The organism is Hafnia psychrotolerans (assembly GCF_014639435.1).
GTDB classification, from domain to species: Bacteria; Pseudomonadota; Gammaproteobacteria; order Enterobacterales; family Enterobacteriaceae; genus Ewingella; species Ewingella psychrotolerans.
Genome location: NZ_BMFZ01000004.1, coordinates 115,344 through 173,014 on the forward strand (window position 1 = coordinate 115,344; position 57,671 = coordinate 173,014).

The following is a 57,671-nucleotide window of genomic DNA, read 5'->3' on the forward strand; positions in this document are numbered from 1 at the left end:
AACGGTTTTATCACCGCGCACCCAGAGTTCTTCATGGTACTGCCAGTGATCCATCGCCAGCGCCAGCGTGTCGGCCAGAGCTTGCTCAACGGTCGCCTTCGGTGCCGCCTTAAAGACCGGCAAAGGACGTGGCTCACGAGTCGGATTACCTTTCGCTAATTGGTAGCCTCGCGCCGCTTTACTCAAGCCCCCCTGGCGTAACCCGCCATTTTGGCCAATCAGTGCTGCCAGTGCCAGCATATCGGCGGTATTGCCTTTTTTCAGCTCAAGCTCAACTTCAGACAGCGCCTCTGAGAGTTCACCGGCAACCACTTCACCCAGATCAAGCCCTAGTTCAATCTCGCTTTGCTGGTAAGTGATCACCCACTTCTCACGTGTAAATGTGGTGCTGAACAGCGGCATTAACGCTTTTTGTAACGCGGCGACTTTACAGCCTTCAGGCCAGATATCTTTCGGGAAGGCACTGAGTTTCAAGGTCGGTTTTTTCAGTTCAACATTATATTCAGGACGCTGATGAAGCCCGCCCACCACACTTCCGGCGGTTTTGATGGTCATTTCATACTGGTCGTCGAAACCACGGATACGCAGTCCCATATCATGCTTGCGCATCCAGTTGTCAGCCGTTTCATAATAGATGTTAGTCAGTTTTTGCGGTGCGGCATGTTCGCTGTCAAACTGTGCCAATTGATCCGGCAATTCGGCGATAGCGGCAGCAGTGGCGATAAATTTTAATTCTATTTCTACAGTCATAGTGGTTTCACACCGGTTCTGGATGTCATAAGGCTGTTATATAGCCGACAAAAGGAGTTAATTCTACCACAGGGTCCGAGTGCAAGCCGCATGTCACGGGATAGTAAGATAGTTCTCATTCCTGTTTATACATTGCGTCGTCAAACTGTTGCCCTTAGTATCAACTGTTCATGACGTCGGTTCACACATCGCGTTCCATAAATCCACTCAGAAACGATGAAAAAATGCAGAAATTACGCCTAATTGGTCTCGCTTTGCTTACTTTAAGCATCACTTGGGGCGCTCACGCTGATGAAAAGCGCTACATTTCCGACGATCTGATCACCTATATCCACAGCGGTCCAGGTAATCAATACCGTATCGTAGGGACGTTGAACGCCGGTGAACAGGTCACCCTCCGCAGCGTCAATGACAGCACCAAATATGGTGAAATTGTTGATTCAAAAGGTAAAACCGCCTGGATCCCCCTTGATCAGTTGAGTAACGTTCCCAGCATACGTACCCGCGTTCCTGATTTGGAACAGCAGGTGAAAACGCTGACAGACAAATTAACCAATATCGATTCTAGCTGGAATCAGCGCACCGCAGAAATGCAGCAAAAAGTGGCGTCCAGCGACGGTATTATTAATGGTTTGAAAAAAGAAAATCAGGATCTGAAAAACCAACTGATTGTCGCACAGAAAAAAGTCAGTGCGGTGAACGTGCAGTTGGATGATAAGCAACGCACCATTATTTTACAGTGGTTTATGTACGGTGGCGGCGTTGCGGGTGTCGGTCTGATCCTTGGCCTTATCCTGCCGCACCTGGTGCCGCGTCGGAAGAAAAACGACCGCTGGATGAGTTGAGCCCTATCATGAAGATCTACTTGGTCGGCGGCGCAGTTCGAGACAGTTTATTAAATCTGCCCGTGACAGAACATGACTGGGTGGTTGTGGGTACAACCCCAGAATACATGCTCGCCCAAGGTTATCAGCAGGTCGGTAAAGATTTTCCGGTCTTCCTGCATCCCGTCAGCCGTGATGAATATGCACTTGCGCGAACCGAGCGCAAGTCCGGTGTCGGTTATAACGGTTTTACCTGTTACGCCGCGCCCGATGTCACCCTCGAGCAGGATCTGATGCGCCGTGATCTGACGATTAACGCCATCGCCAAAAGTGCTGAAGGTGAGCTGATTGACCCCTATCAAGGTCAGCAGGATATCGAACAGCGCGTTCTACGCCATGTTTCTGATGCATTTGGTGAAGATCCGCTGCGCGTACTGCGCGTGGCGCGTTTTGCTGCACGATTCGCACATTTGGGTTTTCACGTTGCACCGGAAACACAAAAATTAATGCAACAGATGGCTGACAGCGGTGAATTGTCAGCATTGACGCCAGAACGCGTCTGGAAAGAAACGGAGAAAGCGTTGCAAACGCAGGACCCGCAGGTGTTCTTCCAGGTATTGCGTGATTGCGGAACGCTCAAGGTGCTGTTTCCTGAGCTCGATGCGCTGTTTGGCGTGCCCGCGCCGGAAAAATGGCACCCGGAAATCGATACCGGCATTCATACATTAATGACGTTGAAAATCGCGGCTGAACTGACGCAGGATGTTGATATCCGGTTTTCTGCACTATGTCACGATCTCGGCAAAGGGCTGACCAAACCTGAATACTGGCCGCATCATCATGGACACGGCCCGGCAGGCGTGAAACTGGTGGAGAATATGTGCCAACGGCTAAAAGTGCCGACTCATATTCGCGACTTGGCCAAATTGGTTGCTGAATTCCATGATCTGATCCACACCGTCAATAAACTGCGTCCGGAAACGATTCTCAAGCTGTTTGACACCATTGATGTTTGGCGTAAACCACAGCGTCTCGAACAGATGATTTTAACCAGCGAAGCAGATGCACGTGGCCGCACCGGCTTTGAACAAAATCCCTATCCGCAAGGCGATTATCTGCGTGAAGCCTACGCCATCGCGCAAACTATTTCGATCAGAGAAGTGGTCGAGTCAGGCTTGCAGGGAACCGCTATTCGCGATGAACTGAAGAAACGACGGATACAGGCGATTAGCGACTGGAAGAAAACGCAGGACGTTGAGCTTTAATGTGACATTCACGCCAAAAAAGCGCCCATCTGCAAAGATGGGCGCTTTTTTATTGTTTCAATGCTGACAAGCGTTACGCGATAAACACCATATATACCGCAAACGCAACAATGAAACGGTAGATGGCGAATGGCACGAAAGAGATTCGTTTAATCACGCTCAAAAAGGCTTTTATAGCGAACAGTGCGACGACAAACGCGGTGACAAAACCAACGGCGAACATCGGTAAATCGGCCAGGGAGAGGAAACTGTAGCTTTGATAGAGATCCAGCACGGTAGCGCCTAACATCATCGGCACAGCCAGCAGGAAGGAGAATTCCGACGCAGCAAAACGGCTCACCCCCAGCAGCATACCGCCGCCGATGGTCGCACCCGAGCGGGAAAAACCCGGCCACAGCGCCAGACACTGGCATATGCCAATCATAAACGCCTGAAAATAAGTCATGTCATCCAGGCCCAGAGCACGTGGTTTTTTCGGTTTAAGCCATTCGGCAGCAATCAACCAAATACCACCAACGACCAACGCGTACATGACATTTTTCGGCTCAAACAACATCTTGATCTGCGAATGAAACAGCAACCCCAGCAGTACGGCAGGCAACATTCCTAGCAAAATATGGATAAGGTTAAGCCGGCCGGTTCCCATTCCTTCATGTTCCGGAGGCTTGCCAAAATGCAGTCCAATCATGCCGAACAGTCTGCGCCAGAACATCACCACTACGGCCATGATTGATCCGAGTTGAATAATCACTTCAAAAGATTTAGCCGTATCCCCGGTAAAACCCAGTAAATTTCCGACGATTATCATGTGCCCGGTAGATGATACCGGCAAAAACTCGGTTAGACCTTCGACCACGCCCAAAATGGCGGCAACCAGTAAAGAATGGCTTTCAACTACCATTTAAATACCTCACCCCGAAAGAAATGAAAACTGTCTGTTTTGTCATATCACAGGACGAAATTCAGACAATAAAAAAGCGACATACCCAGTTGCCGCTAATACAGCGTACTTCATTACGAACAACGTCGTTATAACGCATTTTTATGACAAAAATTCGCGCAATCGTTTTCTGAAACATACCGTTAAATTTGTTTTTTTCATAGACTGTATTTAGCCACGCACACCGCGTTCAATGACCACACCGACGTTAGACGCCTGGGCTACTGCACCCGGTTTACTCAATTTAATACGGACCCAGGGTGAGTTAAAGCGCGACAGTAAAAGGGCTGCGACCTCTTCAGCAACGCGTTCAACCAGCGCAAAATTCTGCGATGACACATGCTGGATCACCGCCTCACTGACGTCCGCGTAGCTTAGGCAATCCTTCACATTATCACTGGCAGCGGCCGTACGGTTATCCCAGGCCATTTCGATATCGAACACCAGTTTCTGCTGAATAGTCTGTTCCCATTCATAAGCGCCAATGACAGTGATTACATTCAGTTGCTCAATAAATACGATATCCATCACGCGTTTCTCTGTTTTTGGGTCAGCCGGATACCACTTCCGGCGGAAAATGCGTATTATCCATGGATGTTGCGATTAAAACGACCCTTATTAGACGGAACTGCGTTATGAGTGCTACCGCGCTTGGCATGATTATTTTCGCCTACCTTTGCGGCTCGATTTCCAGTGCAATTCTGGTCTGCCGGGTAGCAAGGTTACCCGATCCCCGAACGCAAGGCTCCGGCAACCCCGGTGCGACCAACGTTTTGCGTATTGGTGGCCGCACGGCGGCCGCAACGGTACTGATTTTCGACGTGCTCAAAGGTATGTTGCCGGTTTGGCTGGCGTATCGCCTGAATATTCCGCCGATGTATCTCGGTCTGACCGCCATCGCAGCCTGCGTGGGACATATCTATCCGGTCTTCTTCCGTTTCAAGGGAGGGAAAGGCGTTGCCACCGCGTTTGGCGCCATCGCGCCTATCGGATGGGACCTGACCGGCCTGATGGCCGGTACGTGGCTGCTGACGGTGCTATTGAGCGGGTATTCATCGCTCGGTGCCATTGTCAGTGCGCTGATAGCGCCCTTTTATGTCTGGTGGTTCAAACCTCAGTTCACGTTCCCGGTGGCGATGCTTTCATGTCTGATTCTGTTGCGTCATCACGACAACATTCAGCGCTTATGGCGGCGACAGGAAACCAAGATTTGGGACAAGTGGAAAGAGAAACGGGCCGCTAAAAAAGCAGCGAAAAAAGCGGTAAAGCGGGCTGAGAACGAAAAGTAACCCGAAGGAAAAACATAAAAAAACGACCTCACTGTGGGTCGTTTTTTTATGTTTCTTAACTCAGAAAAACTGGTCTGAATAAGAGCAACACAACCGCCATTTAGACTGGAGGGAGTTCTGCTAAAGGCCAGCGTGGTCGCACTGAAACGCTGAGATCTTGCGTGGTGCCCGTGTTCATCCGCACCATTCCCGCGTAGGCAATCATCGCGCCGTTATCGGTACAAAACTCAGGCCGGGCATAAAATACTGCGCCACCGCGTTTTTGCATCATCTCGGCGAGTTTAGCTCGCAGCGTGCGGTTAGCACTGACGCCACCGGCCATCACCAGACGTTTAAAGCCCGTATGGTCGAGAGCGCGCTTGCATTTAATCGCCAGCGTATCCACGACGGCCTCTTCGAAAGCGCGAGCAATATCAGCATGAGTTTGTGGATCATTTTCATTAGCACGCACGGTATTCGCCGCAAAGGTTTTCAGACCGGAAAAACTAAAATCCAGACCAGGTCGGTCAGTCATCGGGCGAGGGAATTTAAAGCGCCCTGCCGTACCCTGCTGCGCCATTTTCGACAACATCGGCCCACCGGGATAATCCAAACCCAACAGTTTTGCGGTCTTATCAAAGGCTTCACCTGCGGCGTCATCAACCGATTCGCCCAGCAGTTCATACTTGCCGATTCCGGTCACGCTAATCAATTGCGTATGACCGCCGGAGACCAGCAGCGCGACAAAAGGAAAATCAGGCGGATTATCTTCCAGCATGGGCGCAAGAAGATGACCTTCCATATGATGGACGGGAACGGCAGGAACGCCCCAGGCGAACGCCAGCGAACGCCCGATGGTTGCGCCAACAAGCAGCGCACCGACTAAACCGGGACCGGCGGTGTACGCCACACCATCAATATCTTGTGCCGTCAGCGCCGCTTCTTTCAGCGCCGCCTGAATCAAGGGAATTGTTTTGCGCACATGGTCGCGCGAGGCCAACTCAGGCACCACGCCGCCGTAATCGGCATGCAGTTTTACCTGACTATACAGTTGGTTGGCTAACAAACCGACTTCACTGTCATAGATTGCAATTCCGGTTTCATCGCAGGACGTTTCTATACCCAGTACTCGCATCACTTTTCCCATCTTATTTCCGCGCTAACTCGCGGCGCGTAGTCTAGCATATAACGCCCGTACAGCGCTGCTTCTGCGTAGGAAATCCGATGGCTGAACCAATTAATGTCGAGCAATTTAAGTTGATTGGTATATAATCGCCGGCCGACGCAAAAGCGAGCGCACTTTTGGAATAGATGGGTTGGAAAGCGCAGTTTCAATTTGCCGTTATGCTTTACAACGCAGAGCAAGTTGGAGTAAAATTCCGCACCATTTTGAAATGTGCTGGTACAAACCAGCAAACAAACCGATTTTATCGAGGTGAGAGGCACATGCCTGTAATTAAAGTACGTGAAAACGAGCCGTTCGACGTAGCTCTGCGTCGCTTCAAGCGTTCCTGCGAAAAAGCGGGTGTTCTGGCAGAAGTTCGTCGTCGTGAGTTCTATGAAAAACCGACTACCGAACGTAAACGCGCCAAAGCATCTGCAGTAAAACGCCACGCCAAGAAACTGGCTCGCGAAAACGCACGCCGTACTCGTCTGTATTAATCTCCGGGGGTAACCCCACCGTGTGTTTTTGCTTTCCAGGAAACACACAAATCGATGAGTAGCTGCATACGCATGCCGTGCTTTCCGAAAGGAATGCGCGGCTTGTTCTCATTTATAGGCTAGTGAGTAAGGGGCTTATGGCTGGGAGAATTCCGCGCGTATTTATCAATGACTTGCTGGCTCGTGTCGACATCGTGGATCTTATTGATGCTCGCGTAAAGCTGAAAAAGCAAGGCAAGAACTACCACGCGTGCTGCCCTTTCCACCATGAGAAAACACCCTCATTCACCGTAAACAGCGACAAGCAATTTTATCACTGTTTCGGCTGTGGAGCGCACGGCAATGCCGTCGACTTCCTGATGAACTACGACAGACTTGAGTTCGTTGAAAGTATCGAGGAGCTGGCGACAATGCAGGGTCTGGAAGTGCCTTATGAAGCGGGCACAGGTCCAACCCAAATGGAGCGCCATCAGCGTCAAAGCCTCTACCAGTTGATGGAACCGCTGGCCGCTTTCTATCAACAGTCACTTAAACAACCCGCGGGTGCGCTTGCCAGAGAATACCTTGCTCAACGCGGCTTAAGTGAAGATATTATTGCCCATTTTGCCATAGGTTTCGCGCCTCCAGGTTGGGACAACGCACTTAAGCGTTTTGGCAAAAATGCTGATGACAAAGCCTCATTAATTGACGCCGGGATGTTGGTCACTAATGACAATGGTCGCAGTTACGATCGTTTTCGCGAACGCGTCATGTTCCCGATTCGTGACAAACGCGGCCGTGTTATCGCATTTGGTGGCAGGGTCTTAGGCGACGGTACGCCAAAATACCTTAACTCACCGGAAACCGAAATTTTCCATAAAGGCCGCCAGTTGTATGGCCTGTATGAAGCCCAGTTAAAACATCCGACACCTTTACGTTTATTGGTTGTCGAAGGGTATATGGACGTTGTCGCACTGGCGCAATTTGGCATCGACTATGCCGTTGCCTCTCTGGGCACATCTACCACGGCTGATCACATTCAGCTGATGTTTCGCGCCACCGATAATGTGGTGTGTTGCTATGACGGTGACAGAGCCGGTCGCGAAGCGGCCTGGCGCGCACTAGAAACTGCCCTGCCATATCTCAATGATGGCCGTCAGTTACGATTTATGTTTTTACCCGATGGCGAAGATCCTGACACGCTGGTACGCAAAGAAGGTAAAGCAGCGTTCGAACAACGGATGGAGCAGGCGCTGCCGCTCTCAACTTTCCTGTTTGATTCACTGATGCCGCAGGTCGATTTGAGTAGCCCCGATGGGCGCACCAAATTGAGTATGCTGGCACTGCCTTTGATTCGCCAGGTGCCGGGAGAAACACTGCGGATGTATCTGAGACAGCAGTTAGGTAATAAGCTCGGTATTCTTGATGACAGCCAGCTCGAAAAGCTGATGCCAAAACATGCCGACAACGGGAATACCTATCAGGTACCCCAGCTAAAACGCACAACCATGCGTATACTTATAGGGTTACTGGTACAAAACCCACAACTGGCTACACTTATACCCTCGTTGCAAGGATTAGAACAAGCCAAGCAGCCGGGGTTAGAACTCTTTACCGAGTTGGTAACCACTTGCTTAGCCCAACCGGGGCTAACCACGGGCCAGTTGCTTGAATTGTATCGTGACAATAAGTTCTACCAACAGCTTGAAACTCTCGCGACCTGGAACCATATGATCATTGAGGATATGGTCGAAGAAGAGTTTCGTGCCACGCTTGCTAGCCTGTACGACTCGATTTTAGAGCAACGGCTCGAAATATTAATCGCTAAAGCCCGAACGCATGGACTCAGTCCGGAGGAACGGACCGAAGTCAGCTCTCTTAATCAGGTTTTAGCCAAAAAACATTAAGCCTGCACATAAAGGCTAAAAAATTAAACGGCTTAAGTGCCGATAAAAAGTGGGACACGGTCCCGCGCTATGCCGTCTTTGTGGGCCACGGCAACAAGTAAACGCCCCTATACCCTAACGGGTAAACGTTATTGTTGGCGGTTTCGCTGACCAACACCAACCCAAATACTCTGAAGTGTGGATACCGTCTTATGGAGCAAAACCCGCAGTCACAGCTTAAGCTACTTGTCACCCGTGGTAAGGAGCAAGGCTATCTGACCTTTGCTGAGGTCAATGACCATCTGCCGGAAGATATCGTCGACTCCGACCAGATCGAAGACATCATCCAGATGATTAATGACATGGGCATCCAGGTTCTTGAAGAAGCGCCTGACGCCGATGACTTAATGCTGGCCGAAAACCGCCCTGATACCGACGATGATGCAGCAGAAGCTGCCGCGCAGGTACTGTCCAGCGTTGAATCTGAAATTGGACGCACCACTGACCCGGTTCGCATGTACATGCGTGAAATGGGTACCGTTGAACTTCTGACACGTGAAGGCGAAATCGACATTGCCAAACGTATCGAAGATGGTATCAACCAGGTTCAGTCTTCTGTTGCCGAATACCCTGAAGCGATTAACTATCTGCTCGAACAGTATGACCGCGTTGAAGCGGGTGAAGCGCGTCTGTCTGACCTGATCAACGGTTTTATTGATCCGAATGCAGAAGAAGATATCGCACCAACCGCAACACATGTGGGTTCTGAACTGACCACTGAAGAGCAGAACGATAACGACGACGACGACGACGATGACGATGCTGAAGACGATAACAGCATCGACCCTGAACTGGCGCGCCAGAAGTTCACCGATCTGCGTGAACAGCATGAAGCGACCCGCGCAGTCATCAAGAAAAACGGCCGAAGCCACAAAAGCGCCGCAGAAGAAATTCTGAAGCTGTCTGATGTCTTCAAGCAGTTCCGTTTGGTGCCGAAACAGTTCGACTTCCTGGTCAACAGCATGCGTTCCATGATGGATCGCGTCCGTACTCAGGAACGTTTGATCATGAAGCTGTGCGTTGAACAGTGCAAAATGCCGAAGAAAAACTTCGTCACTTTGTTCTCGAATGACGAGACCAGCCAGGCTTGGTTCGATGCTGCTCTGGCGATGGGTAAACCATGGTCCGAGAAGCTGAAAGAAGTGACCGAAGATGTACAACGCGGCCTGATGAAACTGCGTCAAGTCGAAGAAGAAACCGGCCTGACGATAGAGCAGGTAAAAGACATTAACCGCCGTATGTCGATCGGTGAAGCTAAAGCTCGTCGCGCCAAGAAAGAGATGGTTGAAGCAAACTTACGTTTGGTTATTTCTATCGCTAAGAAATACACCAACCGTGGCTTGCAGTTCCTCGACCTGATCCAGGAAGGTAACATCGGCCTGATGAAAGCCGTTGATAAGTTTGAATATCGCCGTGGTTATAAGTTCTCAACTTATGCGACATGGTGGATCCGTCAGGCTATTACACGCTCCATCGCCGACCAGGCGCGTACCATCCGTATTCCGGTGCATATGATTGAGACTATTAACAAACTCAATCGTATTTCTCGCCAGATGCTGCAAGAGATGGGCCGTGAGCCAACGCCGGAAGAACTGGCTGAACGCATGCTGATGCCGGAAGACAAGATCCGCAAAGTGCTGAAAATTGCCAAAGAACCTATCTCCATGGAAACGCCAATCGGCGACGATGAAGATTCGCATCTGGGTGATTTCATCGAAGATACGACCCTTGAGCTGCCACTGGATTCGGCCACTTCAGAAAGCCTGCGTTCTGCCACGCACGACGTTCTGGCCGGTCTGACTGCACGTGAAGCTAAAGTACTGCGTATGCGTTTCGGTATCGACATGAACACCGACCATACGTTGGAAGAAGTGGGCAAACAGTTCGACGTTACTCGCGAACGTATCCGTCAGATCGAAGCCAAAGCGTTGCGTAAACTGCGCCACCCAAGCCGCTCCGAAGTACTGCGCAGCTTCCTGGACGACTAGTCGTCCTCCAGCTGTCAGCAGTAAAAGAATAACCCCGGTAGAAATACCGGGGTTATTTTTTGATTAACACGTTACTGACTCTTGAAAACCCTTACATCCCTGAGAACTTTTACGGCTCATTATCAAGATCAACTTCGACCCACGTTGAATCACCCGGAGGGGGAATAAGACCATCACTCACGCCTGTAATCCCATATACCTTTGACGCTGAAAAATCAGGATGAAAGTCCAGATAGAACATTGTCGTGAAACTGAGAAGAGTCGCGCTAGTATTTGCTGACTCGCAAGCATCAATATAAACATTGGCTTTATACCCTTCAGGAAAAATCCCTTTTATATTCAGATAAAGTGTATCGCCATTTACATAAAAGGCTTTAGCTTCATCACCAATAACGGGCAGGTCATTATCGCCATGAAACGCACCATGAGCAATAACAAACAGATCTTCACCCTGCCCAAGTTGCCGTAATTGAGACTGGAATATCTTATAGCTCGACTTATAAATAATCGGATTGCTATCTAACGTATCTCTGGCAATTTGTTCCAAAGAGGGATCATCTGTACAAACGATTAGAATCATAATATTACCCCATTCTATATCAATGAATCAGCCGACAGACCAGGTATTATCACTTTTCAACTGAACATTTAAGTCATAAATATTCGGTGAAAATTCCAGTTGTTGCTTATTGGTGATTTCACCAACATCCAGAACTTGACCAGGTGTATAATTACCGAAAGTGATCCAGTAAGTCGGATGTGGAGTAAAGGTCAGGTTAATATTCGGCTGGGCCTGAACAACAAAAGTCCCTGCGCCAGACATCCCGACACCAACAGAAGCCAAATTCAGCGGCAAACTGCTATCATTAGTGATGTATAAAGTCCCGTTCTTACCCCCCGTAGTCTGTTGTTCAAATTCAAATGCTCCCTCGGAATAGCTCAGCGTCACCTGATTGTTATTTGTCAGGCTGGCGGAAAGACTCTGGGAAGCGTCAAACTGCACACCAGGGATCAGCACACCGGTTTCATCCCAGACAAAGCTGTAATCTATCCCCCAGTCAAACGACACTTTGGTTTTCGGATGTGCCACTTTAGAAAACCAGGCCAAGGACATCACTTTAGGATCAGTAATATCAGGAGAGGTTTGATAAATACAAATTGCACCGGTATTAACTGAATTATTTGAGACAGTTACGGAATATTTAGTCATGATATGTACCTTTTATAATGGAATGATAAAAATGATTGTGTGTAGTCTTTGTACTCTCTTAACCTATTACACCCCCTTTATAGAAATGCATTGCGTGATTTAATTAGCCGAATACTTCTCATCGTGATACCAAAAGTTTGTGTGAGCAGTTTTGCCGGAACATCCTCTTTCATTGCCACCTGCATTGCTGCACGACGAATGGCAATAAACACTCCCCAATTGGATGGAGCATCCAGATACCCGGAAGAATCTACCTTTTTATAAATTCTTTTATATTTATGTTGCGGGATGTTTATTTCATAAATTTCCAGAAACTTCACAGCCTCTTTGGGCATATATATTTTTCGCCCGCCGTGACAATGAATAAAATGGAATAAACCTGAGAACCCACCATGTTCGGCAAACTCTGATGCCAACCATGGCATCGCCGACATAATACTGACTTTATTTTTTTCACAAAATTTAATTAACCGTATTTCCCTCTCTGAATGTCGTTGTGGTAGTCCCGAAAATAGTTCAAACCATTCATCGAGATTCTCCTGCCTATTGTTTGTTTCCACATTAGCCATATCTCCTGCTCCTGAAGAATCATCTTGCTCTACTGCCGAGCAACTCCCCTCGATTGAGGTGATGGAATAAGTTTTAGACCAATCGAGGGAGTTCACACGGGGGAAGTATTCCCCTTACATAAATTTAACTAACGAAATGACAAGTCGTATGAGAGCAAATCAGGAAGGATAAAGATATTAAAGATGGGCATAATGAATATATATGGCGTAAAAAGTTAATAAAAACTACATTAGTAAAATTTTACACCATTAAAATACAACCTGGTTTTATCTATCAAATTGGGACATCTTTTAAGCATAAGTAGAGTTCACGATAAGACGCCACCAGATCTTCCAGCCTCGCCCGATTTAATCCGCTCGGATTAGGCAGCACCCAGACCTCAGTACGACCGATTTTTAGCACCTGACGCCCCCAGCTCACTTTACTGATGCCAAACGCTTTACTGAATGCCTGCTTGCCTAATACCGCCAGTGCCCGTGGTTGATAGCGTTCGATTTTGGCCACCAACGCTGCTGCACCGTCACGTAACTCATCACGCACCAGCTCCGTGGCTTCAACCGTCGGCCGTTCCACTAACATCGTGATGCCGCAATCCGTATCAAGCAGATGCTGCTCCTCTTCCGGCTTTAGCAAACGCTCAGTAAAACCAGCCTGATGGATCACCTTCCAGAATCGGTTGTTTGAATTAGCGAAGTGGAAACCATGATGGGCCGTAGAAAGGCCTGGATTGATACCGCAGAAAACCACGGAAAGATCGTCAGCAATAATATCGGTGATCATTAATTGTCCCTAAGAGGTATTTACTGCTGTTATCGCAAAAAAACGCTGCAATGACAATAAGCTATAATTGCACACAAAACGCGCATACAAGCCCAACAGCTCTAGACCTGCCCGTGGAACATACCGTATAATCCTGCCGCACGGCCCCTTAGCTCAGTTGGTTAGAGCACGCGACTCATAATCGCTTGGTCACTGGTTCAAGTCCAGTAGGGGCCACCAAATTTTAGCTTTAAATTCAGTAGATTAAGCCACTTTTTGCGAGGTGGCTTTTTTATTGCCTGAAATTTGAATGGCATCCGGTTCAACAATGATGCTGACACTGGTGATAGCGTTCTTTGGTGCTAAGACTCAGATAACGGCTTGAACGGGTATGAGCGGCTTGCTGGCATTCAAGCCTATGCTCATCATATGATCACTTTAATCAGTGTATGTCATCCCGAAATCATGCCTCTAATATTACAGGGTCTTGCATGGCACCTGTGGACAACGTTGAAACCTGATAAAAAAACAGCCATTACATTGCAACGTAATAATAATAATTCTATAAATAATAACTCTGCTTATCGAATTGGATGTTTTATGACTGTTCTGATTAAAAAGTTACTGCCTTCAGAGTGGGAAAGCGCATTCCCGATCATTGCTCAACTAAGAAACATCACCAAAGACGGATTTTTAAAAAGCGTAAGAATTCAAACTCTGAATGGGTATGAGCTTGTTGCTGCTGTTCTTGAAGAGCGATTCATCGGTGTGATGGGGATAAGGCCTGTCCACACGCTTGCACGGGGTTCTCATCTACATATTGATGATCTTGTCGTTGATGAGAATCAGCGCCATTCAGGAACGGGGAGATTGCTTCTCGATTTCGCTGTAAGTGAAGCTAAAAGCAGAGAGATGAACTTTGTTTTTCTTGATGCCAGGAAGGAGGCAATTCCCTTCTATGAAAGGAATGATTTCATTTTCCACGCTGCTCCTTCAATGAAAAAGATCCTCTAGTTTCCCCTCTTCGTTGGCATGTTCATTCCATTGCCCTCTGGATTCATTTCAAAGAGGTGATAACTATCCTGACACTGAAGGAAGGAGTGGTGGGGATTATGTTCGAATGTTCCAGAAGCTGATATAACACTGATGCAGGCTCAAAGAGCAAGGCGGTGACCTGCTCCCCGTTGATTAGTACAGTGGTGTTGGCACAAAGCTGACAGTCACATCGTAGGCATCGCTTGGTTACAGGTTCAATTCCAGTAGGGACACCTAATTTTAGCTTTAAAATCTGTTCATTCCGTTCGGCCGCTATGAAAGACGTTCAGGAAAATCGGACTCTGACGCGAAGAATGTAGCAATGACATGACATAGGTATTTTTAAAGAGCTTCACTCCGGCAGAATATAGACGACGTGATCAAATTTGCAGTTTCTCTCATGGCTATTGAGGCAGGGATACCGGAGATAAATAATCAAACACCATATTCATTAGCCAATGTGCATTGGCTAGTCTTTCGATAAATTGATATGAGTTTAAGTCTCTGTGAGATGTTTTTTCTATTATTTAACAGAGTGGTTTTCAAAGTGAGGCGACATACTAGAGGAATAAAATAAATAGTGTATTAAGGTCTAATTTCAGGTGTTGCTTGGTTTATTTCCTTTCATTCCATAACTCAGTCATTCATTCTGTTATTAGCTTCGTCGCCATGCTATCTATCTCTTTCAATGTTACTGAAGGAAAAAGAAACCCTTGCGCTCCGAAAACCCCCGCTTCTTTAATACATTTTAATTGAGATCTTGTTTCCACACCTTCAACAACAATACTGTTACAATACTGCTTAACATTACTGATTATTTCCCCCCACATGACAGAAAAACCATATTCCCAAAAAAATTTCTTATCAATCTTTACAACTTCGAAATCAATATTCTTTAATGTGTTTATATTGCTAAAATCAACACCATAATCATCCAACCATAATGGATACCTATTACTCAGCTCATGTAATATCGCACTCCCGCTTCGTTTATCAATATTCGGTGTTTTTTCCGAAATCTCTAGTCTGATAAAATCATTTGCATCAAGGAGATCTCTAATTATATTGTTATTCATAATTAGCCTAGCCATATTCTGTTCAATATTGAGCGAGCAAAGTAAATTATTTTTCCTAAAAAAATCAGATTTCTTATTTATCTGAGTTAACTGTCCCAACAGCAGCTTATAGCTCGAATCAGGATCAAGTGAAGCGATGAAGCTTTGAGGTTCAATCTTACCTCTTGAATAGCCGCCGAAAAAACTCGTTAGCAACTCCACCGCGTAGAGTTCATCCTTAAAGCTGATAATGGGTTCACATCTAAACTCACATGAAACATGAAAGTTAAGATTCAACATTTGCGCATCTCCTGCGGCTGTTCATCCCTATATTGTTGATCAACGTAACCTATTAAAAAAGAGATTTTGATCAGAAAAACCAATGATAATACCTATCAATTTTAGTATTTTGATCGTCTAAACATATAAATTCATTGGATTTCAGTATTAACTTGATATTCAGAGACTAAAGAATAAATTGAAGGGTTAGCCTTTACTGACCAGACCGCTAAGCGCTGCAAGTAACTGTCTTGTACATTGCGCGGTGATGAGATCAAAGCGATCAATTGCCTTGGATGCTTTTGTGCAAGACAGCACAAACGTTGGTTGTGAGTTAAGGGCTATGAGTTCAATTGATCGATGCAACCCACTGCTCTGCGCGCAATGTTACCCAAATCCGCCCAATCCTCCACGGCCTTAAAGTGCATATCGACCTCACCAAACCGAATACAAGCACCGCACGTTAATCTGGCTGACGGGGCAACTTTACGGCCTTTTACACTTTCGCATCTTGCGGCCAAAAGTTCGATTGATTCAGTAACACCGTAGATTGTCTGAGGCAGTGGCTTATGGCGGAATATTTTATCTAATCTTATTTATTCAATAAAGCAACAAAATCCGCTGTTATTTATTTATTCCATTAACTCAGAAATAACTAAAGAGAAAATATTTATCGCCGATGTTACTACTTGAGGTGAGATGTAAAATACACCACCCACCTTTTTAAAAAATGTTTCATCTAATCATTGCTTGTATTACAAGCATCTTTCAAATTTTTAAACCAAGGAAGCATTAAATGAAATTCATACGAGATATTAAAATAAGAACAGCACTCGTGCTCATTCTCATTACGTTTTCTCTGTTATGGACTGGGGCATCAGGATTTGCCCTATATTCACTTAAGGAACTCAAGCAAGAGCTCGGGGTGACCAACATTCAACAACAAAATGGCGACATCATCAATGGTGCTAATGCACAATACTACCGTGCAATAACGCTGTTGGAACGCAGCATGGTTGGGTTGGCAAAAGATGACAGTGGAATTTATGACCTTGAAATAAAGGCAACGCTTGTCGAATTAGACCGTCTTAAAAACGGACTAGAACAATTTAAAGCAATTGATCATGGAAATCTCGACCCAGAGATCGTGGATGATATTTATAACAGTTCATTTACTCTCTACAATGATGCTGTATTACCGATGTTTAAAGCCGCCACAGAAAAAAATATCAATGCGTTCGAAAAAATAAAAACGGATAAATATCTGCCTCTTAGGAGTGACTTCAGTGTAGCAATAGAAAAATACGGCGCAAATATAATATCCTTAAATAGTGAGGCAAACTTAAGAATTACCCAGTGGGTGGTATGGTGTCAGTATATTCTAATCAGTGCGCTATCCATTAGTGTGCTGATCATGCTGGTGACTGACCGCTATCTGGTAAACTTTCTTGTTAAGCCGTTGAACATCGTGAAGGCGCATCTTGAATCTCTGGCGGTGGGCGTACTCGATAAAAGAATTGTTGACCAGGGTAGAAACTGTATTGGGCAGTTGATCCCGTATATTGACAAAATGCAGGGTAACTGGGCCAAAACGGTGTTTGAAATCCGCAACAGTGCAGATTCAATTTATAAAGGTTCTAGTGAGATCTCGATCGGCAATACCGACCTGTCCTCCAGGACTGAAGAACAAGCATCAGCGCTGGAAGAGACAGCCGCCAGTATGGAAGAGCTCGGTTCAACCGTTCAGCAGAATGCCGATAATGCCAGCCAGGCAAGCACACTGGCAGACCAGGCGACTCGGGAAGCGCAACAGGGAGGTGCCATTGTCAACGGTGTCATCGCCACCATGACCAAAATTACCAGCAGCTCACATAAAATCGTCGATATCATTGGCGTCATCGACAGTATTGCTTTTCAAACCAACATTCTTGCCTTAAACGCTGCCGTCGAAGCGGCACGTGCCGGAGAGCAAGGCCGCGGGTTTGCCGTCGTTGCCAGCGAAGTAAGAAGTTTGGCGCAACGCAGTGCACAGGCAGCAAAAGAAATTGGCGTACTGATTAATGAATCGGTAGAAAACATTCAATCAGGATCTGAGCAGGTGGCGAACGCAGGTGATGCGATGGAAAAAATCGTCAGTTCAGTCAGCCACGTCAATGACATTATGAGTGAGATAGCGGCGGCATCGACTGAACAAAGCAAAGGGATCGGCCAAATTGGTACCGCAGTGGTGCAAATGGACAGCGTGACGCAGCAAAATGCCGCATTAGTGCAAGAATCTGCGGCTGCGGCTGCCTCGCTGGAAGAGCAGGCTCGTCAACTGACAGAAATTGTCTCGGTATTTAAAATCGAAGGAAAGGAATCGCAATCTTCAACCGGTCCTCTTCTCAGGCCGAATACACGAGTTAGTCGCGCGGTGTCGGTCCAACAACAGGGCGGATGGGAAAAGTTCTAATGTTGCAGCCCCTTTCAGCATGTCAGAGAAGGGCGAATAACATGATGAGTTTCCTTTGGCACATAACTGCCACTCTCACCTGATAGAACGTTGATATCTGCAGAACTTGCGGTACCGGTAAGTCTACCCAGGGCGCCTCCTCGTTGAGTGGGCGCCTTTCACCGGGATGGTTGAGTCAATCGGTTTAGACAAATACGCCCTATCATTCCTTTCTACAGGTAATGCGCACACATTCCGGCATACCTGCCCACGTCATGTTCTTTAATGCACGGACACGGTCATCGTCTCTTCGAGATCGGCATCTTAATATCACATAGCCTCAGAGGGTCATTTCCCCGAAAAGCGGTTTACCTCGTCACATCATCGCTTCTATCGCTAATGAATACCGCGGAGTCACTGACCGCCGAATGGGCAAAGGCAGGCTCATGACCGGACCTCATGCAATGTAGTGGATATGTTTTTTTCCGTGGAAGGGCGAAATTTCAATCTTTGTCTCTACCTTGAACACATCCCAAAGTAACGTCTCTGTGAGGATCGCCTGCGGGCTACCTGCGGCGACGATCTGCCCTTCTTGCATCACAATTAACGCGTCGCAGAACATCGAGGCGTGATTGATGTCATGAATAGCCACAATGCTGGTCACGGGCAATTCGCTGACCAGTTTCATCAACTGTAACTGATGATGGATATCCAAATGGTTGGTCGGCTCATCAAGAAGGATCTCCGTCGGCGATTGTGCGATAGCGCGTGCAATGTGAACACGCTGGCGTTCGCCCCCCGATAAACTCTGCCAGCCCTGTTCACTTTTGCTCAGCATATCTACCCGCTGGAGTGCGGCAGTGACAGTATCGTCATCTTGCCTGCTCCAGTTAGAAAACGGAGAGTGATGGGGAATGCGCCCCAGTTTGACCACGTCGACAACGCGCATATTGGACTCGGTCATGCCGTGCTGCTCCACAAATGCCACCCGACAGGCGAACTGCTTTTTGGCTATCCGGGCGATGTTTTGCCCATCCAGCGTGACAGTCCCTGAAAAGGGGCGTCGTAATCCTGCCAGGATCCGCAACAATGATGACTTACCGCAACCGTTAGGGCCAAGTAGGCCGACGGTTTCTCCCGTCGGAACGCTCAGTGAGACGTTGTTTACGATGGTTTTTTTACCGACCTTCCAGGTAATATTTTCAGCAGTAATACTCATCACTTATTCCTTGAACGATAGATAATAACGGCAAAGAACGGTACACCAACGAGCGCGGTGACGACGCCGACCGGCAGGCTTTGCGGGGCGATCAATAAGCGAGAAGCCACATCGGCGAGCACCATCAAAATGGCACCCGCCATCGCGCTGGTGATAAGCAACCGGCGATGCAACGGCCCAAAGAAGAAGCGCATAACATGCGGAACCACCAACCCCACAAAGCCGATAGAACCGGCCATGCTGACGATAGTGGCCGTGATCAACGCAGTGATCGTGAACAGGATCAGGCGCACCCAGGGCACGGCGATGCCCAGAGAGGCGGCCGCATCATCGCCAAAAGTAAAAGCATCCAGTGCACGAGAATAGTAAAGGCACACCGCAAGCCCTATCAGCATGACGACCAGAATAAGTTGAAACTCGGGCCATCTCACTCCGCTGAAACTGCCCAATAACCAAAACATCACATCACGCGCCTGTTGCGCGCTGGCGGATGTGCTGATGGTGTAAGCCGTAATGGCGTTGAAGAGTTGAGACGCAGCCACGCCCGCCAGAATGGTACGTTCATTGCCGCCGCGCGCGCCATTGGTTAAAAAGGCGACAAAGACAAAGGCGGCTAATGCCCCCGCAAATGCCCCGGAGGAGAGCGACACCGCACCGGTTCCGATACCCAATACGACGACTGAAACCGCGCCAGTTGAAGCGCCCGCAGAAACGCCGAGCACGTAAGGTTCTGCCAGCGCATTCTTTAGCAGGCTTTGCAGTACCACACCGCAGATCGCCAACCCGGCACCGCAACAGGCCGCCACAAGCGCACGGCTCAGGCGGAAGTCCCAAATCACACTTTCGTAAATACGGCTAAGGGGTACCGCTGTCAGCCCGAGTTTATTACTGATGGCATAGAACACACTTTGCAGCGGGATAGAAAGCTCCCCCACGCTGACACCAATCGCGATGACCAGGAATAGCAACACCACGGAAAAAACGCCCGATGCGCCTAGCAGAAACCGCTGTTTGATCGGTTGTGCCACACCGGTCATTGATTGAGTCCCAGATTTCTGAGCTGTTCACCAATCTGTTCAGCACCATAGATTGTGCGAATAGTGGGGTTCATTGCCTGGCCGTCCATCACGACGATATGACCTTTTTTCACGGCATCTAATTGGCTCACCGCAGGATCAGTTTTGAGGAATTTAATCTTTGCTTCGGCGTTATCGAGCGCCCAGCGATTTCGGTCAAGGCTTGATACAACAATCACGTCGGGATTCGCGGCAATGATGCTCTCCCAACCGACAGTTGGCCACTCTGTCTCTGAGGTGATGGCGTTATGGCCGCCCAACACATTAGCGATAAAACCGGAGGCGCTGTTCTTGCCGCCGACATAGGCGTCAGAAGTGGGGGATGCGCTGGAGAACCAGAAAACAAACGAAAGGTCTTTCTTGTTTTTTCCAAACTCCTGGCGAAGATCTGCCTCGCGTTTTTTAAAATCAGCAATTAAAGCCTGGCCGCGATCTTCGACGTTGAAGATTTTAGCGAAGTCTTCAATCTCTTTATAAAGGAAGGTCATGTCCCACAGCTTTTGGCGGCTACCGTACATGTCGCCAATACCTTTTGTGGTGGCGCACATCCCCGGGGACATATAGCTATTAATGCCAACAGTGGCGAAATCTTCGCGCTTGGCAACTTTACTTTCCGGGCCGAGCAGCAAAGGCAGTTGTGCGGGAACAAAATCAGGGTTTTGGGCAAGGATAGATTCAAGCGTGGGTATTTCTACCGTCAGCGTTTTGATTTTTTTATTCTGTTCAGCGAGTTGCGGCAAAACTTTGGTCGGCCAAAACGCACTGGCGACCATCTTATCCTGCAACCCTAATAGCAGCAGAATCTCGACGGTATTTTGTCCCAGTGCGACAACGCGCTCAGGGGCTTGGGTAAACGTCTCTTTATATCCACAATTCTCAATCGTGAGAGGATACGTTGTTGCTAAAGCAGAATTAACCGAGGCGAGCACCATTCCTAACGCACAGATGACCTTTTTCATGTAACACGACTCTTTAACTGAATGAATGTTGAATACGGAAACGCAATGATAATGAAAATCATTTATTATGCGATAAAAATATACGGCTTAACCGATGGAAAACCCACAGTAAATACACATCAACATTATGGAATTAAGCGGTAAAGAAAACGTAAAGTCGCTCATGATGCCGTGGATAATATTTAAAGCCTCTCCGTCTTAACGCGATGTCCTTTCCAGGATTGCTTTGTGCTATTCATCAACGTGCTCGTCATCAACGGGTTGAACGCCCCTCATTCGGTCATACTCCCGTCAGTGATTTCAGCCAGCAACCAGCGTTCAAAATCCTGCAGTGCAGGTTCATTTATTCCTGTTTCCACCGGTTTTACCAAACAGAATTTTTTGCTCAGGCACTCTGATTCTGGCCAGGGCGCGACAAGCGCTCCGCCCCTCAGTTCTTTCTCGACGTACATCCGCGGCACCATGGCCACGCCTTGTCCCGCCAATGCGGCAGCTATTGCCATTTCATGCAGGTCATACCGGACACCTTGAGCGGGATTATCAATGATTATCCCGCTTTCCTTGGCATAGTTATGCCACGCTTCCGGATTCTGCCGCCGGTGAATACGTGGTAGTTCGTTCAACTGATCATAGACGTTCTTTTCCGTTAACAGCGCAGGATGACACACCGGCACCAGCGTTTCCTGAAAGAGAAAGTCCATGCGCATCCCCGCCCATGCGGGATGATCAAAATGAACGGCGGCGTCAAAACCACTCCCGGTGAGAATGAATGGGTCGGTTCTGGCCGCAATATTTAATGTGATGTCGGGATGCAGAGATCTAAAACCGTTCAGGCGGGGAATCAGCCACCGACTGGAAAACGTCGGCAGGACGGCAATATCCAGATTTTTACTGCCTTCAGGCAGGCCCATGATGTACTGGGTATCCCTGTCGAGCCGTTCGAGCGTTTCGCGTATTTGATGGGCATAGCGTGCCCCAACAGGATTAAGCTTGACCCGGCTTCCGGTACGGTCAAACAGTCGGCAGTTCAGCAACGATTCAAGGCGCGCAATCTGCCGGCTAATGGCGCCTTCCGTCAGCGATAACTCCTCTGCGGCCCGGGCAAAGTTGCCGTGTCTTGCCGCGGCATCAAAGGCCTGCAGGGCCGTACTACTGGGAATTTTTCTGCGCATAAAAACGGTCCCTCACGCGGTGCATGTCATGACCTTTCAGTGAGTTAATATCACTAATCAATGAAATAATATCGATTTATAGCCGAAAATTCAGCATGTAGCATGATGAAAAATCATTGAGCAGGCGCTTAGGTCCCTGCCGCTTATTCATGCCGAGGTGAGTCAATGTTCTATACCGTGGAATGCACCTATACCGACCCCAAAAGCGATGGGAGATTTTATGCGTGAACGGGATCGGGCTATTCGACAAGCCTTGGGCCTAATGGCGCGTATTCGCTGTTTTGGCTCTACCGCATCACAAATAGATGCTCGACACTAACCCACTAACCCTGAGGTATTGATGAACTCTCCACACTTCACATCCCATCAGATTGGGGATTTTCTGGTCACTGCTCTGAGTGACGGCAATATGTCAGCCAACCTGGATTTACTCTCAGGCATTGAGACCGCCGATGCTGGGGTCATTCAGCACCGTTGCGGGATTACTGAACCCGGCAATATCCATATCAACTGTTATCTCATCCGCGGTCGGGGACGAACCCTTCTGGTTGACACCGGTACGGGCGGTGTCAACCAAGTGGGAGGTCTGCTCAAAGGAAACCTCGGTGCAGCCGGGGTAACCCCTGATGACGTGGACACCGTCTTATTGACGCACGGCCATCCTGACCATATTGGCGGCCTGCTGGATGCGGAAGGACGCCCCATCTATAAACATGCAGAACTTTATCTTCATCCTCTCGAAGCGGAATACTGGCGAGATGATGAAAAACTAAAAATGGCCAGCGAGCGCGTGCAGGGGAATTTTACGCGGGTCCGTCAAACGTTAGACGCTTATACACAGAGCCTGCGCTTTATTGACGGGAACGAGATAATTGAGGGTATTCTCCCGGTATGGCTGCCGGGTCACACGCCAGGTCATACCGGATTTCGCATCGATTCAGGTGATAAAAGCTTATTGATATGGGGAGACATCGTCCATTTCCCCCATATCCAGTCAGCACATCCGGCCGTTTCTATTGTGTTTGACTGCGATCCCGCTCAGGCCGAAGCAACACGAAAAAAATGCCTGTCACAGGCTGTCAGGGAAAAGCTGCTCATTGCCGGAATGCACTTAGCCCCAACAGGGTTTGCTCATATTCTCATGGCAGAGAGTGGATACCGTATTTCATACCCGGAAGAATGAATGGGAACCTTTTTTGAAAAAAAAGTAATCCGACATGGGGTGCTCCCAATCGCATTGAGAACACCCCATGTTTTTAAGCGGGCTGTTCTACTGTGGCTCCTCTGATTACTATTTCTTTTGCCAGTAAAGGGCCGAAAAATAAGCCATATCATTAAGCACTGTTTTACGTTGTGAACTTAGACCGGGCAACCATCAGACTTAAAATAATGCCTATTATTGCACTGGCCATACACAATAAATTAACGGCAAGTAAAAGGCTGGCATGATCAATCACTACACCGAGTAAAATAGGGATCCCGTTAGCAACGTAGGCAATAACATAATACAAAGATATTAAACGTGCGTGACTCGCTTTAGGTGAGATCATATTGACCAGCGTAGCGCTACCCACAAAAATTGCGCCATAGGCATACCCACCCATGATCATACCCACACCAGCCAGAATGACCGAGTGCAACGCAATAGCGCCGGCAAACACTAATACTGACAAAGTTTGTGCCAGACATCCGTACAACAGTGAATGGCGTGCATTGAGTTGACGGCTCATAATCTGACTGATGCCGGCAATGGTAAGATAAGCCGCGATAACATAACCATAAATGCCACGATTATGAATATCCAATAGTGATTCTGAAACACCAGGCCCAACGGCAAGAATGCTCGCAGCAACGGCCCAACTGGTAAACAGGGCAACAGAACATAAGAAGAAGTTTTTACCCGTGGCCTGCAAACCCGACAACAGGCTGCTATTTTCAGCCTCTACTTTATCTTTCGTCTTTTCATGCACAATAATCACCGGGGAAGAGGGCCACTTGAACATTACCCCTAATGCAGCAATAAACGAGATCGCCATAATAAGGATGAAGGGTAATGAGGTGGCGTGGAATCCCGTTTGTAAAGCAATGCCGCTGAATATAGGCCCCAGCGCCAAACCTGAGGTAAAGGATAACGTGGCAATCAGTGCTGCAACCTTACCGCGATCCTTAGGTCCAAAATGAACCAAAGCCATGTTTGCTGCCCCCGTCAATGCACCGGTACCCATCCCGGCCAATAACCGAGCAACAAATAGCAAAGTAAATGAGTCTGCTCTTGCAAATAATAGTGCACCGCAGAAGACCATAAATAACGCCGGGACAATCATGCTGCGCAAGTCTTGGACTTTGCCTGCCATATTACCGACGCCAAACAGTGATATAAGAACACCCGCGGCATAGGCACCATAAATGAGGGTCAAACTCACTGCCGTGAGCCCTAATTCATGTTGATAGAGCGGATACAATGGAGTAGGTGCACTGCTGTTCAATAACGCAGCCATTAAAGCCAAAGCAAGAAAAAGCATAATGACAAAATGTGATGTGCGTGCAGGAGCATGATTAATAGCAAAACTATCAGACATCTCTTTCTCCAGAGTATTCGGTTTTCACCTTAATCATTTTATTAAAAAATCTTATTCGGATAGTCAGTCAATTATCAGAACTGGCGCCATCATAATAGTTTGCTGTCGCGTTAAGAATCGATAAAACTGCATTGCAGTGGTTCAAAAATGCAGTCATTGTCCAGCACTGATGCAAATTTACCGCATCAAAATGCCCTATCCTGACAACAAACCCTTTATCATAACGCCGAAAATTTACTTGCTACACTTGATACGAGCACGTTATCACTCTCAGCCGTTATCAATGCTCTCAAAAGGAAATTCAAGAATGAATTGGGACGATGCGCGTTTTTTCCTCGCACTGGCGCGATGCGGCACCTTGCGCAAAGCGGCAGGTCAGTTGCTTGTCGATCAAGCGACAGTGGGCAGACGCATCACGGTGTTAGAGGAAAGCCTGGGTTCGAAACTGTTCATTCGTACGCCAAAGCGTTTTTCCCTCAGCCCATTGGCTAACGAATTGCTGCCTGATGTCATTAAAATGGAAGACGCCATGCTTGCCATCCGTCGTAAAGCCTCCAACGGCGACGACAGCATGAGCGGTCATGTCAGCATCGCGACCACCGACAGCATGGCTGAGGTTTTTGTTATACCCGCGCTGAAAAAGCTTCGGGAGCAATATCCTGAAATCACCGTAACCTTATTGACCTCGGTAACGATCTCGGATATTTCATATCGAAGTGCAGACATGGCTATTCGTGGTGCAAGGCCGGAAGAGAAAACATTGGTAATCAAGCGACTATCCACTATTGAGATGGGGCTTTATACCACTGAAGAGTATATTCAAAAAAAAGGCATGCCAATGAAAGGGACTCAGCTCCAGGGGCATGATTTATTGATGTTTCCAAAGGATTTAGTGCCAAGGCATTGGGACAACTTCGGTGGCGAGAATCTCGTTAACCCTCATGTGGTGCTTCAATCCAACTCGCAAATGCTTCTGCGCTCAGCAACCTCCCACGGTCTTGGTATAGGTTTGCTGTCCTCATTTCTGGCAGAGCAGGATCCCAAACTGATAAGAGTGTTTCCCGAAAGCAAGGATTGGGTCGATATATGGCTAGTTTTGCATCCAGACCTGAAGCGCTCGGCCAGAATTCGCGCTGTGATTAAAACGCTGGAGTTTGAATTTTCCAAACTGCCGGTATAAATACCGCTATTGTCTGCATTACGTACTGCGTCAAGATGTAAGTACACTGGTTTTATAGCCTTCTGAAACTGCGGCTGACGTATTCTCCATGGATTACTAGAACATATCAGCAATATTAGCTGTCTCCGCTTGTGGCACATAGATGCTCATAACGACGACCTCCGGCGGTAATGAGCAAGCAGAAGACGTCTCATCAGGGAAAAGGACTGATGTATGAATCGCTCAAGGCGGCGATTCAGTATGTGCATGAAAAATATGACTTGCATCGAATCATGGCAAACCATCTTCCTGATAACACTCGCAGCAGCAAAACACTTGAAAGCCTAGGATTTATGAAAGAGGGATATGCAAAATCCTATCTCAAAATAAATGGTATTTGGCAGGACCATGTACTGAACTCAATTATTTTTCCAGATAAATAACAAGTAGGCAGAATCGAATGACTCATTGAAACCGTTACTTCGGCCTAGCGTTGACATTAAGGTCAACACTAGGCTGAAGGCCGTTGATTAGCAGGTTGAACTCACAGCGAAAAACGAACGTAATACCGGATACACCCTATAAATCAGACAACGATCCGCTATCTGTCGATCTTGTTACGTTCTCCCATTGATCGATTTCCTGACTCAATGCTGCAAGCTTTTGCCGCACTAAATTTAACGCATCGCTGCCTAACAACAAATGCGTTGGTGGACTCTGGTTTTCAATCAACGCCAACATCGCGTGCGCCGCTTTAATCGGGTCGCCGGATTGTTTACCGCTTTTTTCCTCACGCGCCTGGCGAATGGGATCGAATAACGCATCATAGTCCGGGATACTGCGAGCGCTTCGTACCATCGAGCGACCCGCCCAGTCGGTGCGAAACGAACCCGGGGCCACGGCGGTCACATGGATATTAAAAGGTGCAAGCTCTTTGCTTAATGTCTCTGATATTCCTTCCAGTGCAAACTTGCTGCCGCAGTAATAGCTGATGCCGGGCAGGGTAATAAAACCGCCCATTGAAGTGATATTGATGATATGACCGCGACGCCGCTGTCGCATCAATGGTAATAATGCTTTGATCATCGCCACGGCACCAAATACGTTGACATCAAACTGACGGCGCATGTCTTCAAGAGAGGATTCTTCCATGACGCCTTCATGCCCATAGCCGGCATTATTTACCAGCACATCAATCGGACCGATTCGGGCTTCAGCATCAGAAATGACGGCATCGATATCCGCAAAATGGGTGACATCCAGTTCGTATGCAAAGGCATTATTCGCATGTAAAGCTTCAAACGCGATTTTCGCCGGGGTATTGCGTACTGTGCCGACGACCCGATAGTGACGAGCTAACGCAACCTGCGCCAGCGCACGGCCAAAACCGCTGGACACTCCGGTAATTAATATCGTTTTAGGATTGGACATTGACGACTCTCCGTGAATACATTGGAAGTGCATGATATTCTCGGTACTGGTTGTTTATAAGACCTTATCTTATGGTTTTATTGCCCAATCTTATGAGGTCGGAATTTTATGACGAATGAAAATTTACAACAGGAAATGGTGCGTCAGCTTAAAATGTTTGCACCGCAGGAAGGCTACAACCTCACTGCCCTGCCTGATGTCCGCATCCTGCGATCCGATCGTCCGCTGGCACGTACGCCAGTATTGTATGATCCGGGAATTGTTATCGTCTGCCAGGGTTCGAAGCGCGGTTTTTTTGGCGATCAAATTTATCTTTATGATGAGCAGCACTATCTGGCGGTGTCAGTACCGGTTCCATTTACCATGGAAACCGCCGCATCCGAGCAGCATCCGCTGTTGGCAATCTATATGCATCTGGATTTCAACCTTGCCGCTGAGTTAATGTTGCAGTTGGAACAACAGGCTGTCCCCTTTGAAGCAAGGGCGGCGCAAAGCATGATGTCCAGCCCGATGGATGAGAATTTACGTGAGGTGATACTGCGTTTTCTTAAGGTACTGAGTCATCCACTGGATGCGGCCATGCTCGGCCAGTCACTGATACGTGAAATTTATTATCGCGTGCTGACGGGCCCTCAGGGCAGCGCATTGCGGGCCGCCCTGAACCTACAGGGACAGTTTGGCAAAGTAGGAAAAGCGCTTCGCTATATTCATTCATATTATGTGCGTCCTCTCAATCTGAGCCAGCTGGCCGCGGTAGCCGGGATGAGCGTGCCCACTTTTCACACCCACTTCAAAAGCATCACTCACCAGTCGCCGATGCAATACCTGAAGTCTGTGCGTTTGCATCAGGCACGGATGTTAATGGTACGTCAGGAGATAACGGTCATCGCAGCCTGTTATGCGGTTGGCTATCAAAGCGCCTCTCAGTTTAACCGCGAGTTCAAACGCTTATTTGGTTTGCCTCCCGCCGCAGAAATAAAACGCATGCAGAGTCACTTCGCCGTCCCCCCAGCGCAGCAAGCATCAGAATTTGTGTCGTCACATTAAACCTTGTCTTTCATGGGTTAACACGCCGCGAAGTGGGCAACGCCCGCGTTTGGCGGTGAGTCCAACCGATGGATGCAGCACACGGGCCACATATAAAACCGCGCCATAACCTGGCGTCGTCATCGGCGTGACAGGTTGTCAGCCGTCGCGCCGTTAAGCCAACAGTCTGATTCGTCAGCCCGCTTAAAATTCGTTATCATCCGCTCCCACTCTCTCTCCGGGTAGCCTGATGTCTAAGATTGTCGATACCTTTATTGCCCCGCCGTGCCATGACAAGATCGAGACGCTGTATCAGGACGAGCACCTGGTGGTGATCAATAAACCCGCCGGGTTGCTCAGCCTCTCGGGGAAAAACCCGCAAAATCTTGATTCGGTGCATTATCGGCTGGTGCAGATATACCCCGGTTGCACCTTGGTCCATCGCCTTGATTTCGGGACTTCCGGGCTGATGGTGATTGCCCGCAATAAGGTGATAAATGCTGCGCTCTGCCAACAGTTCAGCCAGCGTACAGTGACCAAAGTGTACAGCGCATTGCTCTGCGGACATCTGGAAGATAACGAAGGCGTGATAGACGCAGCGATTGCCAAAGATCCGGCGCTGTTTCCGCTGATGTCGATTTGCGCAATCCACGGTAAGCCTGCTCGCTCCGGCTATCGAGTCATTGAACGCTTTTACCATGAGTTGGAAGACAAGACGTTACTGCCATTGACGCGGGTACAGCTAACCCCGGAAACCGGGCGCACTCATCAACTGCGCCTCCACTGTCAACGGCTGGGCCACCCTATTTTGGGCTGTGACCTGTATGGCGGTCGCCTGCTGCCAGGTACCGAACGGACGCCACGGCTGATGCTGCACGCCAGTGAACTGCATTTTGTTCATCCTATCAGCCAAGAGTCGATCAAAGCCCGTCATGCCAGCCCGTTCTGAAAGCGAAAGTCGCGGTCACGCTGCCGCCGCGCAGACGCTCGGCGTGGTGCCAAGTGCATACCAAAAGGCGTCATCAGATGACTTTGATCGTAAAACCCGACATCGGTAACCGTTAATTACCACATCAAATCATCGGGTACTTTAAAGTCGGCATACGGATCTTCTTCATCTTGCGCTTCCTGACTCAGCGCACTATTTAATACAATACTGCTCGCATCTCGCTGCGCAATTTTATCGGCTACGCTCGCGGGGATAATCGCGTATTTAACCTCGCCGCTGTGATCAACCACCAACCGAGCAATGGCGAGACGACCACTAATCAGCTGAGTTTGAGTCAGCTTATCCACCGTGACTTTTTTTATTAAATTATTATCGGTGAAGTTAAAATCAATATCGCCTTTGGAAATGTCGATTTTGTTAATTTCAATCAGCTGCTTCACCTGAGCTTTATATTCTTTAGCTAAAGCAGCTTGTCTTTGTTGTTCGCCTAGCTGTTTATCACGCTCAAGTTGTACTTTCTTATTTTCTTCCACCGCCTCTCTTGCCTCACGCGCCTGAGCACGTGACTTTTTAGCCGTTCTTTGGACTTTGGCCATTTTTTTGCTGCTGACTAATCCAGCTTTTAGCATCTGCTCTTGTAAGGTAAGTTTTGTCATTTTCGTTTCTAAACCCGTTGAATAATGGGTGGGATTATACCTGTAATTTTTGAGGCTGTACCAGATTGCAGGACCTGATGATTCGGTCTCGGCTACGCGGGTGAAGAGACGTTATGATTGATGGGTCCAGGTCCCGCGTGTTGGTATTGCTGCATGACAAATCGCGGGGCATGAACTGAAAGAATGGCCGCCTTATTGCTGCCATAAGGCGGCAGAGCATATGAGTTAGTAAGTATGGAAGTATTGCTGGATCAGTTCAGGGTTGTGCGTCTGGGTTAGCGCCGTCATCAGCAAAATACGCGCTTTGGCCGGATTAAGAGAGTCTGAAACAAGGCCCGGCTGCCCGGCATCCGGGGGAACCACACCACTGCCGGTGCGCGATGCTCGCACCACGATAATGCCCGCTTTCTCCGCTTTTCTAATGCCCGCATCGCTGCGCACGGACACCGAACCCGCACCGGTCCCCGCATACACGATACCATCTGCGTGATGGGCAATGGCAGCATCATAAAAATATTCAGGATCGTCCTGGTAACCATAAATGATGACCACTTGTGGCAGTTTTTTAACGTTGCGCACGTCGAACACTGAACGCAGAGTATGGATTTTATCGACGCGTGTTTCAAATTGTGGTTTACCTCCCACAATCACCCCGAGATAACCCTCTTCCGGTGCCTTAAAGGTATCGAGTGTCGTGGCATTGGTTTTGGTCATAAACCGTGCAGCACCGATTCGGTCATTCAGCACCACCATGACACCCCGACCTTTGGCATCAGGATCGGCGGCCACCGTCACCGCGTCTAACAGGTTCATCGGACCATCCGCACTGATCGCCGTCGCAGGACGCATCGATGCGGTAAACACCACCGGCTTATTACTTTTCACCGTTAGGTTAAGAAAATAGGGGGTTTCATCCAGAGTATCAGTGCCATGCGTAATCACTACACCATCAACATCATCCCGCGCTAAAAGCGCGTTTACACGCTGAGACAGTTTAAGAATGATGTCACTGGTCATGTTCTCACTGCCAATATTGGCAATTTGCTCACCCGTTACGTCGGCAATCTTCTTCATTTCTGGCACCGCATTAATCAGGGTGTCCACACCCAGTGCGCCGGCTTTATAGCCTGTGGTTTGGGTATTACTGGCGGCCGAACCGGCAATGGTTCCGCCCGTTGCCAATATGACGATATGAGGTGTTTTGGTCGCGCTTAACGCGCACGTACTCATGACCAGTAATACGGTTGCCAAAAATGCATTCAATCTCATTATGAACGTTCTCCAGGAGGATGATGATGAGGTAGACACTCGGCTATGTACTGCAAAATCAATGCCATTGTTTTTGCACGAAATGTATACCAAAAAATCACTCACTGGGTATTTGTGTGAGCGTTTTATGATCGACCGCTCCAAAATAGTGCACAGACATGGAGACAAAAACGGCGCAGCGACCGTTGAGTGTGCCAATGAGGTTTACGCTGAAGTGACCGATTCTCCCGGACTTAAAACGACACCAACATGCACTCAGGTGAGTGATCATAGCGGTGCGATGACGATGTCTTATCGATTCGGGGTGGCCCACCCGCAGCCACCCCGAATAACCGGCGATTAGAACCAGGCTTCCCACATCGCGCCAACGTTAAGCGAGTCCAGGTTGGTATTGTCGTCGTCCGTGCCATTGACCCGTGCGGTACGTTTATTATCGACCTCACCTCCCGTGACATAGAAGCGCAGCATTGGGCGGAATTCTGGCCCCATCGCGATCGAAACGTTCTGCGACAGCGTGACTTTCCAGCCGTTGTTATCGCCGCCCTGATCGTAATCTACACGCTGATAGCCCATTTCCAGCCAGGTTGAATGGACGTCGTTCCACCAGTACATCGGACGCACAATCGCATTATAGTTGCGGCGGTCATCGGTGCCGTCGGCCTTGTTCGAGTAATCATGGAAGGCCAACAGATATTCAACCTGCGTCTGCTGGGTGAACTTATAATTCCCCTCGAAGCTGGTATAGATCGTCGTTAGCTCATCGGTTTTGTTGAACACGCTGTTATCTGAATTATTAGAGTAACGCGTGATCAATTTATTTACGCCATTCTCTCTGGTATGACTCAATACCAAGCCGCCCTGCCAGGCCTTCAGACGCGCGTCGCTATCAATAGCTTTGGAATCAAAGCCATAATTGGCGTAAACCTCCACATCCAGTGGGCCGACCTTCATGCCATGTATTTTTGAGGTTAGCGCATAGTTGCCTTTATCCCCGGTACCCGAACCGCCAGTACAGCTAATTCGCGATGGGTTAGCGCCATCTTCGGTTATTTCCGGATCACAGGACTCGACGGAGGCCACCGTCGCCACGTCAAACTTCACGCCGCCCATATCAAAGTTCTTCACCCCAGCGCCCTGGCCGTCGTGATTCATCCAGAAATAGTCGTTGATCCCCTGCTGTGGACGTTGGTGGAAATCGCGACCCGCCCACAAATACGCATTCGGGTTGGACTCGAACAAATTGGTCACGCCAGCATAGGCTTTCTTGAGATTGACCTCATCGCCCCAGTGGTCGAGCATCACGTTGATGTCCCAGATCGCGCCGTTATTGCCTTTAAACGCTTTGGATAGCTGGAATTCACCACCGTTGCCTTCGTTGCCCAGTCGGCCTATCGCCGAAGAACCGTTATAGGAACCATCAACGCCAACAAACTTCTGGTCACCGCCCTGAAACTGCGCGCCGTAACGCGCATAGCCAGTGAACTGCACGCCAAACGGAATCGCCATATCCGGCGACTGCGCGGTCGTTTGTGGTTCGGTGATCACATCCGCTTTTTTCGCCACGGCGTTATCGATTTTTGCCTGACGCTCTGCCAGCGCGTTATCGACGGCGTTATCAATTTTTACCTGGCGTTCTGCCAGCGCTTTATCAACAGCTTTAGCCACAATCGCGTCGATTTGTTCCTGAGTAAATTCTTGTGCCAGTACAGATCCAGAGCAAAGCGCTGCCATCACCGCCAGGGCAACGGGTAATTGATTATATATTTTCATCATTATCTCAATGTCGCACACGCCACTCTTTGCGCGATAGAAAGCCGCGCAAAGAATATCGCGTGAGTTAAATGTTATTTAGATAATAACCTGCTCATTCTGGTTGGGATGATAGATATCCCGCCACCAATATAAGCTGATTTTTTATAATTAATGTAGGTACAGATTCATTAAGCTCTTCTGGTGGTTATTTCTCCTTTGCTATGATTAACCGTCTATTATGTTCGCTGATAAAGGTGAATGATTTCTTCCGACAACTCACGCGCCAATAATGACGTCATCAAATGGTCCTGAGCATGCACCATAATTAACGTCATCGGCTGTCGGCCTTCGCCAGCATCCTGTTCAATCAACTTTGTTTGCATCTGATGCGCCTGACGCGAGAAGCCATCGGCCTCCAGCAACAGCGCCTTCGCTTTAGCAATATTGCCTTCGCGCGCCGCGTGCAGCGCTTCAAAGCAAAGGCTACGTGACTGCCCGGCATTAACGATAATTTCCATTACCGCATTTTCTAATTCAATCATGATCACTGTCCTTATCTTCAAAACCATTGGCTGCTGAGGTCGCCGCAAACCATTCACCACTTTTCTTCACGGTGCGTCGCTGAGTGGCGAGATCTAATTGCACAAAGCCGTAGCGATTTTTATAGGCATTGCACCATGACCAGTTATCAATAAATGTCCACATGTGATAACCAAGGCACTGACAGCCTTCGTTAATGCCTTTATGCAGCCATTTAAGATGGCCGGAAATAAACTCAATACGATAGCTGTCGTTAATTTGGCCGTTCTCAACAAAGCGCTGTTCATCTTCAACGCCCATTCCATTTTCAGAAATAAAGCAGCGCGGATTACCATAATTGACACGTAAATTAGTCAAAATATCGTAAATACCGGGTTCATAAATTTCCCAACCGCGATAGGGATTCATTTTGCGCCCGGGCATTTCGTAGTTGTCGAATAACCATTCCGGCATAAACGGCGATTGCAGATTCACGGCGCTGTCACGACACTTGACCCGTCGTGGCTGATAATAATTAATGCCCAGCAGGTCAATCTTACCCTCAGCGATCATCGCCTTGTCTTCCGGCTGACAGGCGGGAAGTTGATCCCAGTGTTTTAGCAACGCCACCAGGTCGGCCGGATACTCGCCGTGCAGCACCGGGTCAAGAAAACTGCGGTTAAACAGCAGATCAGCGTGGTGTGCCGCCGTCAAATCCGCCGGATTTTGCGATCTCGGGTAAGACGGGGTAAGGTTCAGCACAATGCCAATCTCCCCCGCGTATTCCCCGACACGAAACGCCCGCACCGCTGAGGCATGAGCCAGCACGGTGTGATAGGCCACCGTCGCTGCCCGTTTAAAATCCACCACGTTGGGATAGTGGAAATCATACAGATAGCCACCTTCCACCGGCACGATGGGCTCATTAAAGGTGAACCAGTGCCGTACCCGATCACCGAACAGTTCAAAACAGAGAGTCGCATAGCGGCTAAATGCGGCGACCACCTCACGGTTTTCCCAACCGCCCAGCTCCTGCATCACTCTCGGCATGTCGAAGTGAAACAGGGTAATAAACGGCTGAATGCCCTGCGCCAATAGCTCATCAATCACGCTGTTATAAAACGCGACGGCCTGCGGATCCACGTCCCCGGAGCCGTCCGGGATCAGTCGCGCCCAGCTAAGAGAGGTGCGAAAACTGTTGTGATTCAGTTGCTTCAGCAGCGCGATATCCTCGCGCCAGTGCTGGTAAAAAGTTGACGTATCCTGTGGCCCCACCTGCTGATGAAAGCGCGTTGGCTGCTGGCTGTACCAGACATCCCAGGTGGTTTCACCTCGGGCTCCCAACTGGCTTCCTCCTTCGGTTTGCAGCGCCGAGCTGGCGCTACCCCACCAAAAGTGTTCAGGAAATGTGTATTTCATGGCTCAACTCTCCTTATCAATCAGTTGCTGCTGGCAGTTCCGGTCAGCGGCGCGGCGCCTTGTGCTTTCTGCTGTTCGGTTATCAGCAAAGAGCGCTCGTAAGCCCGCAAGAATGGCAGGTACATCAGAGCGGACATCACCATGCAAACCAGGCACATTACAACCGGGCTTAATGCCCAGTTAGCCGCCCAGGAAGCCCCGATGGGTGCCGGCGTGGTCCACGGCGTCAGCGAGACCACTTGTGCCAGCCAGCCGAGCCGGGTCGCACCATAGGCGAGGCAGGCGTTGACCAAAGGGACAAACACGAATGGGATAAACAGTATCGGGTTCATAATGATCGGTGCGCCAAACAGGATCGGCTCATTGATGTTAAAGAAGCTCGGCACCACGCCCATTTTGCCGATGGTCCGCAAGTGGGCAACCCGGCTACGCAGCAGCAAGAACGCCAGTGGCAGTGTCGAACCCACACCGCCAATCAGCAGATAGTGGTCCCAGAAACCTTGCAGATAGATGTGTGGCAGCACGGAGCCGGCCGCCAGTGCAGCCTGGTTGGCTGACAGGTTCGCCATCCAGAACGGGTTCATAATGCCGGTAACAATCAGCGAACCGTGGATGCCAGCAAACCAGAAAATCTGGCACATCAACACCGACAGAAGAATGGCAGGCAGCGAATCCGACGCAGAGACCAGCGGCGCAAGCAGATGCATAATGGCCTGCGGAATGATCATCCCGGTTTGCGCTTCGATAAACAGATTCAACGGATGCAGAGTCCCTATCACTACCAACACCGGGATCAGGATCTCAAACGAGCGCGCAACGCCGGTAGGCACCTCTTTCGGTAAACGGATCGTAATGTTGTTCTTTTTCAGCCAGACGTAGACATGCGTTGAGTAAATCGCGGTGATCAGCGAGGTGAAAATGCCCTGACCAGAGAGATACTCCGTCGAGATCTGACCGTCGGCATAGGGTGCAGCAACCAGCAAGAAAGCCATAAACGCCAGCATGCCGGACATGATCGGGTCCAAATTAAATTGCCGTCCGAGGCTGGCGCCCACGCCCACCGAGATGAAGAAGGTCATCACCCCCATGCTCAGGTTAAACGGCAGCATCAGTTGATCACGATAGGCCAGTGAAAAATCCAGCCAGCCACGGGCAAACCCGTTGGTACTCTCAGCGGAGAACGGCGGGAAAATGAAAACCAGCATAAACGAGCCGATAATCATAAACGGCAGCGCGGCGGTGAAACCATCGCGAATAGCAATAACGTATTTTTGCTGACCCAGACGGCCTGCCAGCGGGGTGATGGATTGCTCAATAATGGCAACCATTGACTGATATAAAGAACTCATATGAACACCTTTTTAGTGCACCGCGTTAATCAGCGAGAGAGCATAGTCCAGTACTTTGTCACCGCGCTGCATGCCGTAGTCCATCGGATCAATGGACTGAACGGGAATGCCGCGGGTGGCAGCCTTTTCTGACAGTGTTTTCAGCATATATTTAACCTGAGGGCCCAGCAGCACCACCTGATATTGCGGAAACTGCGTATCGAACTCCGAGACGCCATAGGCCTCGATTTCGACCGCTAACCCCCTTTGATTGGCCTCTTCCAACATTTTACGCACCAGCATGCTGGTGGACATTCCGGCCGAACAGCACAGCATTATTTTGAACATCGACAACCGTCCTCAACATGTAATCAAACGTGAATACGGAAATAATTGGACACTATAGGGAAACCGTTTTCCATTCGTAACCCACAGAACTGTGAGATTCATCATAAATGAATCTATGAAAGGGTTTTTTTTCGGGTTTGCATCACATTATTTCGGCAGCACCAGATCGGGTTTGAGATGATTTGGATATTCGGTTTCCATGAAAAAAAGAAAACAGTTATACTGACGCTGGCGGTTTTTCACGTCATTATGGTTCGAGTTTTCACGCTGATATATTGGGCGTTTTAAGGAAGAAAAATGTCAACAATCAATGATGTATCGCGATTGGCCGGGGTATCCAAAGCCACCGTTTCTCGGGTGTTAAGTGGATCACGCGGTGTTAAAGAAGCCAGCCGTCTGGCGGTGCTCAAGGCTGCGGATGAGCTAAAATACCGTCCCAATGTGATCGCCCAGTCATTACTGAGTCAGTCGACGGGCTGCATCGGGGTGATTTGCGCACAGGACAATATCAATCAAACCACCGGGTATCTGTATGCGCTGGAAAAATACCTCAGCCAGCATCAGAAGCACCTGCTGTTGCGTTTTGCCAACAGCAAAGCGGCCGTGATGAACGCATTGGACGAGTTGGCCTGCGGATTGTGTGATGACGTATTGATTATCGGTGCACGTTTCCCGCTCAATCTCACGGACAGCAATGTCATTCTGGTCGACTGTATCGATGCCGACACCCCCCACAGCATTCAGTTTGATCACGCCTTTGCCGCAGAAACGGCCTGTAATTATCTGATTAGCCAGGGAAGACGACAAATCGCCCTGATCCATCCAGGTACCAACGGCTATGCCGATCAAGTGCTGCTGGGTTATAAGCTGGCGCTGGAAAACAACTTCCTGCCGTTTAATCGCAACCTGGTCTTTATGGGGGCCACCTCGTCCTCGGTGGCGGTGCAGGTGCTGCTCAATAATGCCACCACCGTCAACTTTAATGCGCTACTGGTCGCCGACGAGCAAGAAGCACAGCAGGTGATCGCGCAACTGCAAGCGTTTAATAAAGTTGTCCCGGCCGATATTATGATCTTCAGCCTGGCCGGCTCACTCGATCTTCCGGGTATCCCGACCATTCCCTCCATTGAGTATTCCATGGATGCGATGGCGGCACGGATTGTCAGCTGGCTGACGGAAAAAACACAAACCATGCTTGGCTCATATGTCTTGCGCGGGGATTTGATCATTCCTGATGTTCGCAAGCGTTAAGCCGTGACGACACCGGGCAGTCCAGGTGGTCGGGGGGATGTATCCAATACGGTTCAGGCGTAGGCTTACCCGTATTGGATCGCTCTTTTTTATGGTGTTTATCGTGCAGCGCTTCAATCTCTAACACGTTGGACTCAAGCGAATTGAGATAACCCCTTCATCAGCTCCTTTCTTTCCGCTCAATCACCTTATCTAACTTCTCGTCATAATAACGGCTGGGCCAGATCTCACTGGGTTTCACTTTTAACGCCTCGGCAATCAGGCGTTCCCCTTTTGGCCATGGGCGGTTGAGTGCATTAGCAAGGGTTGATGAAGATAAACCAGAGTCACGCGACAGCGCGGCCAACGTGGTGCCCTGTTTACGCAGCCCGGCAATGATGTCAGCGGGGTGCCAGTCGGGTTTGATTTTCATTGTGCACCACCGTCAGTCACAGAAGATAAGTTGAGGAATGGCAGGAAGGTCGGGCTATGGGATGTTTTTTTCATGATGCAGCTTCCAATAGATTAAGTAGAAGCGACCACCAGAGTTGATAATCTCTTGGGTGGTAGCCCAGACGAGGTTATCAACACCGGCTCTACTGGAATACCGGCCTGACCGAAGTCAGCCTCGCCTGAGCCACCATAGAACATTACAAGCATTGTATAAAAATCAAGCAAGTAACGGGTATGCTAAAGCATCGCCACTAAGTCCGCGTTTTGAATGCGTTTAGTGTCGCCAGTAGAAAAGCCTACAGGTTGATAATCCCGGCTGCAGATTTTGCCGCAGCAAGTGAACTATACAGAATCCCCCCTAGGTAACCAAGTAAGCGAAATACGTTTTGCGAGATCGATTCCAGTGAATGGTAGAAAATAAAAAGGCCGCCGAGCTGGCAGCCTTCTGACTCGTCACATCTCACGACTCAACCTCTACTTCAACCCCATCTGACCCCGTAATTCTGCTTTGGCCGCGTCGAATTCCGTCTGGAATTCTGGCTGTTCGGCCATCTTTTGGGCGATCAGTGCGGCACCGGTGCGGCTCATTACCGTGTCAGAACGGTAATGGAAACCGGCCACCAGGCGGTTTTCAGCATAGACGGCGGCGCGGCTGAACAGCTCATTGCGTTTTTCCGGCACCATGTCGGCCAGTACGGTTGCCATCAGGTAGCCTAAGGTGGAATGACCGGACGGCCATGAACCCGATTTGGATTTTTTTAGCAGCGGATGGATTTGCTCATCCAACATGTACGGACGCGGACGGTTGAAAAACTTCTTGGCAGAGTCATCCACCACATCTTCGGTCGCGACGACACGTTCAAACAGCGCGGCCACTTTTGGCAATTTCTCGGCGGTAAATTCAGGGCCCATCACGTCGGCAAAACGCCAGACGTTTTCCTGCGCATCGGCAATCGCGGCTTTCTCTTGTTCAGGCGTGCGGCTGGCCTGAATCATCAGCAACTCTTTCAGCTCGGCTTTGGTTTGTTCTGAGTCATTCGCCGGTGGTGCAGGCAGATATTGAGTAAGATCAACCTCTTTGCTGGTGATAAATGGCTTGGCTTCTTCTGCAGCCTGCACGGTAAACGCAGCGGAGGTAAAGGTTAAAAAGAGGAGTGCAACAAGGGACTTACGCAAGAGAGTGCTCCTGATATTGTTGGGATATCAGCAGAGTAATGTGTCAGTGTGACCGCGTTATGACATCGCCCCGCCAGACGGCGGGGCGCGGGTGAATCTAACCGAGCAACGAGCGAACAAAATCTTCAATGTCTTTATTCTGGCCGTTCTCAAACAGGCATTTTTGGAAACGAGGACCACTGACAGCCGTTTTCACCAGGCTCTGATCAATGGCGCGCAGGGTGTCGAGATAGTTATCTTTCACCACGGCGGCTTTGACTTGATTGAGTATTCCTGCGTTACGGACTTGCGGTTCTTTACGGTCAGCCGGATAGCCTTCGCCTTTCTCGCCCGTAAAGGCTTTCTCGAAAATGAAGCGGACATTCAGCTCCGCGCCCCAGCCGTAGCCTTTGGCGAACGGCAACGACAGTGCATTGCCGTTGTTAATCTGAGCAAACAGGTAAGCATCCGCCGGATCAATGCAGTAACCGCAAATCACGCCAGGATGAATATTCAGCGACATCATCGCACCCTGCCCGGTACCGCAGCCGGTAACCACAAAATCCACCGCTTTTGCGTTAAGCAGAATGCTGGCCATGATGCCGAGATGAATGTAGGTCAGATGATGATCCTGCTCATCACTCATGCCGACGTTGTAAACCGGATAGGATTTCTCATCTGCCACGGTTTTCAACTCTTTCAACACGGCGGCGTTCTTGGCGGCCTGGCTATTTTCCATCATCAATGCAATTTTCATCTTCACTCCAAATAATAAAACACCATTTCATTTTTATAATGATAGCGTTTTATGAAATTTTAGACAGGACTATTGCGTGATGTTACTCGCAAAAACGGCCTTCATAAGCCCGTTGTGCCGCCGAATCCTGTCGATGCCGGAGCATGAGTTAAGGTGTGCAAAAAAAAGAACCCTCTGCTGTTTAGAAGAGGGTTCAAATGGGCGGCTCTCTTTAATAGGCGAAGCCGCTAAGAGAACAAGGCGCTGAAAATTACGGCTTCACGCTTTGGATAAAGGTTTTACGGGCTGTTTTCGAACCCAGACGCTCCGCTTCATCCAGCAGTTTTAGCGCTTTATCAACGTCACCGGCTTTCACCGCTTGCTTGATCGCCTGGTTAAAGTAGGTTTCGGAATCAGACAGCATAGGTTCTGCCGGTTTTGCCGATGCGGCTGGCTCGCTTCGCGCTGGCGCAGTTTGCTGACCGACAATAATCGGTGTCGCGGCTGGCGTACTGGTGTTGCCATTAATATTGTCCAGCATCTGACCAATCATGATATTGCCTGATTTTTGCTCGGCACGAACTTTGATACTCAACGTGCCAGTGGGGGTATGGCGAGCCACCGGATCCGGGATATCCGGCACAGCATTACCGACACCCGCCGCAAAGGCTTTCGCCGGGTTGCTCATCAGCGTGGTGGACGCCAGGTCTTGTTTGGTGGTGTACACCAGCAGGTAAATTTGTTTCTGCCCCAACGCGGGTGTCAGTTTCAGCGAGCCTTCCAGACGATCACTGGAGACAATACCGGGTTTTTCATACGGGAAGTAGCTCGACGGATAATAGGCCGCCGGGCGCATCTGTTCGTCCAGCACCAGCACGTTCGGTGCATACAGGGTTTTACCGGTCGCGATGCTGGTCAGGGTAATTTCCAGCGATCCCCGGTCCGCTGGCAGCGCAAAGGCACCCACCGCGCCCTGAATCTCACCCTGATTAATTTCAGCGCTGGACGTACCCAGCGTCACATCCTGCGTCACTGGCGGAACCAGCGGCGTCCACGACAATTTATGTAAGGTCTGGGCCGAAATCACCGGCGCAACCGACGCATCATGTTGCGCCGCATTCACCATTGCCGGTGTGGCAGCCATCAGGCTCAGTGACAGACACAGTGACAGCAGATTTTTTTTCATCGTTATTTCCTTTTGAATCACCATGAAGGCTGGCGGTCAGCCGAAGCGTCACGCCAGCCAGCACATCTTTTCTATTTCTAAACTGGAGCACATAACCGTCTAAATCCTTCGAGTCACAAGCAGCCAACATATCTGCGGCTCAAAGGACGAAGAGGATCACCACCAGATTTCCATTTGTGCACCGAACGTCACTTCGTCGTCATTGCCACGGCTGAAGGTTCTTGTGCTGGTGTCGTTCATGGCCAGACCGTTGTTTACGCCACTGTCAGTGTCGTAGCCCCATTTCTCATCCCATTTTGCATAGGTTGCAAAGACACGAATGGCCGGACGTGACCAGATGCTGTCGCCCGCTTGCCACTGTTGCGCCAGCGTGACTTTGTACTGTCCGTTGGTATCGCTGGTACGCTGGGATTTCACGTTGTCGTAACCGACTTCCAGCAAGGTGCTCATGATTGGCGTCCATTTGTACATTGGGCGCACACCCACGGTGTACCAGGTGGTGCCGTTATTGTTGTCACGATCAATATCCTGATACATCGCCACATACATCAGACCCCAGGTGTCGTTGAAGTCGATGGCACCGTGGTCAATCACGCGAATCATCTTGCCATCGTTGTTGATGCTTGCACCATTAGAGTGGCCGGTGGCCGCACCGGTGGAAGGATCGGTCATCGAGTCCGTCGCGTACTGCAGCACAAATTTGTTATAGCCGTTATAGATGCTTTGCGTATGTTCTGCGGTCAGCATGACACCGTCTTTGGTGGCATCGTCAGCCAGTGAATAACCGCTGCGCGCATTCGCACGCCCGTAGTCGACACCCAGTTCCAGCACACCACCTGGGTTCAGATTCAACCCCGCCAGACGTACGTCAAAGACGTCGTTGGAGGTCGGCATTTCGTCACGCTGGTCAGCGATATAGCCGTAAGAGCCGCCGCTTTCGGTGTTACGCGTTGCCGCTACCGACAGTTTACCGAAGCCCAGGTCAACATCTTCCAGACCCGCGCCCGGACCGGAAATATCCCAGTAGTAGAAGTCGATCATGTGGACGTCATGACGCTGGTAGAAACGCTTACCGGCCCAAAGGGTCGAGCCAGGCAGCCAGTCGATCAGGTTTTTACCTAAGACATTCGCTTCACGGAAAGCCGGATCGGTTGACTCCCAGTCGTTCTGCTGTGATACGGAATAGGCGACGTTCGTGTTGAAGTAGAAGCTCTTATCCCCTTCTTTCCATACTTCCTGCCCAAGCCGTAATTCGGCATAGGTTTCGCATTCGTTACCCAAACGGTATTTACTTTCAGCACCGGTTGCTTTGAAACATTGCTGCTCACCGCCACTGCCGGTCCAGCCAATGCCAGAACGCGCGTAACCGGTGAAATCAACCGCCATTGCTTGTGTAGAAAGGATGCCAGCAGCCACTGCCAGCGCCAGAGAGGAATTACGCATTGTGATCATCATTTTCTCCTGTAGGGGATCGCGTGCTTTCAAACACCAGGTTCGGGGTGTAACCGTCGGCAGGCTGTTCCATCCTCACGGAACAGATGACAGCGGTGTGGCGGCAAACCAATAGCGAATGTTGCACCTTCTTCTACCAGCACCACGTCGTTCTGGCGGTACACCAGGTTTTGACGGATAGCCGGGATCTGGATATGAATCTGAGTTTCGTTACCGAGCTGCTCGACCACCTGCACCAAACCTGACAGCGTCACTTCCGCAATATCACTCGGTAAGAGGTGTTCAGGGCGGATCCCCAGAGACAGATTGGTGCCGACGGTGACATCTTTGCCGACCACCGGCAGCCAAACACGCTGGCGGTCAGGCAGTTCAATTTGCACACGTTCGGCTTCAGCACCGGTCACTTTCACCGGCAGGAAATTCATTTTTGGCGAACCAATAAAGCCAGCGACAAACCGGTTCGCCGGATAGTGATAAAGCTCAAGAGGTTTACCTATTTGCGCGACACTACCGGCATCGAGCACCACGATTTTATCGGCCAGCGTCATGGCTTCGACTTGATCATGCGTGACGTAAATCATGGTGCGTTTCAAACGCTTATGCAGACGGGAGATCTCAATACGCATTTGTACGCGCAACGCCGCATCAAGGTTAGAGAGCGGTTCATCGAGCAGGAATACGTTAGGTTCAGCCACCAACGTACGGCCAATCGCCACGCGTTGACGCTGCCCGCCAGACAATGCTTTCGGACGGCGGTCCAGCAAGTGGGCCAGTTGCAGCACTTCAGAAACTTGATTCACCCGCTGGGTGATCTCGGCTTTTTTGGTGCCCGCCAGCTTCAGGCCAAACGACATGTTCTCGGCCACAGAAAGATGCGGGTAAAGGGCGTAGGACTGAAACACCATGCCGATGCCGCGTTCGGCCGGCGGCACCTCATTCATGCGTTTATCTGCAATCAACAGTTCGCCAGACGTAATGTCCTCAAGCCCGGCAATCATGCGTAACAGGGTCGATTTCCCACAACCGGACGGCCCGACAAACACCACGAACTCGCCCTCTTCAATCTCAATGTTGATGTCTTTTGAGATGACAATGTCGCCAAAGGCTTTGTAGATATTACGAAGTGATACGCCCGCCATACCCGACTCCTGGACTGACTGATAGAAAAGTTCTGTGAGGCAAGGCAACTGCGAGGTGATGTGCCTTGTCAGCAAGGGAACTGAATGTCAGGAAGAGTGAGGGAATAGGTGGAATGGGTAATCATCCGTAACAAAGTTTTTCATGGGGGAGGAGTAAGGAGGAAAGGGTTCTGGTCTTCACGGAGGAAAGTTCACTTCAAAAATCAAATTCGTGATCTGGGTTGCAAAATAGACCCCCTATTTTTGCGTAATACCCCGCAGAAAGCGCGCCACTGTTAACTGGATCACACAACCAGAGCGGGGGGCGTAGAGAGGGGGATGATGAAGCCGCACGGGCTTATCGCCGACACTGGTCCGGCAAGCTTTTCTTCACTTTTAATCAGCATCCGAACGTCACACAAGAACCCGACGCCCTACAGAACCTCAAAAGGATTGGATTATGACTCTCAGCATTAAGACTCTTACGCTAAAGAAACTGGTCAAACGCACTCTGGCATTGTCAGCGCTGGCGACGCTGGTGTTGTCTTCTTCTGCCTTTATCCAGATCAGGCATTTAAGGACAAACTCTTCCCGTTCACCTGGGACGCGGTGACCTTCAACGGTAAGCTGATTGGCTATCCGGTATCGGTGGAAGCCCTGTCGCTGATTTATAACAAAGACATCATTAAGCAAGCCCCGACGCTGCGCGCTAAAGGCAAAAGCGCCATCATGTGGAACTTGCAAGAACCCTACTTCACCTGGCCGATTATTGCCGCCGACGGCGGTTATGCGTACAAGTTTGAGAACGGTAAATACAACGTCAAAGACACGGGTGTGAATAACGCGGGTTCACAAGCTGGCTTGCAATTCATCATCGATCTGGTGAAAAACAAGCACATCAACGCTGACACCGACTATTCCATCGCCGAAGCCGCCTTCAACAAAGGCCAGACCGCCATGACGATTGACGGCCCGTGGGCATGGTCAAATCTCGACAAGAGCAAGATCAACTACGGCGTCACCTTGCTGCCGACCTTCCACGGCAAACCCTCTAAGCCGTTTGTCGGCATATTGACCGCCGGAATCAGCGCCTTCTGGTATGCGGAACGGAGCGCGATTATCAACGCCATTAATGGCCGTCAGACGGTACAACAGGCGTTGAAAGAAGCCGAGACCCGCATCACCAAATAAAACGTAAAAACTGGCGTGAAGCGCATAGCGGCCTTCACGCCACGGCTTCAACTTGAAGGATGACGAGTCTATGCAAGCAACGCAAACCGGACTGCCTGTGCGAAAAAAATGGCAGATAAGCGATACCGTTAAATGGTTGATTGTCAGCCTGTTCGCCCTGTTCACCGGTTACCTGATCGTACTGATGTACGCGCAGGGGGAATACTTGTTTGCCATGCTGACACTGCTGCTGTCTGCCACCGGACTGTATATTTACGCTAACCGCCGCGCGTATTCATGGCGCTATGTGTATCCGGGTCTGGCGGGGATGTCGCTGTTCGTGCTGTTTCCCCTGGTGTGTACCATTTTCATCGCGTTTACCAACTACAGCAGCACCAATCAGCTGACATTTGAACGCGCGCAGTCGGTGTTGATGGACCGCCAGTTTCACGCTGACAAAACCTACGCTTTTGCCCTCTTTCCTGCCAATGCCAACCAATGGCGTCTGGCACTGACCGCCCCTGACAATGGCGAGATACTGGTTTCGGTACCTTTTGCCTTCAATGACACCGCGCCCCAAACGCTGACACTCTCACCTCAGCCTATGCCATCGGGTGAGAAGGCCGTACTGCGCGTTATTACTCAAAACCGCCAGGCTCTGGGGCAACTGACGGCTAAACTGCCGAATGGCGAAAGCCTGCGCATGAGTTCGCTGCGCCAGTTCTCCGGTACCCAGCCGCTATACAAGAAAGCCGATGACGGCAAACAACTGACCAACGTGCAGACTGGCGCGGTTTACCGCCCCAATATGGAGCGCGGTTTTTATCAGCAGGTAAACGCGAGCGGTGAGTGGCAGGCTGAAAAAATCAGCCCCGGATTTATCGTTAACATTGGCTGGACCAACTTCCTGCGTGTACTGCACGACGACGGCATCCAGAAGCCGTTCCTGTCGATCTTCGTCTGGACGATTATTTTCTCGCTACTGACTGTCGTCTTGACCGTCGCCGTGGGCATGGTGTTGGCCTGCGTAGTGCAATGGGAGGAACTGAAAGGGAAAGCGGTTTATCGGGTGTTACTGATCCTACCCTATGCGGTCCCGGCCTTTATTTCTATATTGATTTTCAAAGGCTTATTCAATCAGAGCTTCGGCGAAATCAACTTGATGCTCAGCAGCCTGTTTGGCATCAAACCGGCGTGGTTTAGTGATCCGATGACCGCCAAAACCATGATCATTATCGTCAATACCTGGTTGGGTTATCCGTACATGATGATCCTGTGTATGGGCCTACTGAAAGCCATTCCTGATGATCTCTATGAAGCCTCTGCGATGGACGGCGCCACGCCGATGCAGAACTTCTTCCGCATCACGCTGCCGCTGCTCATCAAACCGCTGACGCCGCTGATGATCGCCAGTTTTGCCTTTAACTTTAATAACTTCGTGCTGATCCAGTTACTGACCAACGGTGGCCCGGACATGATCGGCACCACGACGCCAGCCGGTCATACCGATTTGCTGGTCAGCTACACCTACCGCATTGCCTTTGAAGGTGGCGGCGGACAGGACTTCGGGCTGGCGGCAGCCATCGCGACGCTGATTTTCATTTTGGTGGGTGCGCTGGCAATGGTGAATCTGAAAGCCAGCCGAATGAAATTCGACTAGCCGACTAAGGAGAAATGAAAAATGCCTATGGTTAAACCGCAGTCGCAAAAAGTCAGGCTGTTTGTGACGCACCTATTGCTGTTGTGTTTTGTGGCGCTGATCCTGTTTCCACTGCTGATGGTGTTCGCCATTTCGCTGCGACCGGGTAACTTCGCCACCGGCAGCATTATTCCCAGCCAGGTGTCGTGGGATCACTGGAAACTGGCGCTCGGCATGGCGGTGACCAACGCCGACGGCAGCATGACTCCCCCCCCCTTCCCGGTGATGTTGTGGTTATGGAACTCCATCAAGATTGCGGTGATCACCGCGATGGGTATTGTGGCGCTCTCCACGACCTGCGCTTATGCGTTTGCCCGTATGCGTTTTCGTGGCAAAAGCACGCTGCTGAAAAGCATGCTGATTTTCCAGATGTTCCCGGCAGTGCTTTCGCTGGTCGCACTCTACGCCTTGTTTGACCGCCTCGGCCAGTACGTGCCGTTCCTCGGACTGAACACCCACGGCGGAGTGATCTTCGCTTACATGGGAGGGATTGCGCTGCACGTCTGGACCATCAAAGGCTATTTCGAAACCATCGATAACTCACTGGAAGAAGCCGCCGCGATCGATGGCGCGACACCGTGGCAGGCGTTCAGACTGGTGCTGCTACCGCTGTCGATACCGATTCTGGCAGTGGTGTTTATTCTGTCGTTTATCGCTGCGATTACCGAAGTCCCCGTCGCATCGTTACTGCTGCGGGATGTAAGCAGCTACACACTGGCGGTGGGAATGCAGCAGTATTTGAATCCACAAAACTACCTGTGGGGCGACTTTGCGGCGGCAGCGATTATGTCTGCCATCCCTATTACGACGGTCTTCTTGATTGCTCAACGCTGGCTGGTTGGCGGGTTAACCGCGGGCGGTGTGAAAGGTTAGATTTACGGCAATATCTTGGTGTCATTTGTTGGGAAATACCTCTGTGTCTGTAGTCTTAGCGGCCTGAATGGGCCGTTTTTTTTATCCCTGTTGCGTCTGAGGAAACATCGGACTAGGGTGTTTCGCAAGGCACAACATTTAAAAGGTCACCGGCGCGGAATAGGGTCCGTGACCATTACTGGAAATTGGCGCGTTACGTTTGAGTTCAGCGCGTTGTCGTTGGTACGGCGGCAATTTCTCCTGAGATGGCGATTAAGCTTGCTGCCGTTCTGGGTAGCTCCCCTAAATTCTGGATGAACCTGCAGAATAATTACAGTCTGTGGCAGGCCGAACTGGTGGTTGATACCCGCCATCTTCACCGCTTAGTGGCGGCATAAAAAAGGGTTTCCGCACACCGCCGGAAACCCTTTTATCCATTCAAAAAACAATCAGCTGACGGACACTTTCCTCCGCCGTTTATCCAGATCTTTGATCAGCTTATTGATGTCGTCATCGGCAAACATCTCTTCCAGTGTGCGGGTCAGCTTACGCCGCCAGTTCGGGTATTCATCGCTGGTGCCGGGGATATTGACCGGCTCCAGCATATCCAGCCAGTCTTCAGGCTGTAAGCCTAACAACGCACAGGCACTGTCGGCGACATAGCGTTGCAGGCCGCGATTAAGCGTCGGTGTCATCCCCATGGCATCCGCGTTATGACCGGTGTTTTTCGGTACACAGCCATAGTGGTGTAAGCCATTGAGCAACCCCTGTCGTGCACGAGCGCGGTCGGCATAGAGTTCGGTTAACACTTCATCGTCCCGATATAAACCGAGCTTTTTGCCCAATGCCAGATCATCGTTCTGCCAGTAGCCACGTAGCGTCGGCAAGTCATGCGTGGTGAGGGTTGCCATCGCCTGTACCGGGTAAGACTGCGGTGCACGGAAGTTGTTCTCGGTATCGCGCTCAAAGTACAAGACTTTGTAAGAGTAAACGCCGCTTTCTCGTAGCTTACTGACAATCTCCACCGGCACCGTGCCGAGATCTTCGCCGATCACCATGCAGCGGTGACGCTGACTTTCCAGCGCAAGGATCGCCAGAAGATCGTCCACCGGATACAGCACATAGGCGCCGTTGTCCGCCGTCTCACCGCGAGGGATCCACCACAGCCGCAGCAGCGTCATCACATGATCGATACGCAATGCGCCACAGTGGGTCATATTGGCACGGAGCAGGTCGATAAACGGCTGATAGGCACGCTTAATCATCACATGCGGGTCCATCGGGCGCAGATCCCAGTTCTGCCCGACCGGCCCAAGGATATCCGGCGGCGCGCCAACGGAGGCTTTCAGGCAATAGACATCGCCATCACCCCAGGTTTCTGCACCGCCTTCGACGACGCCAACCGCCAGATCGCGGTATAAGCCAATCGGCATGTCGGCCTGCTGGCTGTCGTGGTAGCAGCGGGCAAATTGCCATTCGGCCAGCCACTGTAACCACAGGTAGAAATCCACCTCGCTTTCATGCTGTTCACAATAGGCTCTTACTGCGGCACTTTGCGCCCGGCGGTATTGCTCTGGCCAGTGAGTCCAGCCTTGAAGTTCTTCTCCCTGTTTTGACAGATGGGCGTACAGCGCATCAAATACCGCCTGCTGGTAGAGGCTCTCGCCGCCTTCACGGGCAAATTTTTGATACGCCTTTTGCATCGGATCGTTGGCACTGCGCATCACAAAATGCTGGTGCGCCAGATGCAAACCCGCCAGTTTCAGCGGCATCACGCGGGCGTAATCCACCCACGCACTGTTGCGCACATCGTTGAGGGTTTTCTGGGTTTGCGGTTCATGCCACCAGCGCTGTGCCTCTTCGCTGAGCTGAAAATCTTCCACGGCGTTGACGTCAATATAAATGACATTCAGCCAGCGCCGCGATGACGGGCTGTAGGGGCTGGCCGCCACCGGATTGCCGGGATAGAGAGAATGGATCGGGTTGATGCCAACAAAAGCGCCACCGCGTTGACCCATCTCATTGACCAGTTGGCGCAAATCGCCGAAATCACCGATGCCCCAGTTTTTTTCCGAACGCAGCGTATAAAGCTGCACGCAGGCACCCCAGAGTTTTTTACCCGCCAACAGCGCATCGGGTTCATAGCAGCGTTTCGGGGTGACAATAATACGACACACCCAACTCTGGCTCTCTTGGGTCAGCATCAGTTGGTGATAGCCTGTGGGAATTTTCCCCGGCAACGCCAGCGTCATTTTCGCACTGGTGCGGCCCTGCTGAACCGCGCCGCTTTCCAGCTGCAACTGCCACTGAAATTCCCCCTCACCCCCGATCGGCAATGCCAGGCGGTGGCCTTTGACGAACACTTTGACTCCCGGCAACGGTGTGTCGGTGACCGGCTGTTGGCCTGCCTTCCAGCCCATCGCCTTCAGCAGTTCCCGCTTTGTCGAGCTCGCGATGGCCTGTTGCTTGCCATGGGCGTTGATGTATCCGGCGGCAATCCCAGCCTGGATCGCCGCCTGTTCGAGTTGCTTGCTCTCCATTCCTGCTCCTTTAGCGCTTCGCCTGCCAGATCCGTTGTTGATAGTCGCCGATCGAGCGGTCTGAGCTGAACACCCCAACACGGGCAGTATTGAGAATGGACCGTCGTGTCCACTCCGCCTTATCACGGTATAACGCCTCTACCCGCTGTTGCGCCTGGCAGTACTCGGTAAAGTCGGCCAATACCAGATACGGATCGCCACCGTCCAGCAGGCTGTCAAGCATCAGACTGAATGCTTGTTCGTCGCCATCGCTGAACATACCGCTTTCCAGATCGTTCAGCGCCGCATGGAGCTGGCGGTCTTTTTTACGCCATTTCAGCGGGTCATAACCGCCAGCCTTGAGCGCTTTGACCTGATCGACAGTGTGGCCGAAGATGAAAATATTCTCTTCACCGACTTGCTCGGCGATTTCGACGTTCGCACCATCGAGCGTCCCAACGGTCATCGCACCGTTCAGGGCCAGCTTCATATTACCGGTGCCGGAAGCCTCGGTGCCTGCCGTTGAGATCTGCTCGGAGACGTCCGCAGCCGGGATCATCAATTCAGCCACCGAAACACGATAATCAGGAATGAACACCACTTTCAGACGATCAGCGACGATCGGATCATGGTTGATCTTTTCTGCCACTTCATTGATGGCATGGATAATGTTTTTCGCCAGGAAATACCCCGGTGCGGCTTTGGCACCGAACAGGAATACACGTGGCACCATGTCCATCTGCGGGTTATGGCGCAACTGGTGGTAGAGCGAAACAATGTGCAGTAAGTTGAGGTGTTGGCGTTTGTACTCATGCAGGCGCTTGATCTGTACATCGAAAATCGCCTCTGGGTTTAACGTTATGCCCGTGTGCTGCTTAACGTAAGTGGCCAGGCGCACTTTGTTATCGAATTTGATCTGCTGATAACGCTCGCAAAAAGCAGCATCATCAGCGAATTTTTCCAGTCCCTGTAACGCGTCGAGATGGGTGACCCATTCGGTTTTCAGGCTCTGGTCAATCAGCGCAGAAAGCGCCGGATTACACTGTTTCAGCCAGCGGCGCGGCGTGATGCCGTTGGTGACGTTGTGGAATTTGTTTGGCCACAACTGGTGATATTCCGGGAACAGATCCTTGACGACCAAATCAGAGTGCAGCGCTGCCACACCGTTAACAGCAAACCCGCTGACCACGCAGAGATTGGCCATGCGCACCTGTTTGTTCTGATGCACAGACAGTTTTTCCCACACCGCGCTGTTACCCGGCCACTGTTTCTCGACCTGCTTTTTAAAGCGGGCATTGATCTGTTTGATCAATGAGAAGTGGCGCGGTAACAAGCTGCGTACCAGTTTCTCATCCCAGCACTCCAGCGCCTCAGGCATCAGTGTGTGGTTAGTGTAAGCAAAGGTTTTACGGGTAATCGCCCAAGCGGCGTCCCATGTCAGCTGATGTTCATCGAGCAGAATACGCAGCAGCTCAGGGATAGCGATGGTCGGATGGGTATCATTAAGCTGGATCACCTCAAAGTCGGGCAGCGCTTCAATACTGCGGCCAAGGAAGTGATGGCGGCGCCAAATATCACGTACCGAACAGGCGCACTGAAAATACTGCTGCATCAGTCGCAGGCGCTTGCCTTGCTGGTGATTGTCATTCGGATAAAGCACCTTCGTCAGTTTGGCAGCGTCAATGCCTTTTTGCTCGGCCTTCAGGAACTGTCCATCATTGAACAGGGTCAGATCGAACGGGTGGATATCCGTTGCCTGCCACAGGCGCAGCGGCTGGGTGACGCCGTTACGGTAGCCAACGACCGGCAAATCCCAGGCTTCGCCGCGCAGACTGAACGCCGGTCGCCACTGTTCAGCACCCGCACTGTCTTTCACCAGCCTGCCGCCGAAGGAGACATCCACAGCCAGACGGCTGTTGTGGCTAAACCACGGATAATGTTCACGATGCCAGTCATCCGGTGCTTCCTGCTGTTTACCGTCGTCGAATGACTGACGGAATAAGCCATACTGATAGTTCAGGCCATAACCTGTGGCAGGTTGCCCAACCGTCGCCATGGAATCAAGGAAGCACGCAGCCAGACGGCCCAATCCGCCATTGCCCAGCGCCGGATCGGTCTCCTGCTCCAGTACATCGGCCAGTTCTACGCCCTGCTCAGTCAGCACGTCACGCACCGTGTCGTACCAGCCGAGATTAATTAAGTTGTTGGCCGTTAGGCGGCCAATTAAAAATTCCATCGAAATGTAATTTACGTGACGCTGATCCTGTTTCGGTTCTTGCGCCACCGACCTTGCTGCCAGTTGTTCAGACAGTGCGCCACTGACCGCCTGCCACCACTGGTGCGGTGTCATATCCTGCGCGCTTTGCAGACCAAAACCTTGCCACTGGCGGTTCAGCGCATCTTGAAACTGCGTTTTCTCTAATGTGAATTGCGACATAATTCCTCTCTGAACAGGTCATTTTTTGCAGACATTCTGGGTATGCTGAAGGTAAGCCTGGTGAGCGGCATCATCCCGCAAGGGATTAGAGAGGGAGGAGATAAAGGGCGTAGTGACGACGGGATTAACCCGCGAAAAAGCGGCCACTAAAACTGTGACGCAGTGCAATTTGCCGACACGTAAATGTGTAACGATCTTGCAATACTTTCTGTATTGGCAGACCTTAGGGATATTATTAATTACACGCTGCAAAATAAATAGATTTCCTGGGTAGAGACACCTCTTATTCATTTTCACTACAGTCATAAGAATGGATAACTATGCTGATCCCTTCAAAACTGAGCCGCCCGGTGCGGCTGCAAAATACCGTGGTACGCGATCGGCTGTTAGGGAAATTGGCTTTGGCACAAAATTACCGCCTCGTCCTGGTTGCTTGCCCCGCAGGCTACGGAAAAACCACGCTGGTCGCCCACTGGGCGGCAGGCAAAAGCGATCTGGGTTGGTATTCGCTGGATGAAAGCGATAATCAGCCGGAACGTTTCGCCAGCTATCTGGTGGCAGCCATTCAGCAGGCTACCGGCGGGCACTGTACCAAAAGCGAAGTCCTCAGCCAGAAACACCAGTACGCTAGCCTGTCAGCGCTGTTTGCCCAGTTGTTTGTCGAACTTTCCGACTGGCACCGCTCGCTGCTGCTGGTGATTGATGATTATCATCTCATTTCCAATGATGCCATTCACGAAGGCATGCGTTTCTTCCTGCGCCATCAGCCGGAAAATGTCACTTTAGTCATGCTGTCGCGCACTCTGCCACAACTGGGTATTGCTAATCTGCGTGTCCGTGATCAACTGCTGGAACTCAACGCCTCCCAGCTGGCCTTTAACCATATTGAAGCTCAGCAATTCTTTGACTGTCGTCTGTCAGAACCGATTGAACAAGCTGACAGCGGCCGTCTCTGTGACGATGTCGCCGGGTGGGCCACCGCGCTGCAACTGATTGCGCTGTCAGCGCGCCAATCCAGCGCATCAACAGTTTCGGCCCAGCAATCGGCCAAAAAATTAGCCGGGCTAAATGCCAGCCACCTGTCCGAATACCTGGTGGATGAAGTACTGGACCGCGTCGATGCCCCAACCCGTAACTTCCTGCTGCGCTGCTCGCTGCTGCGGTCAATGAATGATTCTCTGATCGTCAAGCTGACCGGCGAAGATAACGGCCAACAACGGCTGGAAGAGCTCGAGCGCCAGGGTCTGTTTATTCACCGCATGGATAACAGCGGCGAGTGGTTTAACTTTCACCCGCTGTTCGCCACTTTCCTGCGCCAGCGTTGTCATTGGGAACTGGCGGCCGAGCTGCCAACAATCCACTGCTTAGCGGCAGAAGGTTGGCTGGCGCTGGGTTTCCCGGCCGAAGCCATTCACCACGCACTGGGAGCCGAAAACACCAACTTACTGCGCGATATTCTTCTGCAACACGCCTGGCCACTGTTCAATAAGAGCGAACTGGCACTCCTGGAAGAGTGCCTGAATGCGCTGCCTTATGAACGATTGATTCAGAACCCAAAACTGGCTCTGTTACAGGCCTGGCTGGCACAAAGTCAGCATCGTTATGGTGAAGTAGAAGTGCTGCTGGAGCGTGCTGAAAATGAAATGCAGCGTGAAAAAATCGAGATGGATAAAACCCTCAGTGCCGAGTTCGACGCGCTGCGGGCGCAGGTCGCGATAAATGACGGTAAGCAGGATGAAGCAGAAAAATTGGCCGCCCAAGCGCTGCGCTTTCTGCCCTACTCCAGCTACTACAGCCGCATCGTCGCCACCTCGGTCACCGGTGAAATTCAGCACTGTAAAGGCGACTTAAGCCGCGCCCTGCCGCTAATGCAACAAACCGAACAGATCGCACGCCGCCACGAAGCCTATCACTACGCATTGTGGGCGCTGCTGCAACAGAGCGAAATCCTGATTGCTCAGGGCTTTTTACAGGCGGCCTATGAAACACAGGACAAGGCGTTTGAGCTGGTGCGCGAGCAGCATCTTGAGCAACTGCCTATGCATGAGTTTCTGCTACGCCTGCGCTCGCAACTTTTATGGTCCTGGGCTCGCCTGGACGACGCTGAAAATGCGGCCCGTGAAGGTCTTGAAGTGCTGGCTAACTTTCAGCCACAACAACAGTTACAGTGCCTGGCGATGTTAGCCAAATGCTCGCTGGCACGCGGCCACCTCGACAATGCACACCGCTATTTACATCGTTGTGAAGCCCTGCTGCAAAACGGACAATACCACACCGACTGGCTGACTAATGCCGACAAACCGCGGGTGATTTACTGGCAGATGGTCGGTGATAAAACCTCGGCGCGCAGCTGGCTGAATCAGACTTCCAAGCCGGGCATGGCAGATAACCACTTCCTGCAAGGTCAATGGCGCAATATAGCCCGCGTGCAGATCCTGCTGGAGCAGTTCGACGAAGCCGAAGTGGTCATCGATGAACTTAACACCAACGCACGTCAGTTGAAGCTGGTCAGCGACCTCAATCGCAATTTGATCCTCTGCAACATGCTTTATTGGCATACCGGCCGTAAAAATGAAGCCCAGAGCGTACTGATTGAAGCCCTGGGGCTCGCCAACCGTACTGGATTTATTAGCCATTTTGTCATTGAAGGCGAAATGATGGCGCAGCAATTGCGTCAGTTGATTCAGCTTAATTTACTTCCGGAGATGGAGCAGCGCCGGGCGCAGAAAATCCTGCGAGATATTAACCAGCATCATCGTCACAAGTTTGCCCATTTCGACGAAGGCTTTGTGAATCGATTGCTTACCCATCCGCAAGTGCCGGAGCTTATCCGCACCAGCCCGCTGACCCAGCGAGAGTGGCAGGTACTGGGGCTTATTTACTCCGGTTACAGCAACGATCAGATTGCCGGTGAGCTGACCGTCGCCTCGACCACCATCAAAACGCACATCCGTAATTTGTACCAAAAGCTGGGGGTTACCCACCGCCAGGAGGCGGTTTCCCAGGCGCAGCACCTGTTGCAGGTGATGGGTTACGGTGCCTGACACCGCCTTCAGCCCTGTCCGTTAGACAGGCAAACCGCCCTATTTTTTGACGGTTTGCCTGTTTTAAGCCCGTCTAAAAAAGTCTAATGATGATTTTTCCACATCGAATTTTTGTGCGTCGAAACTTTTTGCTCTTCAAAACGCCGCCCGCTACAATGTGATCTCTGTCACATTTTCAGGTTTCACGCCTCCTCCACCCTTCCCCTTGTTCAGCCCCTGATGGGCAGGATTGAGCGTGGTGTCATTCAGGCCAGTAATCTAAGAAGGAATACGTTAGATGGGTACGTTAGCCGCTGGTTTCATGATGATACGTTGGGAATTACTGAGTGCCTTTCTGATGTTTTGCACTAGCCAGTTAACGATCCTTTGTCGCCAAACGAGTCGTCATGTTATGGCTCTTATTTTCAGCGGTGCCGGTCTGGTCATCACCTGTTTTTTCGTCATGAACCTTATGGGCATCACCTATAATGCTGAGGCTGTCGCGTATTTCTGGTCCGTGGTCCAAGACGTCTTTATCGACACCATGAGTAAAACCCCGACCGATATTCCCTTCTATTATTAATTCAGCATGTTGCGCGCAATCCTAAATATTGGAAATTGCGCGCCTCCCCGCAAGAGTTTTTGTACATCCACTTTCAATTCAGCGTACATTGCGAGCTGCAACACTTCACCCTGTGTAAATTGTTCTCTTATAAAAGTATTTATTGCTTATCGGTGAAGTGACGTATTAGATTCTCACGCTATAATTTTCTTAGAATGATCATTATCTTGTTGGCTTTCTTGCTGCTGATTTTTCACCCGACAGCAGTGCGCCTTTTGTCTAAAGGATACTCAATGAATACGCATCACCTGATTGGCGCGTTAGTGTTAATGGCAGGTTCCACCTCGTTGTTTGCCGAGCAAACGGCGGGTATTCCACAGGATCAGGTGAAAGAGCGTGAAGCGTTTATCTCCCATCTGATGAAACAGATGACGCTGGATGAAAAAATCGGCCAACTCAATTTAGTCACTGTGGGGCCTGACTATGTGAAAGAAGCGATTATGGCGGATATCCGTGCCGGTAAAGTCGGCGGCATGTTTAATACGGTGACCAAACCCGACATCCGCCGCATGCAGGATCAAGTTCAGCACAGTCGTCTGAAAATCCCTCTCTTTTATGCGTATGACGTGGTTCACGGTCAGCGTACGATTTTCCCCATCAGCCTCGGGCTGGCCGCCAGCTGGGACATGGAAGCGGTGGCAATCAGCGCGCGGATATCCGCAGAGGAAACCGCAGCCGATGGTTTGAACATGACCTTTTCACCCATGGTGGATATCACCCGTGATCCGCGCTGGGGCCGGGTTTCTGAAGGCTTCGGCGAGGATACTTACCTCACCTCTCGTCTCGCCCATGAAATGGTCTCTGCCTATCAGGACAATGACCCGTCCGCGCCAAATTCAGTGATGGCGAACGTCAAACACTTCGCACTCTATGGTGCAGTCGAAGGCGGGCGTGAATACAACACGGTTGATATGAGTCTGACACGCATGTTCAACGACTACATGCCACCGTACAAAGCCGCACTGGATGCGGGTGCCGGTGGCGTGATGGTGGCATTAAACTCAGTCAACGGTATTCCCGTCACCGCCGACCCATGGTTGTTACAAGACGTATTACGCGACCAGTGGAAATTTAAAGGCCTGACCGTCAGCGACCATGGCGCAATTGGTGGTTTAGTGATGCATGGCGTCGCACAGGATGACCGCCAGGCCGCCGCCCTTGCGCTGAAATCGGGTGTCGATATGGACATGGCCGACA

At 50.3% G+C, this 57,671-nt stretch carries 49 protein-coding genes, 1 tRNA gene and 4 pseudogenes (2 of these 54 cut by a window edge); 23 read left to right on the top strand and 31 right to left on the bottom strand.

Annotated elements, in window-relative coordinates; genetic code table 11:
- Positions 1–750: the 5' portion of a CYTH domain-containing protein gene (locus IEV89_RS08865; RefSeq protein ID WP_188472642.1), read on the bottom strand. The gene continues 561 nt to the left of window position 1, outside the view; the window shows 750 of its 1,311 coding nt (coding positions 1–750); the start codon lies at positions 748–750; its stop codon lies beyond the left edge, outside the window.
- A 224-nt stretch (positions 751–974) separates the two neighbouring features.
- Between IEV89_RS08865 and IEV89_RS08870 the strand changes: the two genes are divergently transcribed.
- Together IEV89_RS08870 and IEV89_RS08875 are read left to right on the top strand one after the other, a co-directional pair.
- A complete protein-coding gene (locus IEV89_RS08870) occupies positions 975–1,595 on the top strand; it encodes a TIGR04211 family SH3 domain-containing protein (RefSeq protein ID WP_188472644.1) in 621 nt (206 codons plus the stop codon).
- Between the two features lie 8 nt (positions 1,596–1,603).
- Positions 1,604–2,839, top strand: a complete 1,236-nt coding sequence (locus IEV89_RS08875) for a multifunctional CCA addition/repair protein (RefSeq protein ID WP_188472646.1) — start codon at positions 1,604–1,606, stop codon at positions 2,837–2,839.
- Positions 2,840–2,912: 73 nt separating this feature from the next.
- On the opposite strand, the gene bacA is transcribed toward IEV89_RS08875, so the two are convergent.
- Both bacA and folB read right to left on the bottom strand, forming a co-directional pair.
- Positions 2,913–3,740, bottom strand: coding sequence for an undecaprenyl-diphosphate phosphatase (gene bacA / locus IEV89_RS08880; protein WP_188472648.1), 828 nt, complete (start codon positions 3,738–3,740; stop codon positions 2,913–2,915).
- Positions 3,741–3,950: 210 nt separating this feature from the next.
- Positions 3,951–4,307: a bifunctional dihydroneopterin aldolase/7,8-dihydroneopterin epimerase gene (folB, locus tag IEV89_RS08885; RefSeq protein ID WP_188472649.1), complete on the bottom strand. Its 357-nt coding sequence runs from the start codon at positions 4,305–4,307 to the stop codon at positions 3,951–3,953.
- Between the two features lie 107 nt (positions 4,308–4,414).
- Between folB and plsY the strand changes: the two genes are divergently transcribed.
- Positions 4,415–5,068, top strand: a complete 654-nt coding sequence (gene plsY, locus IEV89_RS08890; RefSeq protein ID WP_188472652.1) for a glycerol-3-phosphate 1-O-acyltransferase PlsY — start codon at positions 4,415–4,417, stop codon at positions 5,066–5,068.
- A 100-nt stretch (positions 5,069–5,168) separates the two neighbouring features.
- Here the strand turns inward: plsY and tsaD are convergent, their stop codons facing one another.
- Complete coding sequence (tsaD, locus tag IEV89_RS08895) at positions 5,169–6,182, bottom strand: tRNA (adenosine(37)-N6)-threonylcarbamoyltransferase complex transferase subunit TsaD (protein WP_188473245.1); 1,014 nt, start codon at positions 6,180–6,182, stop codon at positions 5,169–5,171.
- A 311-nt stretch (positions 6,183–6,493) separates the two neighbouring features.
- Here tsaD and rpsU point away from each other — a divergent pair, with 311 nt between their 5' ends.
- The 3 genes from rpsU to rpoD all read left to right on the top strand — a co-directional run bounded on the left by rpsU (position 6,494) and on the right by rpoD (position 10,622).
- Complete coding sequence (gene rpsU, locus IEV89_RS08900) at positions 6,494–6,709, top strand: 30S ribosomal protein S21 (RefSeq protein ID WP_001144069.1); 216 nt, start codon at positions 6,494–6,496, stop codon at positions 6,707–6,709.
- Between the two features lie 137 nt (positions 6,710–6,846).
- Positions 6,847–8,595 (top strand): DNA primase, encoded by a 1,749-nt coding sequence (gene dnaG, locus IEV89_RS08905; protein ID WP_188472654.1) that lies wholly within the window; start codon positions 6,847–6,849, stop codon positions 8,593–8,595.
- A gap of 191 nt (positions 8,596–8,786) precedes the next feature.
- On the top strand, positions 8,787–10,622 hold the full coding sequence (gene rpoD / locus IEV89_RS08910; RefSeq protein ID WP_188472656.1) for an RNA polymerase sigma factor RpoD: 1,836 nt from the start codon (positions 8,787–8,789) through the stop codon (positions 10,620–10,622).
- Positions 10,623–10,731: 109 nt separating this feature from the next.
- Here the strand turns inward: rpoD and IEV89_RS08915 are convergent, their stop codons facing one another.
- The 4 genes from IEV89_RS08915 to mug all read right to left on the bottom strand — a co-directional run bounded on the left by IEV89_RS08915 (position 10,732) and on the right by mug (position 13,182).
- Positions 10,732–11,202, bottom strand: a complete 471-nt coding sequence (locus IEV89_RS08915) for a hypothetical protein (RefSeq protein ID WP_188472658.1) — start codon at positions 11,200–11,202, stop codon at positions 10,732–10,734.
- A 27-nt stretch (positions 11,203–11,229) separates the two neighbouring features.
- Positions 11,230–11,832: a RhiA family protein gene (locus IEV89_RS08920; RefSeq protein ID WP_188472660.1), complete on the bottom strand. Its 603-nt coding sequence runs from the start codon at positions 11,830–11,832 to the stop codon at positions 11,230–11,232.
- A 77-nt stretch (positions 11,833–11,909) separates the two neighbouring features.
- Positions 11,910–12,401, bottom strand: a complete 492-nt coding sequence (locus IEV89_RS08925; RefSeq protein WP_188472662.1) for a hypothetical protein — start codon at positions 12,399–12,401, stop codon at positions 11,910–11,912.
- A gap of 274 nt (positions 12,402–12,675) precedes the next feature.
- On the bottom strand, positions 12,676–13,182 hold the full coding sequence (mug, locus tag IEV89_RS08930; protein ID WP_188472664.1) for a G/U mismatch-specific DNA glycosylase: 507 nt from the start codon (positions 13,180–13,182) through the stop codon (positions 12,676–12,678).
- Positions 13,183–13,324: 142 nt separating this feature from the next.
- Between mug and IEV89_RS08935 the strand changes: the two genes are divergently transcribed.
- Positions 13,325–13,401: transfer RNA gene (locus IEV89_RS08935), tRNA-Ile, on the top strand.
- A gap of 91 nt (positions 13,402–13,492) precedes the next feature.
- Here the strand turns inward: IEV89_RS08935 and IEV89_RS08940 are convergent.
- A pseudogene (locus IEV89_RS08940) lies at positions 13,493–13,570 on the bottom strand (ogr/Delta-like zinc finger family protein); the annotation flags it as partial.
- A gap of 191 nt (positions 13,571–13,761) precedes the next feature.
- Between IEV89_RS08940 and IEV89_RS08945 the strand changes: the two are divergent.
- Positions 13,762–14,175 (top strand): GNAT family N-acetyltransferase, encoded by a 414-nt coding sequence (locus IEV89_RS08945; RefSeq protein ID WP_188473247.1) that lies wholly within the window; start codon positions 13,762–13,764, stop codon positions 14,173–14,175.
- 665 nt (positions 14,176–14,840) lie between these two features.
- On the opposite strand, the gene IEV89_RS08950 is transcribed toward IEV89_RS08945, so the two are convergent.
- Positions 14,841–15,551: an EAL domain-containing protein gene (locus IEV89_RS08950; RefSeq protein ID WP_188472666.1), complete on the bottom strand. Its 711-nt coding sequence runs from the start codon at positions 15,549–15,551 to the stop codon at positions 14,841–14,843.
- A 775-nt stretch (positions 15,552–16,326) separates the two neighbouring features.
- On the opposite strand from IEV89_RS08950, the gene IEV89_RS08955 reads away from it, so the two are divergent.
- Positions 16,327–17,982: a methyl-accepting chemotaxis protein gene (locus IEV89_RS08955; protein ID WP_188472668.1), complete on the top strand. Its 1,656-nt coding sequence runs from the start codon at positions 16,327–16,329 to the stop codon at positions 17,980–17,982.
- Positions 17,983–18,418: 436 nt separating this feature from the next.
- On the opposite strand, the gene eitC is transcribed toward IEV89_RS08955, so the two are convergent.
- The 4 genes from eitC to IEV89_RS08975 form a co-directional block, all read right to left on the bottom strand.
- Positions 18,419–19,180, bottom strand: a complete 762-nt coding sequence (gene eitC, locus IEV89_RS08960) for a siderophore ABC transporter ATP-binding protein EitC (RefSeq protein WP_188472670.1) — start codon at positions 19,178–19,180, stop codon at positions 18,419–18,421.
- On the bottom strand, positions 19,180–20,217 hold the full coding sequence (locus IEV89_RS08965) for a FecCD family ABC transporter permease (protein WP_188472672.1): 1,038 nt from the start codon (positions 20,215–20,217) through the stop codon (positions 19,180–19,182). Before IEV89_RS08965 ends, eitC begins: the two co-directional genes overlap by 1 nt.
- The gene (eitA, locus tag IEV89_RS08970) at positions 20,214–21,215 is read right to left on the bottom strand and encodes a siderophore ABC transporter substrate-binding protein EitA (RefSeq protein WP_188472674.1); all 1,002 of its coding nucleotides are present in this window, start codon (positions 21,213–21,215) and stop codon (positions 20,214–20,216) included. Before eitA ends, IEV89_RS08965 begins: the two co-directional genes overlap by 4 nt.
- Positions 21,216–21,487: 272 nt before the next feature.
- A complete protein-coding gene (locus IEV89_RS08975; protein ID WP_188472676.1) occupies positions 21,488–22,387 on the bottom strand; it encodes a LysR substrate-binding domain-containing protein in 900 nt (299 codons plus the stop codon).
- A gap of 340 nt (positions 22,388–22,727) precedes the next feature.
- On the opposite strand from IEV89_RS08975, the gene IEV89_RS08980 reads away from it, so the two are divergent.
- Positions 22,728–23,570 (top strand): MBL fold metallo-hydrolase, encoded by an 843-nt coding sequence (locus IEV89_RS08980; RefSeq protein ID WP_188472678.1) that lies wholly within the window; start codon positions 22,728–22,730, stop codon positions 23,568–23,570.
- Between the two features lie 163 nt (positions 23,571–23,733).
- On the opposite strand, the gene IEV89_RS08985 is transcribed toward IEV89_RS08980, so the two are convergent.
- Complete coding sequence (locus tag IEV89_RS08985) at positions 23,734–24,966, bottom strand: MFS transporter (protein ID WP_188472680.1); 1,233 nt, start codon at positions 24,964–24,966, stop codon at positions 23,734–23,736.
- 307 nt (positions 24,967–25,273) lie between these two features.
- Between IEV89_RS08985 and IEV89_RS08990 the strand changes: the two genes are divergently transcribed.
- Both IEV89_RS08990 and IEV89_RS08995 read left to right on the top strand, forming a co-directional pair.
- The gene (locus tag IEV89_RS08990) at positions 25,274–26,146 is read left to right on the top strand and encodes a LysR family transcriptional regulator (protein WP_188472682.1); all 873 of its coding nucleotides are present in this window, start codon (positions 25,274–25,276) and stop codon (positions 26,144–26,146) included.
- Between the two features lie 194 nt (positions 26,147–26,340).
- Positions 26,341–26,568 (top strand): annotated as a pseudogene (locus IEV89_RS08995) (GNAT family N-acetyltransferase); the annotation flags it as partial.
- A gap of 136 nt (positions 26,569–26,704) precedes the next feature.
- Here IEV89_RS08995 and IEV89_RS09000 read toward each other — a convergent pair.
- On the bottom strand, positions 26,705–27,556 hold the full coding sequence (locus tag IEV89_RS09000) for an oxidoreductase (RefSeq protein ID WP_188472687.1): 852 nt from the start codon (positions 27,554–27,556) through the stop codon (positions 26,705–26,707).
- A gap of 108 nt (positions 27,557–27,664) precedes the next feature.
- Between IEV89_RS09000 and IEV89_RS09005 the strand changes: the two genes are divergently transcribed.
- Together IEV89_RS09005 and IEV89_RS09010 are read left to right on the top strand one after the other, a co-directional pair.
- Complete coding sequence (locus IEV89_RS09005) at positions 27,665–28,603, top strand: AraC family transcriptional regulator (protein ID WP_188472689.1); 939 nt, start codon at positions 27,665–27,667, stop codon at positions 28,601–28,603.
- 229 nt (positions 28,604–28,832) lie between these two features.
- Positions 28,833–29,531, top strand: coding sequence for an RluA family pseudouridine synthase (locus IEV89_RS09010; protein WP_188472691.1), 699 nt, complete (start codon positions 28,833–28,835; stop codon positions 29,529–29,531).
- A gap of 116 nt (positions 29,532–29,647) precedes the next feature.
- On the opposite strand, the gene IEV89_RS09015 is transcribed toward IEV89_RS09010, so the two are convergent.
- The 7 genes from IEV89_RS09015 to IEV89_RS09045 all read right to left on the bottom strand — a co-directional run bounded on the left by IEV89_RS09015 (position 29,648) and on the right by IEV89_RS09045 (position 36,822).
- The gene (locus tag IEV89_RS09015) at positions 29,648–30,187 is read right to left on the bottom strand and encodes a DUF2058 domain-containing protein (protein ID WP_188472692.1); all 540 of its coding nucleotides are present in this window, start codon (positions 30,185–30,187) and stop codon (positions 29,648–29,650) included.
- A 225-nt stretch (positions 30,188–30,412) separates the two neighbouring features.
- The gene (gene fraE, locus IEV89_RS09020; protein WP_188472694.1) at positions 30,413–31,456 is read right to left on the bottom strand and encodes a fructose-asparagine asparaginase; all 1,044 of its coding nucleotides are present in this window, start codon (positions 31,454–31,456) and stop codon (positions 30,413–30,415) included.
- 339 nt (positions 31,457–31,795) lie between these two features.
- Positions 31,796–33,226, bottom strand: coding sequence for a carbohydrate porin (locus tag IEV89_RS09025; protein ID WP_188472696.1), 1,431 nt, complete (start codon positions 33,224–33,226; stop codon positions 31,796–31,798).
- A 218-nt stretch (positions 33,227–33,444) separates the two neighbouring features.
- Positions 33,445–33,750: a PTS lactose/cellobiose transporter subunit IIA gene (locus IEV89_RS09030; RefSeq protein WP_188472698.1), complete on the bottom strand. Its 306-nt coding sequence runs from the start codon at positions 33,748–33,750 to the stop codon at positions 33,445–33,447.
- Positions 33,743–35,146 (bottom strand): 6-phospho-beta-glucosidase GmuD, encoded by a 1,404-nt coding sequence (gmuD, locus tag IEV89_RS09035; RefSeq protein WP_188472700.1) that lies wholly within the window; start codon positions 35,144–35,146, stop codon positions 33,743–33,745. Before gmuD ends, IEV89_RS09030 begins: the two co-directional genes overlap by 8 nt.
- 20 nt (positions 35,147–35,166) lie before the next feature.
- A complete protein-coding gene (locus tag IEV89_RS09040) occupies positions 35,167–36,495 on the bottom strand; it encodes a PTS sugar transporter subunit IIC (RefSeq protein WP_188472703.1) in 1,329 nt (442 codons plus the stop codon).
- A gap of 12 nt (positions 36,496–36,507) precedes the next feature.
- Positions 36,508–36,822: a PTS sugar transporter subunit IIB gene (locus IEV89_RS09045; protein ID WP_188472705.1), complete on the bottom strand. Its 315-nt coding sequence runs from the start codon at positions 36,820–36,822 to the stop codon at positions 36,508–36,510.
- Between the two features lie 297 nt (positions 36,823–37,119).
- Between IEV89_RS09045 and IEV89_RS09050 the strand changes: the two genes are divergently transcribed.
- A complete protein-coding gene (locus tag IEV89_RS09050) occupies positions 37,120–38,073 on the top strand; it encodes a LacI family DNA-binding transcriptional regulator (protein ID WP_188472707.1) in 954 nt (317 codons plus the stop codon).
- 160 nt (positions 38,074–38,233) lie between these two features.
- Here the strand turns inward: IEV89_RS09050 and IEV89_RS09055 are convergent, their stop codons facing one another.
- From IEV89_RS09055 to malK, 6 genes are all read right to left on the bottom strand, one after another.
- On the bottom strand, positions 38,234–38,485 hold the full coding sequence (locus IEV89_RS09055) for a helix-turn-helix domain-containing protein (RefSeq protein WP_188472709.1): 252 nt from the start codon (positions 38,483–38,485) through the stop codon (positions 38,234–38,236).
- A gap of 494 nt (positions 38,486–38,979) precedes the next feature.
- Positions 38,980–39,681, bottom strand: a complete 702-nt coding sequence (locus IEV89_RS09060; protein WP_188472711.1) for an acid phosphatase — start codon at positions 39,679–39,681, stop codon at positions 38,980–38,982.
- Positions 39,682–39,778: 97 nt separating this feature from the next.
- Entirely contained in the window at positions 39,779–40,417 is a 639-nt protein-coding gene (locus IEV89_RS09065; protein ID WP_188472713.1) for an RpiB/LacA/LacB family sugar-phosphate isomerase, read from the bottom strand.
- A gap of 250 nt (positions 40,418–40,667) precedes the next feature.
- The gene (malM, locus tag IEV89_RS09070) at positions 40,668–41,582 is read right to left on the bottom strand and encodes a maltose operon protein MalM (protein WP_188472715.1); all 915 of its coding nucleotides are present in this window, start codon (positions 41,580–41,582) and stop codon (positions 40,668–40,670) included.
- A 156-nt stretch (positions 41,583–41,738) separates the two neighbouring features.
- Entirely contained in the window at positions 41,739–43,037 is a 1,299-nt protein-coding gene (locus tag IEV89_RS09075) for a maltoporin (RefSeq protein ID WP_188472717.1), read from the bottom strand.
- Between the two features lie 26 nt (positions 43,038–43,063).
- Positions 43,064–44,173 carry a maltose/maltodextrin ABC transporter ATP-binding protein MalK gene (malK, locus tag IEV89_RS09080; protein WP_188472719.1) on the bottom strand — a complete coding sequence of 370 codons (1,110 nt, stop codon included), beginning with the start codon at positions 44,171–44,173 and terminating at the stop codon, positions 43,064–43,066.
- 439 nt (positions 44,174–44,612) lie between these two features.
- On the opposite strand from malK, the gene IEV89_RS09085 reads away from it, so the two are divergent.
- From IEV89_RS09085 to IEV89_RS09105, 5 genes and pseudogenes are all read left to right on the top strand, one after another.
- The gene (locus IEV89_RS09085) at positions 44,613–44,765 is read left to right on the top strand and encodes a hypothetical protein (RefSeq protein WP_188472721.1); all 153 of its coding nucleotides are present in this window, start codon (positions 44,613–44,615) and stop codon (positions 44,763–44,765) included.
- Positions 44,714–45,343 (top strand): annotated as a pseudogene (gene malE / locus IEV89_RS09090) (maltose/maltodextrin ABC transporter substrate-binding protein MalE); the annotation flags it as partial. The gene IEV89_RS09085 and the pseudogene malE, both read left to right, overlap by 52 nt.
- A 70-nt stretch (positions 45,344–45,413) precedes the next feature.
- On the top strand, positions 45,414–46,982 hold the full coding sequence (malF, locus tag IEV89_RS09095) for a maltose ABC transporter permease MalF (protein WP_188472724.1): 1,569 nt from the start codon (positions 45,414–45,416) through the stop codon (positions 46,980–46,982).
- Between the two features lie 21 nt (positions 46,983–47,003).
- The gene (malG, locus tag IEV89_RS09100; protein ID WP_188472726.1) at positions 47,004–47,894 is read left to right on the top strand and encodes a maltose ABC transporter permease MalG; all 891 of its coding nucleotides are present in this window, start codon (positions 47,004–47,006) and stop codon (positions 47,892–47,894) included.
- Between the two features lie 215 nt (positions 47,895–48,109).
- A pseudogene (locus IEV89_RS09105) lies at positions 48,110–48,271 on the top strand (HigA family addiction module antitoxin); the annotation flags it as partial.
- 51 nt (positions 48,272–48,322) lie between these two features.
- Here IEV89_RS09105 and malQ read toward each other — a convergent pair.
- Positions 48,323–50,413 carry a 4-alpha-glucanotransferase gene (gene malQ / locus IEV89_RS09110; RefSeq protein ID WP_188472730.1) on the bottom strand — a complete coding sequence of 697 codons (2,091 nt, stop codon included), beginning with the start codon at positions 50,411–50,413 and terminating at the stop codon, positions 48,323–48,325.
- A gap of 10 nt (positions 50,414–50,423) precedes the next feature.
- Complete coding sequence (gene malP, locus IEV89_RS09115; protein ID WP_188472732.1) at positions 50,424–52,829, bottom strand: maltodextrin phosphorylase; 2,406 nt, start codon at positions 52,827–52,829, stop codon at positions 50,424–50,426.
- A 320-nt stretch (positions 52,830–53,149) separates the two neighbouring features.
- On the opposite strand from malP, the gene malT reads away from it, so the two are divergent.
- The 3 genes from malT to bglX form a co-directional block, all read left to right on the top strand.
- Positions 53,150–55,873: an HTH-type transcriptional regulator MalT gene (gene malT, locus IEV89_RS09120; RefSeq protein ID WP_188472734.1), complete on the top strand. Its 2,724-nt coding sequence runs from the start codon at positions 53,150–53,152 to the stop codon at positions 55,871–55,873.
- A 277-nt stretch (positions 55,874–56,150) separates the two neighbouring features.
- Positions 56,151–56,435 carry a YjcB family protein gene (locus tag IEV89_RS09125; RefSeq protein WP_188472736.1) on the top strand — a complete coding sequence of 95 codons (285 nt, stop codon included), beginning with the start codon at positions 56,151–56,153 and terminating at the stop codon, positions 56,433–56,435.
- Between the two features lie 272 nt (positions 56,436–56,707).
- Positions 56,708–57,671: the beginning of a beta-glucosidase BglX gene (bglX, locus tag IEV89_RS09130; RefSeq protein ID WP_188472738.1), read on the top strand. The gene runs 1,334 nt beyond the window's last position; only the first 964 of its 2,298 coding nucleotides appear in the window; it begins with the start codon at positions 56,708–56,710; its stop codon lies beyond the right edge, outside the window.

Bases quoted from the DNA above. Each gene is read 5' to 3' on its own strand.
- IEV89_RS08870 (WP_188472644.1), top strand. From the start codon at position 975: ATGCAGAAATTACGCCTAATTGGTCTCGCTTTGCTTACTTTAAGCATC.
- IEV89_RS08875 (WP_188472646.1), top strand. From the start codon at position 1,604: ATGAAGATCTACTTGGTCGGCGGCGCAGTTCGAGACAGTTTATTAAAT.
- bacA (WP_188472648.1), bottom strand. From the start codon at position 3,740: ATGGTAGTTGAAAGCCATTCTTTACTGGTTGCCGCCATTTTGGGCGTG.
- folB (WP_188472649.1), bottom strand. From the start codon at position 4,307: ATGGATATCGTATTTATTGAGCAACTGAATGTAATCACTGTCATTGGC.
- plsY (WP_188472652.1), top strand. From the start codon at position 4,415: ATGAGTGCTACCGCGCTTGGCATGATTATTTTCGCCTACCTTTGCGGC.
- tsaD (WP_188473245.1), bottom strand. From the start codon at position 6,182: ATGCGAGTACTGGGTATAGAAACGTCCTGCGATGAAACCGGAATTGCA.
- rpsU (WP_001144069.1), top strand. From the start codon at position 6,494: ATGCCTGTAATTAAAGTACGTGAAAACGAGCCGTTCGACGTAGCTCTG.
- dnaG (WP_188472654.1), top strand. From the start codon at position 6,847: ATGGCTGGGAGAATTCCGCGCGTATTTATCAATGACTTGCTGGCTCGT.
- rpoD (WP_188472656.1), top strand. From the start codon at position 8,787: ATGGAGCAAAACCCGCAGTCACAGCTTAAGCTACTTGTCACCCGTGGT.
- IEV89_RS08915 (WP_188472658.1), bottom strand. From the start codon at position 11,202: ATGATTCTAATCGTTTGTACAGATGATCCCTCTTTGGAACAAATTGCC.
- IEV89_RS08920 (WP_188472660.1), bottom strand. From the start codon at position 11,832: ATGACTAAATATTCCGTAACTGTCTCAAATAATTCAGTTAATACCGGT.
- IEV89_RS08925 (WP_188472662.1), bottom strand. From the start codon at position 12,401: ATGGCTAATGTGGAAACAAACAATAGGCAGGAGAATCTCGATGAATGG.
- mug (WP_188472664.1), bottom strand. From the start codon at position 13,182: ATGATCACCGATATTATTGCTGACGATCTTTCCGTGGTTTTCTGCGGT.
- IEV89_RS08945 (WP_188473247.1), top strand. From the start codon at position 13,762: ATGACTGTTCTGATTAAAAAGTTACTGCCTTCAGAGTGGGAAAGCGCA.
- IEV89_RS08950 (WP_188472666.1), bottom strand. From the start codon at position 15,551: ATGTTGAATCTTAACTTTCATGTTTCATGTGAGTTTAGATGTGAACCC.
- IEV89_RS08955 (WP_188472668.1), top strand. From the start codon at position 16,327: ATGAAATTCATACGAGATATTAAAATAAGAACAGCACTCGTGCTCATT.
- eitC (WP_188472670.1), bottom strand. From the start codon at position 19,180: ATGAGTATTACTGCTGAAAATATTACCTGGAAGGTCGGTAAAAAAACC.
- IEV89_RS08965 (WP_188472672.1), bottom strand. From the start codon at position 20,217: ATGACCGGTGTGGCACAACCGATCAAACAGCGGTTTCTGCTAGGCGCA.
- eitA (WP_188472674.1), bottom strand. From the start codon at position 21,215: ATGAAAAAGGTCATCTGTGCGTTAGGAATGGTGCTCGCCTCGGTTAAT.
- IEV89_RS08975 (WP_188472676.1), bottom strand. From the start codon at position 22,387: ATGCGCAGAAAAATTCCCAGTAGTACGGCCCTGCAGGCCTTTGATGCC.
- IEV89_RS08980 (WP_188472678.1), top strand. From the start codon at position 22,728: ATGAACTCTCCACACTTCACATCCCATCAGATTGGGGATTTTCTGGTC.
- IEV89_RS08985 (WP_188472680.1), bottom strand. From the start codon at position 24,966: ATGTCTGATAGTTTTGCTATTAATCATGCTCCTGCACGCACATCACAT.
- IEV89_RS08990 (WP_188472682.1), top strand. From the start codon at position 25,274: ATGAATTGGGACGATGCGCGTTTTTTCCTCGCACTGGCGCGATGCGGC.
- IEV89_RS09000 (WP_188472687.1), bottom strand. From the start codon at position 27,556: ATGTCCAATCCTAAAACGATATTAATTACCGGAGTGTCCAGCGGTTTT.
- IEV89_RS09005 (WP_188472689.1), top strand. From the start codon at position 27,665: ATGACGAATGAAAATTTACAACAGGAAATGGTGCGTCAGCTTAAAATG.
- IEV89_RS09010 (WP_188472691.1), top strand. From the start codon at position 28,833: ATGTCTAAGATTGTCGATACCTTTATTGCCCCGCCGTGCCATGACAAG.
- IEV89_RS09015 (WP_188472692.1), bottom strand. From the start codon at position 30,187: ATGACAAAACTTACCTTACAAGAGCAGATGCTAAAAGCTGGATTAGTC.
- fraE (WP_188472694.1), bottom strand. From the start codon at position 31,456: ATGAGATTGAATGCATTTTTGGCAACCGTATTACTGGTCATGAGTACG.
- IEV89_RS09025 (WP_188472696.1), bottom strand. From the start codon at position 33,226: ATGAAAATATATAATCAATTACCCGTTGCCCTGGCGGTGATGGCAGCG.
- IEV89_RS09030 (WP_188472698.1), bottom strand. From the start codon at position 33,750: ATGATTGAATTAGAAAATGCGGTAATGGAAATTATCGTTAATGCCGGG.
- gmuD (WP_188472700.1), bottom strand. From the start codon at position 35,146: ATGAAATACACATTTCCTGAACACTTTTGGTGGGGTAGCGCCAGCTCG.
- IEV89_RS09040 (WP_188472703.1), bottom strand. From the start codon at position 36,495: ATGAGTTCTTTATATCAGTCAATGGTTGCCATTATTGAGCAATCCATC.
- IEV89_RS09045 (WP_188472705.1), bottom strand. From the start codon at position 36,822: ATGTTCAAAATAATGCTGTGCTGTTCGGCCGGAATGTCCACCAGCATG.
- IEV89_RS09050 (WP_188472707.1), top strand. From the start codon at position 37,120: ATGTCAACAATCAATGATGTATCGCGATTGGCCGGGGTATCCAAAGCC.
- IEV89_RS09055 (WP_188472709.1), bottom strand. From the start codon at position 38,485: ATGAAAATCAAACCCGACTGGCACCCCGCTGACATCATTGCCGGGCTG.
- IEV89_RS09065 (WP_188472713.1), bottom strand. From the start codon at position 40,417: ATGAAAATTGCATTGATGATGGAAAATAGCCAGGCCGCCAAGAACGCC.
- malM (WP_188472715.1), bottom strand. From the start codon at position 41,582: ATGAAAAAAAATCTGCTGTCACTGTGTCTGTCACTGAGCCTGATGGCT.
- IEV89_RS09075 (WP_188472717.1), bottom strand. From the start codon at position 43,037: ATGATGATCACAATGCGTAATTCCTCTCTGGCGCTGGCAGTGGCTGCT.
- malK (WP_188472719.1), bottom strand. From the start codon at position 44,173: ATGGCGGGCGTATCACTTCGTAATATCTACAAAGCCTTTGGCGACATT.
- IEV89_RS09085 (WP_188472721.1), top strand. From the start codon at position 44,613: ATGACTCTCAGCATTAAGACTCTTACGCTAAAGAAACTGGTCAAACGC.
- malF (WP_188472724.1), top strand. From the start codon at position 45,414: ATGCAAGCAACGCAAACCGGACTGCCTGTGCGAAAAAAATGGCAGATA.
- malG (WP_188472726.1), top strand. From the start codon at position 47,004: ATGCCTATGGTTAAACCGCAGTCGCAAAAAGTCAGGCTGTTTGTGACG.
- malQ (WP_188472730.1), bottom strand. From the start codon at position 50,413: ATGGAGAGCAAGCAACTCGAACAGGCGGCGATCCAGGCTGGGATTGCC.
- malP (WP_188472732.1), bottom strand. From the start codon at position 52,829: ATGTCGCAATTCACATTAGAGAAAACGCAGTTTCAAGATGCGCTGAAC.
- malT (WP_188472734.1), top strand. From the start codon at position 53,150: ATGCTGATCCCTTCAAAACTGAGCCGCCCGGTGCGGCTGCAAAATACC.
- IEV89_RS09125 (WP_188472736.1), top strand. From the start codon at position 56,151: ATGGGTACGTTAGCCGCTGGTTTCATGATGATACGTTGGGAATTACTG.